We start from the raw sequence: 57,671 nt of genomic DNA on the forward strand, positions 1-57,671 counted from the left end.
GGGCACCTACGCTATGACGGACTTCAAGAAGCCCGCCTCCAATACTTATCTGGAGAGCTATTCAGTGACTCTTTCCAACCACAAGGAGGAAGAGGTCACAGTGGACGTGTACGAGCGGGTGTGGGGCGACTGGTCCGTGACTGCCTCCAGTGTGGAGCACAAGAAGATCGACGCCCAGACCATCACCTTCCCGGTGAAGATCCCGGCCGACTCTTCAGTGACCCTCACCTATACCATCAGGACCAAATACAATTAGACACAGGGCCGCAGCCTGACGGCTGCGGCATTTTTTTACTATGAATACGAGACAAAGAATCAAAGCCATATTGAACATGGAAAGGTGCGACAGGCTGCCGGTGGTCCATTTTTCCTACTGGCAGCAGACCGTGGACAAATGGGCCGGGGAGGGATATATCCCCCGGGAGATAGCGGATACCGGCGACTACAGCCTGATATTCGATACAGTCAACAAGCAGTTGGGCTGGGATCAGGATTTCGGCAATTCCGTGTGCTTCTTTAATATGGGCCTTGCGCCCTGGTTCACTCCCGGTGTGGTAAAGGAGTTCCCCGACGGTTCGCAGCACGTCATGAACGGCGCCGGAGTCACCGTCCTTCAGAAGCCGGACACTGTCTCCATACCCAAGGAGATCGACCATTTGCTGAAGGACAGGGCCAGCTACGAAGAGCATTTTCGTCACAGGATAGAGTTTTCCATGGAGCGCTACGGAGCAAATCCGGCTCTTGTGGCCATTGTGGAGGACCCGGACAGAGATTTTCATCTCGGTCTCCATGCGGGCAGTATATACGGCACTCTGCGGGACTGGATCGGAGTAGTGGGCATATCCTATATGATGGTGGACGACCCCGAGCTGCTGAGAGAGATCATCGACGCCTTTGCCGACATGCAATACAGGTGTGTGGAATACACTCTGGAGCATGTGACTGACAAGTTTGACGCGGGCTCCATGTGGGAAGATATATGCTTCAAAAACGGACCTCTTATCCGCCCGGAGCTTTTCAGAGAGTGGTGCGCTCCTCATTACGCCCGACTGAGCTCCCTGTTTCATAAGCATGGCATCCGCAACATTTATCTGGATTGCGACGGCTGCATAGACAAACTGGTCCCCATATGGGTGGACAACGGCGTCAACGTCATGTTTCCCATAGAGGTGGGGACCTGGGGCGGCTCCTACGCCCGCTTCAGGGAGATGTGCGGCACCCGGGTCCGGGGCGTAGGGGGCATGGACAAGCGGGTATTTGCCTATGACAGAAAGGCCATAGACGATGAGATCGAGCGGCTGAAGCCCATTATAGCCCTGGGCGGCTTTATTCCCTGTCCGGACCACAGGATAGCTCCGGACGCCAAATACGAGAACGTGCAGTATTACGTGGACAAGATGCACGAGCTTGTCTTCTGATATACGTGCGGCCCTGACGCAAGTCAGGGTCGCTCGTTTGTCTATTCCGCGAAGATCTCCGTTACCTCATGCTCTTTGCAGGTCTTCGATCTGATCCCTTCTTCCGAGGTCTCAAAGTCGGGGGAGACGTCCTCCTGTCCCCACACGTACAGCCGGTCGCCTTCCACCCATATATGGACGGGGCCGTTTTTCATGTTCAGGTTGGAGACGCCGCCGTCCCTGAGGATGACTGCCATGGGCTTTCCTTCGCTGAGCCATAAGTTGTTCAGCCACATACAGCTGTCGATGACGTTGGCGCAGCCGAATATGGAAGGCACTACGCCCTCGGGCCTGATCTCGCCGCCGTTGTTGTAGCTCTCGGCAAATTCGCCTGCCTCCGTGATGTCTCTCAGGGTGCTTTCGGCGATAAGTACGGCGTCGTCAAACCTGCCGCACCAATACAGGCCCCTCATAAGCAGCTGTCTCGAAGGGTGTTTGGAAAAGTTTTCCAGCAGCAGAGGTCTTGTCCGTTCCAGCTTTTCGTCAAACAGGGCAAGAAGGCTCTTTTTCTCAGGTTCGCCCAGTATGTCATAGGCCAGAGACAGGGCCACCAGAGTCCAGGTATTGTGGGCGCCCATGGGCTCGGATCTGTATACTCTGTGAGCGTCGCCGCCTCTTTCCTTCCAGAACCATTTCACCATGTCTTCATAGAGCCGGGAGCGCATGTCGGTGAAATATGCCGTATCCCCGTTTTTCAGCGCATTGCATATCTTCATCATATATCCCATGTCCGTGAGAGCGTGAGTCACGAATTCTATGTCTTTTTCGGCGGGGTCCGTCAGGTCCTTGTATATCCATCTGGGGTCCCGGCTCTTCCATTCGAGGATCTTTTTCATGCCGGGATACAGCTCCGCCAGCTTTTCTTTGTCGCCTGTGAGAGAGTAGAGTATCCATGCGCTCTGGCAATGCCTTGAGGGCAGCCCCTCTCCGCCTATGGAGCCCTGTTCGTCTGCCAGGGATATGATGCCTGCCAGAGAGTCCCAGGCTTCATCGGGCATGACGTATGCGGCAAACTGTACCGCTATCACCGATTCCCACTGGGCAGAGGCTCTGGCTGCAGGGTGCCCTTCGGACCAGAGAGAGGGCTTGCCGCAGGCAAACTGCACGTGGTCATATCCGTTTTCTGGCTGCGGTGGGAGTAGGTCCTGCATGAGGAAGGTCCAGGCCTTGTAGTACATCCTCTCGTATCGTTCCTCCGACGTGAAGCCGTTGATTTCGTCCTCCGGCAGCTCGGGCATGCGTGTGAGTCCAAAGCTTTGGGGCATGGGGACTCCGGAGAGCAGCTCGTCCCACTCTTCGACTCTGTTTTCGAGTGATGCGTTCAGAATGTCGGTGCGGCAATAGCTGCGGGCTTTGTCGATCAGCTCGTCTGTGACCTGTCCTCCGGGAACGAAAAGGGCGGAGGTATTGATCATGTCTCCCTGCCTGACATCGCCGAACCTGACGGTCCAGAAGGTCCCGTCTTCGCCGGAGGAGGGCTTGCCGGAGAGATAATCGGTGAGGTCGTCATAGAGCACCGGCCGCGCGTCTCCGCTGAAGCCCACAATGAGGGAATATGCGGGGTGCCTGAGTATCAGATAGCCTTCGCCGGGGATGATGCTGCCCTTGCTCCAGGCTCCCTGCAGCTGCAGATCGCTGCCTGCTGCCGTGACTATGGTCCTCTGGACCACCGTATCCGCGTCGGCAAACCAGGTGGTCTGTCTCAGGGAAGTGTGTCTCGTGTCGGACACACAGGCCGTGGTGATCTGGCTGGGCTGCCAGAACAGGGTGGTCTTTTCAAAGGCTTCGGCTCCGGGGGCGATGCTGCCGAGGGTCAGGTCACTTACGTCTATTTTGCAGCCCGGCTTGCCTATGGTGAAGAGCCTCAGATAGATCTTTTTGCCGCCTGTGTCGGGTAAGTATTTTCTCAGGTCGAATACAAAGAGGCCTTTTTCGTGACAGCCTGCGTTTATATCGACGTCATGCTCCCCCTCCAGGCCGGCCTTGATGCCCCATTGGACGTCGTCATCGCCTTCGATGTTCAGAAATACCAGAGGAGTCCGGGAGAGATCTGCCTGGATGGGCTCGCTCTCGATAAAGCCGTATTTTTCCTTTTGCTGGGTGATATGGATGACTGCGCCCTCTATGACGCCGGCGGAGCCCGTGTCCCGCCATTTCAGACGGGTGAGGTCCACGCTGTCCTTTGACAGTACAGCATCCTGCCCTATATCCGCAGCTACAGGCTTCCAGCTCCAGATGTCAGGGACCCGTTCGGGATACTCTCCGTAAAAATAGCCCGCATTGAGGACAGAGCTGGCCATAGCCCCCTCGGAAAGGTGGGGGACCAGCGCTCCCGTGTGGGATATGCCTGTGGGGTTCAGGACTATCCGGCTCATGGGGATGGAGAGCCATCGGGGCCGGGTCACCTTTTCCTTCAGATCGCTGTCTGTGACGGCAAATAACCCTGAGGCCAGGCCCGAGAGCAATAATGCCTGTAAAAAGAAGATAAGCAGTTTCATGGGATTCTCCGGGAAGGTCTTATGTCATTTCTATTGTACACTTTTTGCCCGTGGTTATCAAATCTCTCCGCCGGATTTGACCTGCAGATAATTGCCTGATACAAGGCCGATATGTTATAATAATATTGTATACTATACCGGAGAATGTCCATGAAATCATACACCAAATACCTTTGGTTCAATACCCCAAATAAGCGCGAGCTCGTCAATATCACCGGAGAATGCGAGGACTTTTTGTACGAAAGCGGAGTCAAAGAAGGCTTTATGCTGGTGTCCGCCATGCATATCACTGCCGGAGTGTGGATCAACGACAACGAGCCCGGCATCCTGGCAGACGCCATGGATATGCTGGAAAGACTGGCTCCCGAAGGCCCCGATTACAGGCATCACAGAACCGGCGAGGTCAACGGACACGCTCACCTCAAGAACCTGCTTACCCACAATCAGGTGATACTGCCCATTACCGACGGCGAGCTGGACTTCGGTCCCTGGCAGACTGTATTTTATGCCGAGTTTGACGGGCAGAGAAGAAAAAGAGTCCTTCTGAAGATCATCGGTGAATAGATCATGATGAATTATCTGACCAGGCTCATAGGGAGGTTTTCGCGAAATATCGGCGTCGATCTGGGGACCGCCAATACCCTTGTCCACGTCAAGGGCAAGGGGATATTGCTCAATGAGCCTTCCCTTATCGCCATAGACGCCGACACCCGCCAGGTCCTGGCAGTAGGCAACGAAGCCAAGACCATGTACGGCAGGACCCCGGGCTCCATCATAGCCAACAGACCCCTCAAGAGCGGTGTCATAGCTGATTATGATCAGACTCTGGAGATGCTCAAGTATTTTATCCGCCGTGTCAGCGCCTCCAGCGGCTTTTTCCCCGCAGTGTGCATCGGTATCCCTTCGGGTGTGACCGAGGTGGAGGAAAGAGCTGTGCGCGAGGCTGCGATCCATGCCGGAGCCAGCGAGGCCTTCACCATCGAAGAGCCTCACGCTGCGGCTCTCGGCGCCGGATTGCCCGTGGACGAGGCCAACGGCAGCATGATACTTGATATAGGCGGAGGCACCAGCGAGGCCGCGGTCATGTCCCTGGGAGGCGTGGTGGCCAGCAGATCCGTGCGCACTGCAGGCGACAAGCTGGACGACGATATCCTGGAGTATATGAAAAAGGAGATGGGGCTTCTCATCGGAGCCAAGACCGCCGAGGATATCAAAAAGAACATCTGCTCCGCTTTTCCTCTGGAAAACGAACTCAAATATGAGGCTAAAGGCCGTGACATAGTCACCGGCCTGCCCCGCTCGGTGACAGTCAGAAGCGAAGCCGTAAGAGAATGCTGCATGGAGCACTTCAGGGAGATAGTGGATACAGTCAGGCTCACTCTGGAGGTGACTCCCCCCGAGCTGGCTGCGGATATCATGGAAAACGGTCTGTATATGGCCGGTGGCGGAGCTTATATCAAGGGGCTCAACAAGCTGATCAGCAAGGAGCTGAGCATCCCCGTGTATATAGCCAACGACCCTCTGAATTGCGTGGTCATGGGCGCCGCTATTGCTATCGAAGAAATGGACCGCTCGCCGGTTTTGAAAAAGGTACTGTCCAACTCTTCCTACAGAGCAGACAGACTGAGCTGATGAACGTAAAAGCTCCGGCGGTATATATAGTCGTATTTATCGTGCTTCTTGCAGCGGGCAGAGCTCTTATCCTGTCCGACGGCAGCCGTATGTCGGCCGTATCCAACGCTTTGGGCGTCATGTTTCAGCCGGCGAGATCCGCTCAGAAGTATGTGCGGGGCTCCTTTGAGGGCCTCAGACTATATTGCTCCTCCAAGGCGTCTCTTGCAAAAAAAGTGGCGAGACTTGAAGAGGAGAACCGCAGACTGAAGGACCGCGCAGCCACCGACCGGTATTACAAGAAGCGCGTGACCGATCTGGAAGAGCTGCTGGAGATCAAAAGCTTTACTGCCTTTGACACAGTGTCTGCAGACGTGATGTATCATTCCGCCAGCTCCTGGTTCCACACCTTCACCGTCAACGCCGGCACAGAGGACGGAGTGTCCAGAGGAGACGCAGTCTTCAACTCTTCCGGCCTTATAGGACAGGTGGTGGAGACAGGCAAAAACATGTCGGTGGTGTCTTCCATCACAGAGGGCGGCAGCTCCGTGGGCGGGATGATCGACCGGTCCGGGACCCGTGGCCTCGTCCAGGGCAGCTATTCCGGCTATCTGTACCTCAACTATCTCCCCTCCGACGCTGACGTCAAAAAGGGCGACTTGTGCTCCTCCAGCGGCGACGGCAGGCTTATCCCTCCCGGCATTCCCATAGGAAAGGTGGTCTCGGTCTCCCCGGACAAGACTACCGATACCAAGATAGCAAAGGTGCGGCCGTTCGTTCGTGTGGACCGGCTCCGGAGCGTGCTGATAGCGGTGCATGAGCATGAAAGATAAAAGGCTCGGCTATATAGTCTGCCTGGTGGCAGTGTTTCTTCTGCAAAGGCTGCTGGGCGTCAGCTGGCGATCTGTATATCCCGACCTGCAGCTGGTGGTGCTTATCTTTATCTGCGTCAGGATGGATTCGGTCTTCGGCATCCTGTTCGGTATGTTGTCAGGACTGCTGAACTATACTGCCAGCGGCACCGGCTTCGGAGCCCTGCTGGTGGCAGGCTGCGCCGCCGGCTTTCTGGCCTCCAACCCTGCCAGGCTGCTGTCCCGCAGCAGCGGCATCACAGTCCTGGTGTCCGTGATATGGATCACCTGCGTCTACAATGCCATACTCTATTTGTTCGCTCCCAGAGATATTACCGATCTTGCGGTGCTTACAGGCATGCAGGTCCTGGCCAATGCGGCTGCCGCGCTGGTCATATGGGGCCTCATGTTCCTCTTCGGCGGAAGGTCTGCCGTGTACGTAAAAGCATGAAAACAGTGATAGTTACAGGCGCCTCGGGCAAGCTGGGGCCGGTGGTGCGCAGTCTGTTTGAGGAAAAAGGATGGCAGGTGCTCTCTCAGTACAATACCTGCTCCTGCGCCGGCAGGTCTATCCCGGCTGATTTCAGAGTCATGAGCGCAGACTCTTTTGTCCGCAGGTGCCATGACATGACAGGTGACGCCGACTTGCTGGTCAACTGCTTTTCTTCCTACGAGGCGAGCTCTATTGCCCACAGCACCTGGGAGACTTTTTCCGGAGAGCTCTTTCTCAATGCCTGGCAGCCCTTTGATCTCTGTCGCTCCTTCTTCTCTCTGAATCCCGGCTCCTGCGCGGTCAACGTGCTGGACACCCGGATCACTGGCTCGGACCCGGAGCATTTTGAATACCATATGTCCAAATCCCTTCTCCGGGACCTGACGGTGGAGCTGGCCCGGGCGTACGCTCCCTTGCACAGGGTAAACGCCGTGGCTCCCGGACTTACGGAGACGGGCAGCGGCAGGGCTCTTCCCCTGCAAAGACCCGGGACCTATGAGGATATTGCCCGGGCTATCCTGTATCTTGCAGAGGCGGAATATACTACCGGGCAGATAGTTTTCGTTGACGGAGGCAGACATATAAGAGGCTGAATATGGACAAGATACATCTCACCGGTATTACCGCCGATTGTATTATAGGAGTATTCCCCGAAGAGCGCGCCCGGCCCAGGACCGTGGTGGCGAGCCTGTCTCTGTGCGCCGATCTGTCCCGGGCTGCCGCCTCCGACGACATACGGGATACCATAGACTATTTTGGTCTGTGCGTCCGCATCAGGCAATATATGGGCGCTTCTTCCTTCATGCTCCTGGAAAGCCTTGCCGAGGGGATAGCCCGGATAGCTCTGGATGAGGGAGCCTGCGGAGTCAGGATATGGGTCAGTAAGCCCGGGGCCATGGAAGGCGCAGATGCCAGAATAGAGATCACGAGAGGCAATTATGAATAGAGAAAGGATAGCCGAGCTGGTTCGGCAGATACTCGTAGAAATAGGAGAGGACCCCTCCAGGGAGGGACTTTTGGCTACGCCGGAAAGAGTGGCCAAAAGCTATGAATTCCTGTTTCAGGGCTACGACAAGGACCCCGAGGCCATTATCAACAGCGCCAGATTTTCTCAGGAAAACGACAACATGATCGTGGTCCGGGATATAGAGATCTACAGCATGTGCGAGCACCATATGCTGCCGTTTTTCGGCAAGTGTCACGTAGGCTATATATCCAAGGGCAAAGTGCTGGGGGTGAGCAAGATAGCCCGCATAGTGGACCTCTATGCCCGACGTCTCCAGATACAGGAAAATCTCACACGTCAGATCGCAGAGGAGATACTCAGCTCCATAGACGCTATGGGGGTGGGAGTGGTCATTGAGGCTCAGCATCTGTGCATGATGATGAGAGGGGTGGAAAAGCAGAATTCGCAAATGACCACCTCCTGCATGCTGGGTATTTTCAGGAAGAACCAGTCCACCAGAAACGAATTTCTTTCACTCATCCGAAACAAATGATAAGTCGTCTGCCGTCTTACATTATGTATATCGGTCGATGATTTATTATTAAAAATATGTTATAATATTACTGTATCTCTCGGATACCGTAAACGTGATTTATTATTCAGGAGGTGTTGATGTGGCACTTGCCATCAGCGTAAAAGACTTCTGCAAAAAATATGAAGACAGAAGAGATAACAAGAATGCGGTGGAGAATATCAGCTTTGAAGTAGAGCAGGGCGAGATCTTCGGTTATATCGGCCCCAACGGAGCCGGCAAGACTACTACCATCAAGACTCTGCTGGGGCTTCTGCACCCCACTTCGGGAGAGATCACTCTCCTGGGCAGGAAGCTGGGCGACGTGGAGATCAAGGCGCGTATTTCCTATCTCCCTGAAAACCCGTATTTTTACGAGCATATGTCGGCTTATGAGATCCTGGATTTTTATGCTCAGCTTTTCAAGATACCCGCTGCAGACAGAAAGAAGAAGATCCCGGAGCTGATAGACAGAGTCGGACTCAGCAAGGACGACGCAAAAAGGACTCTGAAAGAGTATTCCAAGGGTATGCTCCAGAGAGTAGGTATAGCGCAGACTCTTCTCAACGACCCCGAGCTGCTCTTTTTGGATGAGCCCACCTCCGGACTGGACCCCATAGCTCACAAGGACATCCAGGACATCATTCTGGACATGAAGAAGGCCGGCAAGACCGTGTTCATGTCTTCCCATCAGCTGTCCGATGTGGAGAGAGTGTGCGACAAGGTGGCCATCATCAACAAGGGACACGTGGTGACCTGCGGCGCCATGGAAGAGCTGCTGCAGGCCGGTATCACCGTGGTATCCTTTGACAACGGCAACGACGAGCTCAGGAATGCAGTCCGTCCTCTGTGCGACCACCTGTCCGAAGACGGTCACAGGACTCACGCTTACGTGAAGGAATACAAGGACGTGTATACCGTCATAGATCTCGTGCAGAAGAACAATGCCAGTCTGGTATCCGTGGTCCCTCAGAAGCAGTCCCTCGAAGATTTGTTCGTTGAAATAGTACGGGGAGGTAAATAAATGATTTCCTGGATAATAGCAAAAACCACCTTTGGTGATGCCATGCGTCAAAAGACCCTGCAGATATTCCTGATCGTGGCTCTGGCGCTGATCATCATGTCCTTTGCTTTTGCAAATACTCTGACGTTTACCACTCAAAGCGCTACCGGCGACCTGTCCTTTATCAAGAACTTCGGTCTGGGAATGATCACCCTTGCCGGCATCCTCATATGCGTTATGACCGGCGTGTATATGATACCCAGAGAAGTGGAGCGCAAGACTATATATACCATCCTGTCCAAGCCTGTCAACAGGTGGGAATTCATCCTGGGCAAGATGATAGGCTGCTGGCTCACTCTTGCCGCCGCCGTGGGTCTCATGGGCGTCATATTCGTATTGATCGTCACCTGCAAGGCCATGCTGCTTTCCGGCAGCAACGCCGCCTCCAGCACCGCTGTGGCGGCCGGACTCAAGGATGCTGCTGCGGGAGCGCATATTCAGATATTTGACATCAACATGGTGTACGGCGTGATCCTGGCCTATCTTCAGTCGGCGCTGCTCTCCAGCGTGATCATCATGTTTTCGGTGATAGTGACTCCTACCGTCAACTTTTTCCTGGGTATCGGCGTGTATATAGTCGGCTCTCTCATCACCATCATAGAGACCCTGAAGAACACTGCCACCGACCTGTCGCCCGTGATCAAGTTCCTGTACAACGTGTTTTATATGATCATACCCAACTTTGATCTTTACAACGTGACGAACACGCTGCTGCACCCCAACGCCAATCCCGTGACCTGGGGTTATATCGGATATCTGCTCATCTATTCGCTGTTTTATTCCCTGATGGCTACTCTGATAGCGATCATCGTGTTTTACAACAAGGAAGTGTAATGACCCATGAAATCAGATAATAGCAAAAAACTTCTCGTAGCAGGAGTGATACTGTGTCTGGTTCTCAGCGCTGTCATTGCACACAAGGTCCGCCCCTTATACGGCATGATGGGCGGCAACAGCATCGATCTGTCTCTTGCGGTGGATATCAAGAACGCCAGAGAAGAGATCAAGATGATCGAAGAACAGCTGAAGACAGCCGCAGATGACACAGACAAGATCAAAGCCCTGACAGACAAGAAGTCCGAGCTGGAACAGAAGATCATCGACAACACCAAGCGTCAGGAAGAGATGAACAGTCTCCTGCTGCAGATGCCCGGTCAGTTCATGTTCGCTATGTTTTCCGGCTTCAAGGACGTGATCTCCGGCGCTCTGTGGGTGAGAGCAGACGAGTTTTTCCACAGCGGCAATTATGAGCAGATCATCCCGCTGGTGAGACTGGTCACATGGCTCGACCCTCATAATATCGACGTGTTCAACACGGGCGCCTGGCATATGGACTACAACTTCACCGACTCCTCCGAAAAGTCGGACAAGAGAAACATAGCTCTGTCCGTTCAGCTTCTCAAGGAAGGCATCGCCAAGAACCCCGACAGGTGGGACCTGTATTTCGAGCTTGGCTGGGTGCACTACCAGAAAAAGCTGGAGGATTATGAGAATGCTGCCAAATACATGAAGATGGCCACCCAGCATGACGGATACGACTCCAACACCGGTAAAAGGATCCCCCGGCCTGAGTTCGTCGAAAGAATGCTGGCCCACGCTTATGAGCAGTGCGGCGATATAGACAGCGCTATCAGAGAATGGCAGGTAGCCTATGCCCGCTCGGAGACCCTCCTGAAAAACAAGGACACCTCTATGGACTGGTCAGCCGGTACCGAGAGAGAGCTGATGGTCATCAACAAGAACCTCTCTCTGATGTATCTGCGCAAGGCCTGGCGTTACGGTGATATGACTGCCTACAAAAAAGGCATCGAGCTGGCCAAAAAGACCGACCATGCCGCCTGGGCAGTGGAAGGCGCCGAGAAGGACTACAATGCCAGACTGGCATCGGGAGCTCCCTTCGGTGATGCGTCCAAGCCCGTGGATGCCGGCTTTACGGCCACTTACAAAAAGGTGAAGCCCGGTGTTCTCAATTTCAGCGGTACCATCAATATGATTCCGGTAGCTGAATACAAGGGGCTCTCCTCCGAGTGCTTTACCAAATTTTATGCCGACGCCTCTGCAAAGGGCGAACAGTGGAGAGATACCTGCCGCGTGTTCTGGAGATTGTCCGACGAATACTACGTGGACAATCTGGCCGAAGGCTCCTGGGAAAGAAATCCCAATGAGACCCTTATGTGGGACAGCCTCTACGTCAAGAACGGCAAGTTCTCCGAGACGGTGGACTTTTCACGCAAGGAAGACAAGGCTTTTTATCCCTTTGCAGCCCAGAAGTACAAGCTGGTCTTTTGGTTCGTGCCCCGCGGCAGCTGCTGCCCCGAATTCGTTCAGGACAGGATAGGCTGGAACGGCGAAGCTCTGACCGGCAGCAATTTGAAGCGTAATTTTGTGGGAGACAAAAACGCGGTCGTCATAGAATACGACCTTGACAAGAGCGATATATTCTGATAAAATAGAAGAGTATTAGAGTTTGTGGCTAATATCTGACGGAATCCTACGGTGGTCTGATTTGCGAACCTCGTCAGGACAGAGATGGAGCAGCGATAAGCAAAAAACGCATGCGATAGGAAGCTCCGTCAGATATTAGCCACAAACTATTTTGATATATGGTTATAAATAACGCCGTGCTGGCTGTCAGCGATCTGGCTACGGATTACGACTCCGAGCACAACTCACTGGAGATGCGTCTCCTCTGCGAAAGCGCGGGGGTCACAGTGCTGGACGAGTACCATTTCAAGCGCAGGAATCCCGATCCCGAGTCATACATGGGCTCGGGCAATGCGGAGTCTCTCAAGTGGTTATGCGCAGAGCTGGGCGCCGATCTGGTCATTTTTTCCGAGGATCTCTCTCCCAATCAGATACGCTATCTGGAAAACGTCACGGACACCAGAGTGGTGGACAGGACCCAGCTGATACTGGATATATTTGCCTTGCGCGCTCATTCCAATGAGGGCAAGCTGCAGGTGGAGCTGGCTCAGCTGCAGTATCTGCTGCCCAGACTCACCGGCAAGGGCGTAGAGATGTCCCGGATCAGCGGCGGAGCCGGCGTCGCCGCCAGAGGTCCCGGTGAGACCAAGCTGGAGACTGACAGACGGCGTATCAGGCAGAGGATAGGGGCCCTGAAAAAGAAGATAGCCGATATCTCCGACAAGCGTTCGGTCTCATCCCAGCAGCGGAAGGGGCTTCACATCCCGTCAGCCTGTCTGGTGGGCTACACCAGCGCCGGCAAGTCCACTCTGATCAATCTGCTGTCCGGCTCTCTTGTCCTCACAGACCAAATGCTGTTTTCCACTCTGGACAACACCTGCAGAAGGGCTTCTGTTCCCGGCGGCTCGGATTTTCTCATCACCGATACGGTGGGATTTATTTCCCGGCTCCCATACAGTGTCATAGCAGCCTTCAGGGCTACCATCAGCGAAGCTCTGGACTGTGATTTTCTGATCCACGTGGCTGACGCCTCCGACAGAGCCTTTTCCCATCATATCCAATCAGTCCGGGATATACTTGCCGACATGGGAGCAGGGGACAAGCCTGTGATCACAGTGTTCAACAAGTGGGATCTGGTGCAGGATAAGGACTTCGTCCTCAGGCTGCGGGACCGTACTCCGGATTCTGTAGTCATATCCGCAGAGACCGGCTACGGGCTGGATGAGCTGTATCTTCGGATCACAGACACCATCAACGCACTGTTTGTGCCGGTCCGCGTGCTCATACCCTACGAATGCGGCAAGATGCTGTCGCTGCTCCACAGCAAGGGTCTTGTGTCCAGAGAAGAGCATCTGGATTACGGGACTTATGCGGAGGCCCGGCTGCCCAGGTCGGTGGCCACTGTATTTCAGGATTATCAGGTGTAACTATGGTATGTACCTTGAAGAAGAACAAAGTGTATTATACAGACGAAGGCAAGGGACCGGCTGTGCTGTTTCTTCCCGGCCCCGATGCCCGTCCCCGGGTATGGCACCATCAGGTGTCGGAATTGTCGGGCTCCTTCAGGGTGCTCAGGCTGGATTTTTCGGGCATTGATGCAGGAGCTGCCACCCTCCACGATCTCATCGCGATCATAGACGAGTTTACCCTGTTCAAGGAGCTCCGGCAGGTGTTTGTTGCCGGGTGCGGAGTAGGGGGCTATCTGGCCTGCGCCTACGCTCTGAGGCATCCGGGTATGACCAACGGCGTCATCGTTTCTTCTGTGTGCTGCATGGGCTCCGTCACAGACACCATCAGGTACTACCTGCCCGAATACCAAAGTCCCAAAAACTCCTTTCTCAGGACTATTGACGGTCTGCTGGGGAAAAAGGACCGGTCTTACTTCTTGTACAGGCTCTATTCGCTGCTGAAAAACGAGCAATACCTGCTTACGGAGATGTCATCTCTTATGATGCCTCTTCTCATCATAAACGGTGAAAAAGAGAGCGAAGAGGTCCACCGGCTCTCCGCCGCCCTTGCCGCCGCCGGCGAGGGGATCACTATGGAGGTCATAGAAGGAGCGGACAAACTTCCCAATGAGGAGCAGCCGGATCGCTACAACATGCTGGTGGAGGATTTTATCCACAGCAATATTTCTCCTTTATAATCATGACAGACACACACGCGCATCTCAATGACGAACGCTTTGCAGGGGATCTGGCAGACACTATCGCAAGAGCTGCCGAAAAAGGCGTAGGCAGTATCCTCGTATGCGGCTGGGATATACCCTCCGGCCGTCAAGCGGCGGATATGGCCGCCGCCTATCCCTCCGTGTATGCTGCGGCGGGGGTCCATCCTCACGACTCGGAGAGCTGGAGCCCCGAGGCTGCAGAGGATATCAGAGAGCTCTCTGCCAAAGGCAGGATAGTGGCCGTTGGGGAGATAGGTCTGGATTACTACTACGATCTGGAGTTCAGGGAGTCTCAGCTCGTCTGCTTCAGGGAGCAGCTGAAGCTCTCTCTGGAGCTGGACCTGCCCGTATCCATCCACTCCCGCTGCGCCATGGAGGACACCATCGGAGCATTGAGAGAATATCCCGGAGTGAGAGGCGTGCTGCATTGCTTCTCCGGGACCATGGAGCAAATGAGCGACTTGCTTGATATGGGGCTCTATATAGGCGCAGCCGGCCCCGTGACCTTTAAGAGCTCTGAGGACCTGAGGAGCGTCATCAGATACGTGCCGGCGGACAGGCTGCTCCTGGAGACAGACTGCCCTTATATGGCACCCGCGCCTCTGCGAGGGCGGCGCAATGAGCCTTGGATGGTGTGTCACGTACTCGAGAAAATGGCCGGGCTTCTGAATATGGAGCCCGCTGACCTGGAGGCTCTCACAGACGACAATGCCCGCAGACTGTTTGGCCTTCGCGGATAGCATTCGGCCCGGGTGTTGTGATATAATAAGAAAGGCAGAGACTCAAGATCGGAGTATATATGGACCCTTTTTTTATCTACGTTATCATCATCGTCGCGGTAGCGCTGGCCTTTGATTATGTCAACGGTTTTCACGATGCGGCCAATGCAGTATCCACGGTCATAGCCACCCGGGTATTATCTCCGGGCGTGGCGGTGGTATATGCCGCTGCTCTGAACTTTGCCGCAGCCTTCTGGGGCAATCACGCCGTATCCGGCACCTTTGCAAAAGGTATCGTCAACAATGACGAGATAGGCAGGCTGCTCACGGCAGCAGGCCGCGGCGGCAGCTCCGAGGTGTTTTTTGCTTCCATAGTGCTCTGCGCTCTGCTGGGCGCCATAATATGGAATATAGTCACCTGGCTCATGGGGCTTCCCTCCAGTTCCTCTCACGCCCTGATAGGCGGATTTATCGGCTCCGTGCTTACGGGCTGCATGATCATTCTCCACACGATACACGGCGTCATATATTGGCTGAAGATAGCCCAGATATGCGCGTTTATAGTCATCGCTCCCTGCGCCGGTATGTTTTTGGGCTATTTTCTGATGATCTTCATGATGTGGATACTCAGAAGGCAGGGGCCCTTTACGGTGGACAAGCTCTTCAGAAAGATCCAGCTTTTATCCTCCGGCGCATACAGCTTTTCCCACGGCTCCAATGACGCCCAGAAGACTATGGGCATCATATTGTTTTTGCTCATATCTGCCGGCAAGCTGCCCGCAGACGTGGGTCCGGACAATATATGGTATGACCTGATCATGTTCGGCTGCTTCGGCTGTATCGCCGCAGGCACCCTCAGCGGCGGCTGGAAAATAGTGAAGACCATGGGGCTGAATATCACCAAGCTGAAGCCCGTCAACGGCTTTTGCGCCGAGGTCAGCGGCGCTATCAGCATCCTGACTGCTTCGCATCTGGGCATTCCAGTCAGCACCACACACGTCATTACGGGCGCCATCGTGGGCGTAGGCTCCGTCCGGAGGTTTTCGGCAGTCAGATGGGGCGTGGCAGGCAGGATCGTATGGGCATGGGTAGTCACCATCCCCGCTGCCGCCATAGTGGGAGCGCTGGCCTTTGTGATAGTCTGGCCAATCGTATTTTAGGAGGAAATATGGCTTTTAGTTTGATACCCAAGGACGACACGTTTTATGAGATGTTCTATCAGCAGATGGACATAGCATTCAAGGCAAGCTCGCTGCTGTTGGACGTCCTGCGCAACTTCTCGGATCAGGAGACCAGGATACGAGCCATCAAGGATCTGGAAAACAAGGGCGACGAGCTGGGACACGGGGTCATCGATCGTCTGAATACCACCTTTATCACCCCCATAGACAGGGAAGACGTGCTGGATATCTCCACCAAGGCGGACGATATCACAGACCTCATAGACGAGACAGCTGCCTCTCTGGTGCTCTACAACGTGGAAAACATCAGGATCGAAGCCGTGAGCATCACCGAGGTATTGGTGAATTGCTGCGAAAAATGCCGTGATCTGGTGCGCCTTATGGTGAATATCAGGGATATAGAGCCTATGAGGGCCTGCTGGATAGAGGTGAACCGTCTGGAAAACGTGGCCGACGGCATACACAAGGCTGCTGTCTCCCGCCTCTTCAAGGAAGAGAGCGATCCCATCGAGGTCATCAAGTGGGACAAGATCTACAACTCTTTGGAAGCCTGCATAGATCTGTGCGAGGATCTGGCGGCGAGCGTGGAGACTGTCGCCACCAAACATATATAAGGATTGCATTTTCGCCGTTAAAGTGATATAATCATAGTAGTGGCCGATTAGCTCAGGGGATAGAGCGTCTCCGTCCTAAGGAGAGCGTCGGGGGTTCGATTCCCTCATCGGTCACTTTTTTTGTGTGAGGTAAGCGTGTGAACGACATATCTTTTGACAAGCTGAACGAGAGGCAATACGAGGCCGTCACTGACACCGAGGGCCCGGTGCTGGTGCTTGCGGGCGCCGGTTCCGGCAAGACCCGTGTCCTGACTACCCGTATCGCTTATATTGTCAGCAAGGAGAAAGCCAAGCCCTACAACATACTGGCTGTCACGTTCACCAAAAAGGCCGCAGGAGAGATCCTCGGCCGTCTTGTCACTTATCTGGGGGAAACTGCCGGACATATATGGGCCGGCACCTTTCATTCCATATGCGTGCGCATACTGAGGGAATACGGTCAATACGAAAATATCGACAGGCGCTTCTCCATATACGACGATTATGATCAGGCCAAGCTCATCAAGGACATCGTGGAACGCCTGGGCTATGACCAAAAAAAATACGTGCCGAAATACGTGCTGCCCCGGATATCCAGAGCCAAGGAGCAGATGGTCCTGTCCGAGGATTATATATCCCGTCTGGGGGGCAAGGATGCGGCTCAGATCAGCAGGATCTACGGAGAATACACCAAAGCCCTGCGCAAAAACAACGCCTTTGATTTTGACGACCTGATATTTCAGGCTGTCAGGCTCCTGGAAAACCATCCGGAGGTCAGGGAGCATTATCAGAACAAATTCAGATACATCCACGTGGACGAGTATCAGGACATCAACTATTCCCAATACAGGCTGGTGTCTCTGCTGGCCGGCAAGTGGAACAATCTGTTTTGCGTGGGGGACGACGACCAGTCCATATACGGCTGGCGGGGCGCCGACGTGAGCATCATCCTCCGCTTTGAGGAGGATCACCCCAATTGCAGGATATACAAGCTGGAGCAGAATTACAGATCCTCGGGCAACATAGTCAAGGCAGCGGATGCGGTGATCCGGCGGCTCTCGGACAGGAATGACAAGCAGATCTGGACTGCCAATGAAGACGGGCAGCATCTTATGCTCATAGAGGCTTCCGACGGTGAAAACGAGGCGGTGCAGGTGTGCAACGCCATATGCGACAGCATGAGGCGCAACAACGCTTCCTACGGCGACTATGCCATCCTCTACAGGGCCAATCACATGAGCAGGGCTCTGGAGCATCAGCTGCGAAAAAACGGCATGAGATACACCATTGTCGGCAGCACCCGTTTTTACGAGAGAGAAGAGATAAAGGATATCCTGGCCTATCTGAAGGCCATCAACAATCCCTACGATGACGTCAGCCTGCTCAGGATCATCAACAAGCCTGCGCGCAGTATAGGCGACAAGACAGTTGACCAGCTGAGGAGCCTGGCAGAATCAAAGGGAGTGTCGGTGTATGAGAGCTTCAAATATCTGGCAGACTCGGACCTCTTCAGGGAGAGGCAAAAGACCACTATCACCCGGTTTGCTCTTCTCATAGACAAGTTTATCAGAGAAGCCTCATCCTGTCCCGTGAGCCAGCTGGTCCGGACCGTCTATGAAGAGTCAGGCATGAAGGCCGCTCTGGATCTGGAAGAGCCCGACGATGCCTACAGAAAGCCCGAGGCAGGCTCAAAAAAGGACAACATCCGTGAGTTCATCAGCTTTGCGGATGAATACACCAGAGATTATGAGGATCCGGATCTCACCGGCTTTCTGGAGCAGATCAGCCTGTCTGCAGACATCGATTCCTACGATGACGGCGCCGATGCCATATCTCTCATGACCGTGCACTCAGCCAAAGGGCTGGAATTCCCCTACGTGTATATCATAGGCCTCGAAGAGGGGATATTCCCCCATGAGCGCAGCCTCAACGATTCTTCCCAGCTCAGCGAAGAGAGGAGGCTCATGTATGTGGCAATGACCAGAGCCCAAAAGGAGCTCACTCTGTCCCGGGCCGAATTCCGCATCAACAACGGCGAAGCAAGGCGGCGGGACAAGTCTTCCTTTTTGGAGGATATCCCCGACCGGTTCTTTGGAATCGAAGGAGGCGGGACCGACCACAAAAAGCCATCCCTCTCGGAAGTGAAGGACAAGATCTCGGGCAGAGACCTGCCGGTAAAAAAACAAAAGAGCTTTCGGGCCGGCTGCAAGGTGATGCACCCACGGTTCGGCAAAGGGCTCGTTATCAATTGTCAGGGTGAAGGCGAGCGTGAGGTAGCGACGGTGGTATTTGACGACAACAAGGTCGGCATCAAGAAAATACTTACCCATGCGGTCCACATGGACAAAATATAGACAATAAGGCGGCTGTGATCATGTTATCACAGCCGCCTGCGGTTTATTTGAGGAATATCTCCACTACGGGGATCTCAGTGTTGGGCTTCAGTATAGGTATCCTGAATACGCGCTTGTCCAGATGGGCGCCTCCGGCGGGCAGGGAGCCTATACCCACCTCAGATGCGTCGTGGAGGAACTGAGCGTATTCCACCTTCTTTTCATCCAGTCCTTCTATGGAGAAATAACCCATGAAGGGATAATTCACCAGGTGGACGTAGAGTCTGTTTTTCTCCGGGTTGTAGGTGGTCAGAGCCCCGTCGGACACCTTGATGTCAAAGGGAGTCTGAGTACATCCGTATATGGAGCGGCTGTTGGAGTGCATCCATTTGCCTATGCCCTGCAGCCTCTCCACAGCTCTGTAATCAAATTCGCCGCGGCCGGTGGGTCCTACGTTCAGCAGCAGGTTGCCGCCCTTGCCCACGGTGTCGATGAGCATGGAGATCAGCTGTCTCACTGACTTCCAGCTGCTTTCGTCTCTGTGGTATCCCCAGGAGCCGGAGAAGGTCTGGCAGGCTTCCCACACCACCTTTTGGCCGTCCACCGTGATCCACTCAAAGGGCTGATACTGCTCGGGGGTGACGATGTCTCCGGAGCCGGGCAGATCCAGTCTGTCATCCAGGATCACCTCGGGCATCAGCTCCCGGATCATCTCAAGGAGCTTTTCGCTTTGCCAGTCGTCGCGTCCCTTGCCTATAAATCCGTCATGGGAGGGATAGCTGAAATCGAACCACATGATGTCTATCTTGCCAAAGCGGGTGAGCAGCTCTCTGACCTGTCCGTGGAGGTATTCCCTGTATCTGGACATATCCCTGTTTTCATTGAGCTTTGCTCTGTCGGGATGGTCTCTCAGGGCGTGCACGTCATCGATGATATAATCGGAATGGTGCCAGTCTATGAGGGAATGATAAAAGCCCGTCTTCAGGCCCCGGCCCTTGTAGGCGTCCACCATCATCTTAAGTATATCCTTGCCGTAGGGAGTGTTGGTACACTTATAATCCGTCAGATCGCTGTCCCAGAGGCAAAAGCCCTCGTGATGCTTGGTGGTGATGACAAAATACCTCATGCCTGCATTCCAGGCCAGGTCTGCCCACAGCTCGGGGTCGTAGAGATCGGGATCGAAATGCTTGAAGTACTTTTCGTACTGCTCGTTGGTCATCTTTTCGATCTGCTTGACCCATTCGTGTCTTGCGGGCAGGGCGTAGAGTCCCCAATGGATAAACATGCCGAAGCGGTCATGAGTAAACCATTTTGTATTGCCCTTGGTAGGCTTTACGTCGTACATAATGTGCTCCTTATTCTGTTTTGATGATATTGCTCGTAAAGAGATGCTTGACTTTTTGCTGTGACCCGGGATAAAAGGTCTTGTTTTGGCCTATGACTGTCAGTCCGTCTATGAACATATTTTCCACAGAGGCGTTGTCGTTCATTCTGAACAGGGCGTTGCCGGGCATGGAGCCTGCCACCTGGAAATTGCGTATCACCAGATGGTCAATGGTGTCCGCGATATCAAAATAGGTGTGGGTCTTCCTGTCGTCATATACGTACAGGTCTTCTATGGTCAGCATTTTGATGTGGGTGGGATTGTTGGCGTCAGACGGCAGAGACCTCATGTAGTGTCCGCCTGTGGTCACTATATAGTGAGGCTCGTCTCCGTGATAGTGGATGTTGCGGAGGACCAGATCGTCTATGTTGCCTCCCAGCTTGAAGAGAAAAGGCTTCATATAGTCGTATTCGATGGAGGTGCAGTGCAGATCCACCGTGTCTATGACGATGTTCCTGTAATTGCCGCCGGTGCCCTCGAACCAGGGATTGATGATGAAGCCGAAGCCCTTGAAGGTGCCGGTCACGTTTTTGATGAGCACTCTGTCCAGCTCTCCTTTACCCTGACACAGCAATCTGATGCCCTGATCGGCGTTGTTCAGATGTACTCCGTCTATCATGACGTCGGTGATGGAGGACACTCCGTCTCTTTCGTCAGGAGCTATGGCTATGAAGTCGTCGCCGGAGGTGCCGGTCATATTGGTGATATTCAAAAAGCGGCCCGGTCCGAAGAAATGAAAGCCATCCTGATTGTTGGCGTGCATGTAGTCGTCGAGAATGATGTTGATGTTCTCCACGTTGACGAATTCATAGTTGGCAATGAGGGCGGTAAAGGTGCGCTGATTCCTGATGGTCATATCCTTCATCAGCAGGTTTTCCACACCGTAGAGCTCGAAGGCCATGACCCATTTTGAGGGGATATAGTCCGAGTCGTTCTGCTTGTATATGCTCAGCTCGTCTTCGGGGCAGGGCACGTCGTGCTTTTGCCCCTTGGCGTTGTGATTCCAGGTGCCGCCTATGAGGCTGATGTTTTTGTCTCTCGCTTCCGGGCTCGAATTGAAGGATGCGTGCTTGTTGCGGATGATGGCGCAGTTGCTGTCGTCCTTCAAAAAGAAGCCGCAGGCCGGGTTCACGCACTCGATGGTGGTATTGGGCCATACGGTCAGGCCGGTGACCAGAGCGGCTCCGTCCATGACCAGCTTCAGGGGAGCGCCGTCGGAGGCCATATCCAGCAGAGCCTGCAGGGCAGCGGTGTCATCCGTGCCTCCGCCCTTCACCACGTCCGAATCGAGACGGGCGTATTTGCTGGCATAATATACGCTGTTCCTGGCGCAAAGGGGCAGTGACAGGATGAAGAGTATCAGTATGGCAATGCACAGTCTCATTTATTTGTCCTCGATATTGATATTGTTTTCCACCAGCTTTTTGACGTTGCCCCTGATATTGGGACCGTATATGTCGGTGAGACCCCGGGAGTAAAAGCCGTTGATGATGAGGCGCTCTATGTCGGCTCCCTTTTCAGCAGTGATAAAGCTGCCTCCGGAGACCTCTTTGTTGACCACTATATTTTTCAGCAGCAGATTTCGGACGGGGACCGGGTCTCCCATAAAGGCGATATAGTCCTGCACGTTGGGGTCATCCTGGATATACACGTTTTCCATGGTGAGATTGTTGATCCGGGTAGCCGAGGGACCCACGAATCCCGATCTGACCTCCAGCAGGTGGTGGGGATTGTCGCCCTTGTAGTGTATGTTTTTCAGGATCATGCTCTCTATATTGCCACCCAGGCTGAACAGGAACCTGGACCCGGGATAGCGGTCTTTGGTGCATTCGAGAGCCACGGTGTCTATGACTATATCCCTGTAGCACCCGCCCTTTTTGGACTCGAACCAGGGGTTGATATAGAAGCCAAAGCTCCTGTAGGTTCCGGTGACGTTCTTGATCAGGACCCGTTCGAGAGTGCCTTCCTCTCTGCACAGCAGCCGTATCCCCTGATCCGAATCGTTCAGGTGGACGCCGTCTATCATGACGTCTGTGATGGAGGAGACCCGGTCCCTCTCATCGGGAGCCACGGCGATAAAATCGTCTCCCGCGGTGCCGGATATATTGCGTATATTCAAAAACTGTCCGGGCCCGAAGAAATGAAAGCCGTCCTGATTGTTGCCGAATATGTAGTCATTGAGGACTATGTTGACGTTTTCCACGTTGACGAATTTGAAATTCGCTATGAGAGCGGTGAAGGTGCGCTGATTCATGATGGTCATATCCTTCATCAGCAGATTTTCCACTCCGTAGAGCTCGAAGGCCATGACCCATTTGGTGGGCATATAATCCTCATCTCTGACCTTGTATATGCCTACTTCGTCTTCGGGGCAGGGCACGTCATGCTTTTGCCCTTTGGCATTGTGGTTCCAGGTGCCGCCTATGAGGCTGATGTTTTTGTCTCTCGCCTCAGGGTCGGCGTAGAAGTCGGCGTGCCTGTTGCGGATGATGGCGCAGTTGCAGCCGTCCTTCAAAAAGAAGCCGCAGCTCTGATTCACGCACTCTATGGTGGTGTTGGGCCATACGGTCAGACCTGTAATGAGCGCCGCTCCGTCCATGATGAGCTTGACGGGGGTGCCGTCGGAGGCCTTGTCCAGCAGGGCCTGCAAAGCAGCGGTGTCATCCGTGCCTCCGCCCTTGACCACGTCCGAATCGAGCCTGGCGTAGTCGCTGGCTGTAAATATCCTGGCAGGTCCGGCAAAGGCGGCTGCGGAAAGCAGCAAAAGGGTCAGGGTCAGCATCAATAACATAGCTTTCAATTCTCACCTCGGTTTACAGAATGAATGCCGGCAGGGCGCCGGCCGATAGTTAGCTCTATTTCATTATAGCATACAGAGCCCCCGTCGTCGCCATATACGGGCAGAAATAATGTATTTCCCGCGATAATTTACTCTTTGTCAGGTATCCCGGCAGGCTTTGCCCCTCTGCGGGTAGATTCTTTTGGCCGGGTCTGTTATAATGTGTATAGACAAGGCCCCGGAGGCCGGTCATATTTTGGATCACGCAAGGAACCGACATGAAGAAAAAGGTATATCTTATCGCCAACGCCCACATAGATCCCGTATGGCAATGGGAATGGGAGGAGGGAGTGGCTGCCACCATTTCCACCTTCAGGACCGCTGCCGATCTGTGCGACGAATTTGACAACTTTATTTTTTGCCACAACGAAGCAGTATTGTATAAATGGGTAGAGGAATATGAGCCCCATTTGTTCCGCAGGATACAGGATCTGGTCAAACAGGGCCGATGGAAGATCATCGGCGGCTGGTATCTGCAGCCGGACTGCAACATGCCCTGCGGGGAGTCATTTGTGCGTCAGATACTGCTGGGACGCAGATATTTTGACGACAAATTCGGAGCCCGTCCCACCACAGCTCTCAATTTCGATCCCTTCGGGCACACCAGAGGTCTGGTCCAGATACTGAAAAAGAGCGGTTACGACAGCTACGTATGCACCCGTCCCTCTTCATCCCAGCTGGGCAAAAAGGATTCGGAGGCGGATTTTGACTGGATCGGCTTTGACGGCTCCCGGATCAGAGTGAGAAAGGCGACAAGCTATGGCTCGGGTCTCGGCCACGCCGTTGACAAGATCAGGGCTGAAGTTTCTCTCTATGAGGCAGACGACCATATAGTAGTTCTCTGGGGGGTAGGGGACCATGGCGGAGGCCCGTCCAGACAGGACATCAGGGCCATTAACGAGTTCATCGCTGCCGGTGAGTGCGACGCCCGGCACTCCTGGTTCGAGGAATTCTTTGAGGCTACCGGAGACCTGCAGGTCCCCGAGTGGAGCAGGGATATGAATCAGTTTGCCGTAGGCTGCTATACCAGTATCATCAGGATCAAGCAAAAGCACAGAGAGCTGGAAAATCAGCTGTATTCCACCGAAAAGATGCTCAGCGCAGCCTATGCCGCCGGACTTATGGATTATCCCGCTGCCGACCTGCTGCAGGTGCAGGAGGATCTGTGTTTTCTGGAATTCCACGACTCGCTGCCCGGGTCGTCCATACAGGCGGTGGAGGAAATGTGCCTCAGACTGGCCGATCACGCACTGGAGATCCTGTCCCGTCTGAAGGCCAGGGCCTTCTTCGTCCTTTCCGCAGGGGAGAAAAAAGCTGCCGACGGCGATATTCCCGTACTGGTCTACAATCCCCATCCCGTCAAGCTCAACTGTCAGATCACCTGCGAGATGATGCTGGCAGACCAGAACTGGACTGACGGGGAGTTCACAGCTATCCACGTGTACAAGGACGGACGGCCCGTGCCCTGTCAGAATATCAGGGAAGCGGGCAACATCAATCTGGACTGGCGGAAGAACGTGGCCTTTGAGGCGGAGCTGGAGCCTTTTTCCGTCACCCGATATGACTGCAAGCCCGTGCTGGAGCCCAAAAAGGAAGTCGTGCCTGTGTATGACAACGGTATGATAGTCTTTGACAACGGCGCCCTGCACGCGGAGATAAACACCCGCACCGGACTGATGGATTCCTACAGGATAAACGGCAGGGAATACCTGCGGCGCAACGCCTTTGAGCCCCTGGTCATGGACGACAACGACGATCCCTGGGGCATGACCGTGGAGTCTTTCAGAGACCTCATAGGCAGATTTACCCTTATGAGCGACAACAGGTCCACCCTGTTTTCGGGCGTCCGGAAAGGCGTCCTGCCTGCTGTCAGGACCGTGGAGGACGGGGACGTGCGGACTGTGGTGGAGGCTTGCCTGGAATACGGCGACTCGGCTATATGCATGACCTATTATCTGCCCAAAAAGGGCACCCAGACAGAGGTGCATCTGCGGGTCTATTGGAATGAGAAGAACAAGTGTCTGAAGCTCAGTATCCCCACCTTGGATACCGACAGATACGTGGGTCAGACTGCCTTCGGAAAATACGACCTGAAAAAAGACGGACGCGAAACGGTGGCTCAGAGATGGACGGCAGCCCTGTCTTCCCGGGGCGACGCTGTCACTCTCATCAACGACAGCACCTACGGCTCTGATTATACGGACGAGGACGGCATCAGGATCACTCTGCTGCGCTCTGCCAGCTATACCGGGCATCCCATAAAGGACAGGCCTATCTCTCCTCAGGACCGCTTTACCCACAAGATCGATCAGGGAGAGCGGAATTTCCGCTTCTGGCTCAACGCCGGCGATGCATCCGAGCGCATGGAGCTGATAGACAGAGAAGCCGCCTTTGTGTCCGAAAAGCCCTTTGCTTTGTCCTTCTTCCCTTCGGGCGAAGGGGAAAAGCCTGCCGGATTCATGACTCTGTCCGACAGTCCCGTGGTGCTCTCCTGCGCCAAAAAGGCCGACAAAGGGGAGGGGATCGTGGTCAGGCTCTGTAATCCCTGTGAAAACCCGGTCTCCTGCCGGCTCACCATGGAGTGCTTCGGTCTCGGCGAGACTCTCAAATTCGAGCCTTTTGAGGTCAGGACCTTTGTAGCTGAAAAAGGCTCACTGAGAGAGACAAACATGATAGAAGAATAGATACGTGAGGGCGAAGGCTTTTTCGCCCTCTTTTTTATTGCGCGGCGCTTCGTGAAATGGTATAATAAATATATAAGCTGCCAAAGAAGTCTGCGATGTTCAAATTCAGTCAATACAAAGCGCACCTGCTTTTTGTCATACTGCCGGTCATCTTCATTCTGTCCATGATCGTCACCTTTTTGGTGAGAGTGTCTCTGGACGTGTGCCGGAATTCAGCCGTATGGGTGTCACGGATAGCCTCCGAATACCTGGATACGGAAGTCCGTGTCGACAAGCTGAGCCTGGTGTGGCTTGACCGGGTATATCTCCGGGACATCACTTTGTATGAGCAGCATTCCGACCGGATCCTCCTCACGTCTTCTCAGGTCACCGTTAATCTGTCACCTGCCGCCATATTTTCCGGCAATTATATCAGCAGTATCCAGTCCGTGACTGCAGAAGGTATATCCGGCAGCGTAAGGCGCCTTAAGGACGGCTCTTCCAACATTGACTTTCTGATACACCGTCCCCAAAAGAAGGAAAAGAGCGATCGTCTCAGGACTGTGATCTACGTGCGGAACGCAGACGTTGCGGTCTCGGATGAGATCACGGGCATGAAGGAGCATTTTACCCGTCTTTCTTCCCGCGTCAATATGCAAAGGCCCGATTCGGTGTCGGTGAATTCCAGGCTGGATATGGAATGCGCCCGGAACCTGTTCGTGGTATTTCAGACCGATACTCTCACCGGCAGGTATTCTCTGGACACCAATATAGGGTCTCTCGATCTTTCCCGTCTTGCTCCTCTGTATCCTTCCGGCGCCACCCGTGTCTCCGGCAGCGTGAAGGGCTATGCAGGCGTCTCAGGCAGGCTTGCAAAGCTGTCCGAGCCCGAGCGCGTTTCCTGCAGCCTCAAGATCGCCAATGCGGGAGGCGCTTATTCCGGATATTCCCTGGAGGGACTGTCCGGGTATCTCCAATGCAGGAACACCCGTTCCGTGGTCTATCTGAACGGCGCTGTCAACGGTATCCCCTTTACAGCCAAGGGCACCGGTCTTTCTGTCAGCCGGGATCTGTTCAGACCTGCCCTGGAAATGTCCGTTTCTCTGAGAAAGGTGTCCCTCGCCGGTGTCAAAAGCCATATCCCCGCTCTTGCAGCCCTGAAAAGCCTGCCCTCTCTCGGCGGCGAAATGGATATGTCCCTTGTGCTCAAGGGGACCCTGCAGGACCCGACAGTCAGAGTCAGGACCAGGATAAGGAACGGCTCCTTTGCCGACTACCGGTTCAGAGACAGCATGGTGTATCTGGAATACGGCCACAGCACCGTGAACACGGAGATCAAGCTGAAGCTTGATGATTCGTCTGTGTGGCTGTGCGGGACCTGCGGAGGAGTAAGTCTCTCCCGTTTTGACCCCTCAAAGACCCGTCTGGCCCTGAGAGGCAATCTGGTGTGCAATGACGTGTCGGACTATCTGCCCGACAACCCCTACGGCATCAGCGGCAAGGTCATGTCCGAGTATTATGTGACCGGCTCTCTGACAGATCCCCGGGCAGTGGCCAACCTGAGCGCTCTCCGGTCCGGCTTTTTTGTGAACAAGCAGGAGATCAGGGACGTGGAGCTCAGCACTGCCGTGTCCTATGACAAGGCCCGGGGGATCACATTTGACAGGCTCATCATCAAAAACTTTCTTGACGCCAATATCATGCTCTCCGCCGAGATAAAGGACCCTTCCCACATCACCGGCAGGGCCTACGTCTCCGAGCTGCAGCTGTCCAGACTGATGGCCTTTTTGGGCAAGAGCGACGTGGATATCAGGGGCGATCTGGCCTTTGTGGGAGGCTACAAGCTCCGCTCCGGTCAGGTGTATCTCAACGGTGAGTGCGAGCTGTATGATTTCAGCTACAACACCTACAAGATAGATTATCTCAATTGCCTGTTTGATGCTTCGCGGGATCTGGTCACTGTGAAGAATATGGCTCTTCTTGCCGTGCCTTCTCAGGTGGGCTTTTCCGGTATCATAAGAGATCCCCTCAGCTCCAGACCCACCTTCAAGGGTGATTTTGCCATCCAGAATGCCGACGCACTCACTGTGTGCAGGATCTTTGACTATACCATGACTACGCCTATGGAGGGGGTTGTAAACGGGACCCTTGCCATCAATGGTATGCTCGATATGTCCGGGAACCAATTCCGCTTCCGGGACCTGTCCGGCGCAGGCAGTCTGGATTTCAACGACCTGATGATAGACAAGTATCCCTTTGACTATCTGCACGTTGACGCCCTCGTATCCGACAACACTGTGTATTTCAATGATATCGACGGGCGGGCCTCCGTGTTCAACGCCATTGACGACAACAAATTCACCCGCGTGACCGGTAACGGCTATATCGACCTGAAGGACTATGGCGTAAAGGGCGACCTCCTGGTGTCCGACGTGAATATATCCGACTTCAGGGGCTATTTCAGCGACTATGTGAACGCCTCCGGACTGTGTGATCTGACTGTGTCAGTCGACGGATATATGAACAGCCTCAACGTCACCTGCAACGGCGCCTTCAGAAGGGTCACCTTCAACGGCAAAAACTATTCCAACGTGACACTCTCGGCGTCTCTCCTGCATTCCGAATCCGTCGCTCTGGATCTCTTTATGGAAAAAGACCCCGAGACGCTCCACCTCTATGCCGAGGATTACAATATCAGGACCCGGTCCGTGGGCCGGGCAGGCCTCAACGCCGACAACATATCTGCCATTGAGCTTCTGGAGCTGTATTCCATGTCTCCTCTGGGAGTCAAGGACGAGTCCAGAAAGTTCCTGAGCTATCTGCCTTCTCTCACAGGAGGGGATATCAACGCGGAGCTGGAGATAAACGGCAGCATAGACAGCCTGTCCGGAAAGGGTTCTCTAACGGGTACCGATATCATCTGCGGCTCCGAGCATATGCAGAATATGAATCTGGAGCTGGAGATGGACAAGGGCGTCATCAATATGCCCGATCTGACCCTGGAGTTCCCGGACATATACATCACAGCCGATGCATATCCTTTGTATGACAAGGACAAGAGGACTAACACCAATCTCAGCGTCATCAATCTGCCCGTATCCCGGGTGTCCAATTATACCTCTGTGAAGAATCTGGACGGTCTGCTGACCGTTGACGCTCTGATAGAGGGCCGTATCACTTCTCCTTCGATCTCGGCATCCCTGGACCTGCAGCACCCTTCCTACAACGGCATAAGGGTGGACCGCATCTCTGCGGGCAAGATAGTGCTGGACGGCGACAAGCTGGATTTTTCCAAGGGGCTCAAGCTGCTGATAGGCGACTACTCCGCAGTGGTATACGGGTCTGTGCCCTGGGACAGCGAGACCATGCGCCCGGACCGGGACGGCGAGCTGGACATTCATTTTGACATGGACAGGCAGAACCTGGCTTTTGCCGACACCCTCTATGCCTCCAATAGTACAAAGCCCTCCGACGGTATATTTGACTCTCACATCAGCGTCACAGGCTCCATAGCAAAGCCTGTCATCGAAGGATATGTGAATATAGAAGAAGGCACGGTGTGTCCCGCCGGGACCCTGACCCTGAACAATATCAACGGCAACGTGACCCTGTCCAACAACGGAGGAACTGAGCCGCTGCTGATCACCTTCAGAGACTGCAGCTTCTCGGACGACCAGGGCAAGCCCAACGCCTGCGTCATTACAGACGGCAGCTATATCAGGGTGGCCTCACTCCAGGACTCCGAGATGGATATCAGCTGCATCTTCGACGACTATCATTTGGACGCGGGGGGCATCACCTCTTATCAGGAAAAGATCAGAGGCACCATAAACGGCACTCTGACCGCCTCCGGGTCCCTGTCTGCCCCTCTGATCACAGACAACGGGACTCCTGTCACCGTGGACAAGCTGTATTGCTCCGTGGCCAAGCTTTCCCAGAAAACAGAGGAAGATACGGATATGGACGACAGCATCAAGGCAGCCCGGGAAAACACCGAGCTGATGGGCTTTGCCGGTCCTCCGCCTGCTCCCCGGCCTGCCAGGTCCTTCGACCCTGTCTTTGACATCAATCTCAGGGCAGACAACTGCGACATCAGGCCTCCCATGACCAAGATCAGCTGTGACACTTCAGCCACCATCAAAGGCACTCTCTCAGATCCGGACATAGCTGCCGACGGCGTAGTCCGGTCCGGCAGGGTGCTCCTGCACGTGGCAAGGCTGAGGATCAACAAGGGCTCCAACGTCAGATTTACCTACGCAGATCACACTCCCGACGCCATTCTGGACGCCTCTGCCTTCACAGACGTGAGGACCACGGACAAGCTGGGCATAAACAACAGCTACAGAGTCACCGTCAACCTGTCCGGCAGCATAAAGAATATGAACATGGAAATGACCAGCGATCCCGAAGGACTCAATGAGACGGAGATACTGTCGGCTATAGGCAAGTTCGGTATCAGCAAGAACGGTCTGACCGGCAATTCCTATGAATTCAATCCGGTGAATATGGCCGCATCCGTAGGCATTTCCACCATCATGTCGCCTATAGAGGACTTTTTCGTGGACACCATGGGCGTTGACGTGCTTTCCTTTGACTATATGGACAAGGAGTACGCCCTTGTGAATATAGAGAAGACCTTTGGCAAAAGATACTTTATATCCTTCTACCAGAACTTCCTCAACACAAACAGCTCCTCATCCCATACCGGCATCTCCAAGTGGGAGCTCAAGGCCGGCGCCAAGCTGTTCAACAAATACAGGCTCACTCTGGGTACCAACGACAATCATGAAGTCAAGGCCGAGATCAGCTTTGGGATGAGCTTCTGATGAAGAGCGCTGCTGTCGTAGCCGTCAATCTGCTGGCCCTCTGCGCCGTCATCAAAGCCGCTTCGCTGCCCATCCCGGCGGCGGCAGCCCTGATCCTGACCTGCGCTTTTGTATGCGGTCTCATTCAGCGGTTTTGGCTAAAGAGAGACGGCGTCGAAACGGGTCTGGCCATCCTGACGGGGCCTCTGGTGATGTACAGGACCAAGCCTTTTTTGGGCTTTTGTCTCATGCTCTGCGCCGGGGTCATCTTTGCGCTCGGCATGAAGCTTCTCAGCTCCAAAGCCAAATGATCCTGATTGACATCCGCATCCTTTTGTGATATCATAACATTTGTGTCTATGACTAAGAATAAGAGGGGATAAAATGGGTTATACAATAGCCGAAAAAATCATCAAAGACCACCTTATCAGCGGAGAAATGATACCCGGCAAGGAAATTGCCGTCAGAATAGATAATACCCTGACTCAGGACGCCACCGGCACTATGGCATACCTGCAATTTGAGGCCATTGGGATACCGAGAGTCAAGACCAGGCGGTCAGTCAGCTTTGTGGATCACAACACGTTGCAGAGCGGATTCGAGAACGCGGACGACCATGCTTTTCTGCAGTCCGTGGCCGACAAATACGGCATATGGTTTTCCCGGCCGGGCAACGGCATCTGCCACCAGGTAGAGCTGGAGCGTTTTGCGGTGCCGGGAGAGACTCTGCTGGGCTCTGACAGTCACACTCCCACAGCCGGAGGCCTGGGTATGTTTGCCATGGGAGCCGGAGGTCTGGACGTAGCCGCGGCTATGGCCGGAGAGCCCTTCTATCTCCCCATGCCCGGCATAGTAAACGTGGTCCTTACCGGCGCTCTCAGACCCTGGGTGTCCGCAAAGGACGTGATACTATGCGTGCTGCAAAAGCTCACCGTAAAAGGCGGGGTAGGGAAGGTGATAGAGTATTCCGGAGAAGGAGTAGCCTCTCTGTCTGTCCCCGAAAGAGCCACCATCACCAATATGGGTGCCGAGCTGGGCGCTACCACCTCCATTTTCCCTGCCGACGAAACGGCTCGCAAGTTCCTGAAGGCTCAGGGCAGAGAGTCTGACTACAGGCCGCTCTTTGCCGATGAAGACGCCTGTTATCAGGAGACCATAGAGATAGACCTTTCGGAGCAGGAGCCCCTGATAGCCTGTCCTCATATGCCCGACATAGTGAAAAAGGTCTCCGAGCTGGAAGGCCTGCCCGTGGATCAGGTCTGTATAGGCAGCTGTACCAACGGCTCTCTCCGGGACGTATTCGTGGCGGCCAACGCCATATGCGGCAGGACAGTGGCACCCAATACCAGTCTCACCATATCTCCCGGCTCCAAGCAGGTGCTGGAAATGATCACTCTGGACGGGACTTTAAACAAGCTCGTCACGGCTGGAGCCAGGATCCTGGAATCCACCTGCGGGCCCTGTATAGGCATGGGCCAGTCCCCCAGGACCAACGCTGTGTCCGTCAGGACCTTCAACCGCAATTTTGAAGGCAGGAGCGGCACCAAGTCTGCCCAGGTCTATCTGGCCAGCCCCGAGACAGCTATAGCTGCAGCCGTTTTTGGCAAGCTCACAGACCCGAGAAAGCTGGGAGAATATCCCGTGTTCGTACAGCCCGCAGAATTTTTGGTGAATGACAACTGTATCCTGCGGCCCTCGGACGATGGGGCAGGGGTGGAGATAGTCCGCGGTCCCAACATCAAGCCTCTCCCGGTGAACAACGGCTTCCGGGGCACCCTCGCTGCGCCTGTGGCCCTTAAGGCAGGGGACAACGTGACCACCGACCATATCATGCCCGCAGGCTCCAAGATACTGCCTCTCAGGTCCAACATACCCGCCATCAGCGAATACGTGTTCAATATGCTGGACAAGGATTTCGTCCCCAGGATCAAGTCTCTCGGCTCCGGGATCATCGTGGCCGGCGAAAACTACGGTCAGGGATCTTCCAGAGAACATGCGGCCCTGGCGCCCATGTATCTGGGCGTAAAGGCAGTCATTGCCAAAAGCTTTGCCCGCATTCACAGACAAAATCTGGTGAACTTCGGCATTATACCGCTCTTATTCGAAGACGCGGCTGATTATGACAGGCTGCAGCTCCTCGAAGAGTTGACCTTTGAGGATATAGACGGTCAGCTGTCCCGGGGGAACACAGTCACTCTGGGCCTCTCCGACGGAAGCGCCATGACTCTCAGGCATGACATGTCCGACAGAGAAGTCGCCACAGTCATAAACGGCGGCAGGCTCAACTCCATCAAGCAGAAGTATGCTGCAAAGAGCTGAACTCATGCCTTGCAAATGCACACCAAAAGTGTTATAATTTAATAGAAAGATATTATCATAATTGTATCGGGGTTTTTTATGGATAAATACGTATTTCTGAATAACGATTTCGTTACCAATGACAAAGCGGTCCTTTCCATATATGATCACGGCTTCATGTACGGAGACGGCATTTTTGAAGGCATCAGAGTCTACGGCGGCATTATTTTCAAGTGCAGGGAGCACGTGGCCCGTCTGTACAGAGGTCTGAAGGCTCTGGCTATAGCCATGCCTTTCGGCGAAGAGGAGTTTGCCGAAAAAATGAAAAAGCTGGTGGAGCTCAACGAGGTCAACGACGCCTATCTGAGAGTCACTGTCTCCAGAGGCGTGTCCCTGGGTCTGGATCCCAAAAAGATCACTACGCCTCCCACCATAGTCATTTCCACGGACAAGCTGTCCCTGTATCCTCAGTCCGCCTATGAGAACGGTCTCACGGCAGTCACGGTATCCACCAGGATAGGCAATCCTCAGGTGGTGGAAAACAGGATAAAGGCCACCGGCAAGTATCTCATCAACATACAAGCCAAGCTGGAGGCCAACATGGTCGGCGCAGGCGAAGGTCTGATGCTCACAGAGCAGGGCTACGTGGGAGAATGCACCGGTGACAACATATTTTTCGTCAAGAACGGCAAGATCTTTACTCCCGCCGCATTTCTGGGCATTCTGGAAGGCATCACCAGGAGCGTTGCCATCGAAGTAGCAGGCAAGCTGGGATACGAGGTGCAGGAAGGCATCTACACCAGATTTGATCTGTATACCGCCGACGAAGTGTTCCTGACCGGCACCGCTGCGGAAGTCATTCCTCTGGCCGAGCTGGACCACAGAGTCATCAACGAAGGCAAGCCGGGCGAGATCACCAAGAAGATGATCGCAGGCTTCAGACAGTACGTCAAGGATTACAGATATTAGGATCATACCGCGCCGGCCCGGCAGCCGGCGCTTTTATACACACACGCTGGTTAACATAACTGTTATTATACTGCGTTGCATCTCTCAAAATAAAAGGAGGAACTTGCGTTCCCCCGCCTTAGTTACCGGCCTGTACCGAGTCGATGGCTTCCTCGAGCTCGTAGAGTGTCTTCTTCGCCTGCTCGATGATATCCTTGACCTCCTGGGTCTTTTTGTGGGTCTTGTCCGGCATGATAGCCAGCTGCTCCTTTTTGGTCAGGATCTTCTTTCCGAGCTTCAGCTTCTTGGTCTTGACGAGCACTGTGATCGTCACAGCCGCTGCGCCCAGCACCGCTCCCGTGAGCAAACAGATCTCTTTGGTATTCATACTATTCCTCTGCCTGTTACAGGTTGTAGCGTCTTTCTGCGCCTTCGCCCACGTCGGTGCGCTTGGCTTCAAATATCCTCTTTATCTGAGAAAGTGTCTCGGTAGGATTGAAAGGCTTGATCATGTAGCAGCTCACGCCTGCCTGCCAGCCCACAAATACGTCGTCGTCATTGTCCTTGGCCGTAAGAATGATCACCGGGATATTTCTAGTAGCCGGATATCTTCTCAGAGTCTGCAGGACTTCAAAGCCGTCAAGATAAGGCATCATTATATCAAGTATCAGCAGGTCCGGTCTCTCGGAGACTACCAGGTTCAGAGCCTGCTTGCCGTCCGTGGCCTTCACTACCTCGTATTTTGCTTTTTCGAGAGTCTTCTCTATCAGACCAAGTATGTTTTCGTCGTCGTCAACAATAAGTATCTTCTTTGCCATACGAATCCTCCGTCAGTATCTCATAATTTAATTATATCAATTATTTGCCAATAATTCTATATTATGATAAAATATTTAAGTGACTACACTTATTAATTCCGGGGTATATATATGCAGCTGATGGCTATCCTGAATCTCACTCCCGATTCGTTTTCCGACGGAGGTCTGTTCAACACCCCCGAAAAGGCTGCCGAAAGATGTGATCACTTCGTCAGATGCGGAGCTCATATCATAGACGTGGGCGCCGAATCCACCGCTCCCGGCTCTGCTCGGGTCAGCGCTGCCGAGGAGATGAGACGTCTCGATGAGGTATTGCCCTCGGTCATAGCTTCGGTCCCCCTCCCCTTTTCCGTGGACACCTACAAAGCGGAGGTGGCAGCTCACGCTCTTGACCTTGGCGCCGCATACGTCAACGACGTGGGAGGCTTTGCCCTGTCCGACGGTATGCTGGAATTAATTGTCGAGCGCAGGCCGTATTATATATGTGGCCATATATTCGGAGATTCTCTCCATGAGGACGGTCCCGGACACTCTCCGGACGTCATAGCCGACGCCCTCCGGCGCAAGGCGGATATACTGACGGAAAAAGGCTTTCCTCCAGAAAGACTGATACTGGATCCGGGCTTTGGCTTCGGCAAAAACATCGCCGAAAACGTAGCCCTGTTCAAAAATATCGACGTGATCAGGAGCCTGGGCTTCCCCGTGTGCTGCGGTGTGTCCCGCAAAAGGCTTATCAAGCACTTCAGCGGCGGCTCCCCCGCCGAGCTGCTGGGGGGCTCCATTGCCGCCTGCATCCTGCTTGCGGCAAAGGATATAGATATCATCAGAGCCCACGACGTTGCCGAAACGGCTGCGGCCCTGAGGCTCTTTGACGTATTAGGAAAGGAATCATGAAATCAAAGGTAGCGATCATCAAGACAGACCCCCGCACTGTGCTGGAGGACATAGACCGGCTTTGCGGTATGGCAGACATAGAGGCGGCTCTGGACAAAGGCTCCGCCACCATCCTGAAGGACAATATCAGCTGGCATCTGCCCATGCCCGGCGCCAACACCACCCCCTGGCAGCTGGAGGGCACCATACTCGCCCTGCAAAACAGAGGCTACCGGGATATCGTGGCAGTTGAAAACAAGACCGTTGTCACCAGACCCACCTTCGGTGAAAAGAACAACAAGTTCGACGTGGTCTATGACAAATACGATATCCCCGTCAGATTCAACTTCAAAGAAGAGGACATGAAATGGATCCGCATAGAGCCCAAGGCCAAAATGCAGGTCCTGGACAAAATATATCCCGACGGGATCTATATCCCCGACTTATTCGTGGGCAAGAACATCATCCATCTGCCCACTGTTAAGTGTCACATATACGCTACCACCACCGGGTCCATGAAAAACGCCTTCGGCGGCCTGCTGAATACCAACCGTCATATGACCCATTCCTGGATCCATGAGACTCTGGTGGATCTTCTGAACATACAAAAGCAGATCCATTCGGGCATCTTTGCAGTCATGGATGGGACCACCGCAGGCAACGGTCCGGGGCCCAGGACTCTCATACCTGTCCGCACCGATTATATACTGGCCTCCTCGGATCAGGTGGCAATAGACGCAGTGGCCGCCAAACTCATGGGCTTTGATCCCATGAGCCTCAAATATATCGCTCTGGCCCACGAGCAGGGCCTGGGCTGCGGCAGACCAGAGGACATCGAGCTGGTGGGAGAAGACGTCTCCGGGGTCAACCTGCATTTTCACGTGGGCAACAACCTGGCCAGCTCCTGCGGGAACGTGTGCTGGTTCGGCCCTCTGAAGGGCATTCAGAACATGTTTTTCAGGACGCCGCTGGTCCATTGCTTCATTGCCGCTTCGGATATATACCACGACAAATACTGGTGGCCCAAATACGGACAGGCCATATACGAACGATGGTGCAGGGAAAGCCCCTGGGGACAGCTGTTCACCGGGTATTAGGCGCCCGCCCTCCCCTCTTCCGCAGGCAAAAGGCGGGGAAATATGATATAATATAATATAGAAAATCAAAGGGTAAAATATGGATAACAGATTGCATGCAACCACTATAATCGCCGTAAAGAAAGGTCATACCACAGCCATTGCAGGCGACGGTCAGGTGACTCTGGGAAATACGGTCTTCAAGGCCTCGGCCCGCAAAATACGCCGCATATTTGACGACAGGATCATGGTAGGCTTTGCCGGCTCCGTGGCCGACGCTCAGACCCTGTGCGACAAATTCGAATCCAAGGTCCGGGAGTCCAACGGCATATTGAAGAGAGCAGTCATAGAGTTCGCCAAGGAATGGCGCTCCGACAAGATCCTTCGCAACTTTGAGGCTATGATGATAGTAGCGGACAAGGATTATCTGCTGGTGTTGTCCGGCAACGGCGAGGTGCTGGAGCCGGATGAGGGTATCGCTGCCATAGGCAGCGGAGGTATGTATGCCGCTGCGGCAGCAAAGGCGCTGGTGCGCAACACGGAGCTGGATCCTCTGACCATAGTGCAGGAATCCATGAAGGCGGCAGCTGACATCTGCATCTATACCAACCACAATATCATATCCGACGTATTGGAGTAATACATGTCTCTCATCAATTATATGACCCCAAAAGAAATAGTGGCGGAGCTTGACCGGTACATAGTGGGACAGGAGTCTGCCAAGAAGGCTGTGGCTATCGCTCTGCGCAACAGATACAGAAGGTCTCTGGTCCCCGAGTCCATGCGCGAGGAGATCATACCCAAAAACATACTGATGATAGGTCCCACCGGCTGCGGCAAGACAGAGATCGCGCGCCGGCTGGCCAAGCTGGCAAAGGCCCCCTTTATAAAGGTGGAGGCCACCAAGTTCACCGAGGTAGGCTACGTGGGACGCGACGTGGATTCCATGGTCCGCGACCTGGTAGCCAGATCCGTGTCCATGGTGGAGGCCGAAAAGATCGAGGAAGTGAGACCCGCTGCCGAAAAGCGGGCGCTGGAGAAGATCCTTGACGTGCTGGAGCCCCCCTTCAGGAGAAACGAGACCAACGCGCAGATACCCGTCAATATTTTTGAGGGCCTGCAGTCGGCCATGGGGACCATATTCCCCAACACATCCGGTCAGGAGCGGGAGGAGCCTGATCCTCAGGATCAGCAGGCCAGCGCCAGAAAGGAGCGTATCAGAGACAGACTGAGAGAAAAGCTGCTCTCGGGAGCCATGGATAACGACGAGATCACCATAGAGACCTTGGTCCCCCAGCAGTCTCCCTTCAACTTCATGGGAGGCAACGGCATGGAGGAGATGGGCATCGAATTGGGCGGCATGTTCAACAACATGATGCCCAAGCGCAAAAAAAAGATCACCGTCACCATTCGCGAAGCCAGAGACATCCTCACCAAGGAAGAAGCCAAGGGGATGATCGATCAGGACGCTCTGTCCCGGGAAGCGGTGGTCCGCGCCGAGAATCACGGCATCATCTTTATCGATGAGATGGACAAGATCTCCGGCAAGGACGGCACTTCGGGGCCCTCCGTCTCCAGAGAAGGCGTACAGAGAGACATCCTGCCCATCATCGAAGGCTCCTCCGTCAACACCAAGTACGGTCAGGTGTCTACCAATCACATATTGTTTATAGCTGCCGGCGCCTTTCACGTGTCGAAGCCTTCCGATCTCATTCCCGAGCTTCAGGGCCGTCTCCCCATCAGGGTAGAGCTGGTGAGCCTGACCAGGGAAGATTTTGTCCGGATCCTCACGGAGCCCAGGAATGCCCTCATCAAGCAATACGTCGCTCTTATGCGCACCGAGGGTGTGGAGCTGGATTTCACCCAGGACGGCATAGAAGAGATCGCATCCATGGCTGCCGACGCCAATTCCACCATGGAAAACATAGGCGCCCGCAGGCTGCACACCATATTGGAAAAGCTGCTGGAGGACATTTCCTATACCTCCGCCTCCGACGGCGTCTATCGCTACACCATCGACGCCGACTACGTCAGGGAAAGACTGGGCAAGATAGTGTCCGACGACGATCTGAACAAATACATTCTGTAGGTGAGATATGAAGAGACTATTTATCATTCTTGTATTGGCTGCGCTGGCAGTTGCCTCCTATGGCGACGTGGATCCTCAGCAGATACAGCAAAAAGCAGCGGAAGATCCCGCTGCCGCAATAGCGGATTGTCAGGCTGCTCTGGCCGAAGATCCCGGGAGCATCAACGCCAGGAAATGGCTGGCTTATCTCTGCTACAACACGGGCAAATATCAGGAAGCTCTGGACGCTGCTTCTGTCGAGAGCCCCACTGACCCTACCCTGCCCAATTACGCAGGGCTCTCCTGTGTGGCTCTGGGCCGGTATCAGGATGCTGTCAGATATTTTGACACGGCCATCATACTCGACAAGGATTGGTACGAGCCCTACAACAATAAGGGCATCGCTTATGATGCTCTGGGCAATTATCCCGCCGCAAAGAACGCCTTTTTGTCTGCCTACAATCTGCAGGCAAAGGAAGCCGATATGGCCAAAAAGAGCGTGGAAGTATATATCAACTACGCCCGGTCTCTGGCCAATCTGCAGGACTACAAAGGCGCGCTCAAAATATACGGCTACGCCGAAAAGCTCAGCCCCGACAATCCCGAGATCATGTATCACAAGGCGGACACTATGTTCAGGCAGGGCGACTATGCCGGCAGTATAGATGCCTACAAGAAGATCAACGCCAAAAAGGCCGACGACCCGAGAGCCCTCAAGGGCATTGCGAACTGCTATCTGATGCAAAACAAGACCGCAGAGGCTCTGGGCTATTATGACAAGGCTCTGGCAGCGGCTCCAGATTATGAGAGCTCCTTCAACGCGGGCCTTGCCTGCCGTAAGGCAGGACAGTTCGGCAATGCGGTCAAGTATTTCACTACCGCCATACAATTGAAGGCAGACGACGTGGACGCCCTCAACGAGCTGGGCTGGGCCGAATTCAAATCCGGCAGCAATGACAACGCCATAGCCCACATCAAGGCTGCCCTGGACCTGAAGCCGGACTATATGCCCGCTATGCTCAACATGGCCTCTCTCTATTCCGGGCTGAATGACGGAGAAAACGCCTATGCAGCCTGGTCCCTGATAGTCATGCGGGAGCCCGCCAATGCAGCCTACAGGATCAATCTGGGGAACGAATGCCACAACACGGGCAGATACACCGAAGCAGTGGAGCAGTTCCAGGAAGCCATCAGGCTCGATCCCAAAGTCAAGGGAGCATATTATGGTCTGGGCACCTCCTGCATAGCCCTAGCCGTGAACAACAACAATAACACCGCATCCCTGAACAGAGCTCTGGAGGCCTTTGCAAAGGCCCTTGAGCTGGATCCGGACAACTCCAATATATACGCCAATCAGGCTGTGGCCTATCAGTATCTGGGCAAATATCCCGAAGCCATCGCCGCCAACGAAAAGGCTCTGAAGCTCAACCCTTCCAACGCGGTGGCAGCCAAAAATCTCGAGAATTTGAAGAAGACCAATTAAGATGAAGCTCCGAAAAGTCGGCATCATAGCAAATTCCAGCAAGCAAAAAGCGCAGGATATGGTGGATGAGCTGCGCAGCTATCTGGATGAAAAAGGCATCGCCAGCAATTTCTTCGAGACCTACACTTCCAGCGCCGATGCCATGGAAGGCACGGACCTGATGATAGTTTTGGGCGGAGACGGCACCATACTCAACTACGCTCGTCTGTACGGCCGTTTGCAAATACCGATCCTCGGTATCAATTTCGGTACTCTCGGCTTTATCGCAGAGATCCAGCCCGAGGATTACAGGGAAGCCCTTGATCAGCTGATAGAGGGCGGCGGCATGCTGTCCAAAAGGATAGTGCTCCACGTGGTTGTGGAGAGGAGCGACAAGTCGCGGCTGGAGTTTTTTGGTCTCAACGATCTGGTCATCAGCCACAAAAACGTGCTGAGGATGCTGTCTCTCGACGCCTATATCAACGGCAACTATCTGGTGAGCTACAACGGGGACGGCCTTATAGTATCCGGCCCCACCGGCAGCACAGCCTACAATTTGTCCGCAGGCGGCCCGGTGCTCCATCCTGAGGTCAACGCCTTGCTCCTGACGCCTATTTGCCCCCACACTCTGGGAGAACGGCCTCTGGTCATACCCGGCTCCGAAAGCATCAGGATCCGACTTGCCGGTGAAAAAAGGCAGGATGCTATGGTCAGCGTTGACGGGCAGGCGAATACGGATATCTCGTCCGACGATACTGTATATATCGGAGTGGCCGATTATACCGTCGATTTCGTTCTTCTGCACAAATCGGACTTCTATTCCAAGCTGCGGACCAGACTGTTTTGGGGCAGATGACCATGATAGTGTATATGAACGTGGAGAACTTTGCCCTTATTGACAGGGCGGAAGTCTTCCCGGGTCCCGGTCTCAACGTGTTCACCGGAGAGACCGGCGCCGGCAAATCGCTCATAGTCGACGCTATCAGCTTTGTGTGCGGAGGTCGTCTCGGCTCGTCCCTGGCAAAGGACAAGACGAAAAACGTGTCGGCAGAGCTCATACTGGATATGTCCGGATACAAGGGGGACTCACCTGCCCTGCAATATGCAGATGAAGAAATGCAGCTCCTGCTCTCGAGGACCTGCCTTCCTTCCGGCAAGTCCGTTTACAGGATCAACGGCTCGGCAGTCACTCAGGCAGAGATCAGGACCGTCACCGACAGCATCATAGATATCCACGGACAGAACGAGCACCAGACTCTCCTGACCGGAGGCGCTCAGCTGCGTATCATCGACTCTCTCTCACCGGACAACGAACCCCTTCTAGCTGGCATCGCAAAGTCTCTCCGGACAGCCAAAGAGCTCCGGGACGCCCTGGAAAGTCAGCAGGCACGCAGAGAGGAGATCAGGGATCTCGCTGAGCTCTATGAGTTTCAGATGAAGGAGATAGACTCGGCAGAGCTGAAGGAAGACGAGCTGGAGCAGCTGGAAGCGGAGCTCCAAAAGCTCAAAAATACCGACAGGATCATGTCTCTGGTGAGTGAGGCTCACAGCTGCCTGTCCCGGGACAACGGCGTCTCCGAATTGCTTTCCCTGAGTCAGCGGGCCGTGTCGGACGCCTCGGGCTGGGACCCGTCGCTGGCGGAAACGGCCGCAGCCCTGTCCGAAGCCTTGTCTGTGGCAGACGACTGCGCCGGAGAGCTGTCTGCGTATATGGACACCCTGGACCTTGACGAGAGACGTCTGGACTACCTGTTTGAGAGGATTGAGCTCATCAAAAAGCTCTGCAAAAAATACGGCGGCTCCTATGAGAGCGTGATGGCCACCAGGCAAAAGATCGGCGACAAGCTGTCCCTCATGTCCGATCCCGAGAGCAGCGACGCCGCTCTCAGGGCCGGCATAGCCGAGGCCGAGAGCAGGCTCGGCAGCCTGTGCGCCTCTCTGTCCGACAGCCGGCGCAAATGCGCAGAGGGATTCCAGAAGCGCGTCATGGACAACCTTGCGGAGCTGGGCATGGAGAACACGCTTTTCGAGGCGCGTTTTACTCCCCACTCCCCTACTCCCAGAGGCGCTGAATCCGTGGATTTTTATATCAGCCCCAACAAGGGCGCAGAGCCTACGCCCCTTGCGAAGACCGCCTCCGGAGGAGAGCTCTCCAGGATATCTCTGGCCATCATGCTGGCTGCCAGAGAATCCGGCGTGCCCGTATTGATCTTTGATGAGATCGACGCGGGTATCGGCGGCGTAACCAGTGAAAACGTTGGAAAAAGGCTGCGTGAGCTGTCAAAGGACGCTCAGATCCTGTGCGTGACCCACCTCACTCAGATCGCCGCCAAGGGAGATGCTCATTTTTGCGTCAGCAAATCCTTTTCCGACACGGCTACCAATATCAGCGTCGCGAAGCTGGACTCTTCCGGTCGGGTAAAGGAAATATCCAGAATGTTCGGCGACACCCAAAGCGCTGTGGCTATAAAGCATGCAAAGGAATTATTGAACCTTGAAGATTAGCGGAACACTGAGGCTTGACAAAAGGACCAAACGCCTTGCCAAACGCCTTAAAAAGAATGAGATCGCTCTCATAGATCACACGGATCTGGATTCCACGGCAGCTCTTATGCTGGTGGAAGCCCAGGCCGCCTGCATCATCAACGTCGCCAGATCTTCTTCGGGCCGGTATCCCAATCTGGGTCCCCTGAAGCTCCTGGAGCACGATATTCCCCTCATCGACAACGCCGATCCCGCAGCCTTCGATATCCTGCATGAGGGCGACAAGGTAGTAGTTGACAACGGGAGCGTGTACAGGGACGGAGAGCTGGTGGTCCGCGGCGAGCTTCTGACCAAAGAGGCTGTGGACAAACAGCTGGAGGATGCCGCTCAGAATCTGGGCGCCGAGCTGGAAGCCTTTATCAACAACACTCTCAACTATATGTCCAATGAGACCAATCTGATCCTGTATCCCTCCAAGCTGCCGGATCTGGAGACCAGCTTTACCAACAGGCACTGTCTGGTGGTCATCAGAGGCGAGAACTACAAGGAAGATCTGAAGACCATCCGTTCTTATATCCATGATATGAAGCCTGTACTCATAGGCGTGGACGGAGGCGCCGACGCTCTTATAGAGCTGGGGTTCAAGCCGGATATCATAGTGGGCGACATGGATTCGGTCACAGACAACGCTCTGCTCACCGTAAAGGAAATAGTCGTGCACGCCTACACCAACGGCAAGGCTCCCGGTCTGGAAAGGACCGACAAGCTGGGCCTCAAGCCCTTCGTATGCCCCATCACGGGCACCAGTGAGGATCTGGCCCTGCTCATCGCCTATGAAAAGGGCGCCAGTCTGATCACAGCCGTGGGCACTCATTCGGATATGATAGATTTTCTCGACAAAGGCAGAAACGGCATGAGCAGCACTTTTCTCACGCGTCTGAAGGTAGGTCATCGTCTCGTGGACGCCAAGGGAGTCAGCAAGCTCTACGTCCACAGGCCTTCCACCAATTACGTGGGTCTCATAGTCCTTGCGGCTATCATAGCCTTGTTTACGGTGATCGCCATAGCTCCCAACAGCATTGACTATATGCAGGGCCTGTATCACAACCTGTATTCCTTTTTCCTGAACATCACTATCCGTCCATAAGGAGATATTTTCTTGATAGATCTGAAATTTCACGTATATTCCATAGCAGGAATTTTCCTGGCTCTTGCCATAGGGATGATCATAGGAAATGCCATGAACAGAGATACCAATCTCACTGCGGAAAACAGCAAGATCATGAAAAGGTATGCCGACACTGTCAATATACTGAAAAAGCAGCTGGACGACTCACAGCTGCAGAAGCAGCAAAATATAAGGCAGATGGACGCAGACGAGGCCTTTATCGCCTCCGTAGCGGAGAAGCTCAACAGGGACAGCCTGACAGGCCGCAATATCACTCTGGTGTCCTTTGGCAAAAACGAGAATGTGACCGCCGGTCTCAAAAAGAATATCGAGCAAGCCGGAGGCGCGGTGATCAATACGGTCGTCATCAAAAACTCCTTTATCAATAAGCCCCGCACCGAAGCGACGGACAAGCTCCTTGCGGAAACCGGTCAGGGAGTCATCGAAGATACCCGGCAGCTGCAGGCCAAGATCTACGGCCTGCTGGCAAAGCTGATATCGGAGCCGGGCAGCGAGGAGCTCTTCAAGGCTTTTTCCAAAAGCAAGATAGTTACGATGACGGGCGACTTCAGCGCGCCTTGTGATTCGGCCGTACTGATAATCGATTCCACCAGGGACATATTCAAGGACCCCGATTCTGTCACCAGGCTGGCCTCCAGCCTCAAAAACGCCGGAGTCTTCGCAGCCGGAGCCGACTCCTCCGGCAAAACCGACACTCTGTCTGTCTGGGACAACGAGCAGATCCCCTATGCAGACAATGCCGACTCTGCTCTCGGAGCCTATTCTGTGGTCAGGATACTGGCAGATAAGCAGGGCATATACGGCCTGAACGGCAAGACGGGCCGCACCTTTCCCGATACGGAGTAAGCCATGGACAACGACGTGCTTGTTGTATTGCCGGCATACAATGAGGCAGATATCATAGCCGACACCATTGACAGCCTGCTCCTGCGATTCGATCCCAGACAGATCCTGGTGATAGACGACGGCAGCACTGACGGCACTCCCCAGATAGCGTCGGCAAGAGGGGTCAGCGTCATATCCTTTGAAGAAAACAGAGGCAAGGGCGAAGCCATGAATCACGCCTGGCAGACTGTGCCCAGCAGTATATATCTGTTCGTGGACGCCGACCTGGGCACCGACGCAGGCAGGATGAGCGAGCTGCTGGAGCCTGTGGTAAACGGCTTTGCGGATATGTCTATAGCCGATCTCTCCGTGCACAAAAAGACCAGAGGCGGCTTTGGTCTCGTGAAGCTCCTTGCCTCCTGGGCTCTGGAGCATTATACAGGCTATTCTGCCGCCTGTCCCCTGTCCGGTCAGCGGGCTATCAGGCGCTATCTCATAGAAGATATAGGCGGCTTTGCATCGGGTTACGGCATAGAGCTGGATCTGACTATCTCCGCTCTGTGCAAAAAATACAAGCTGATCGAGGTGCCCATCAGCAACGTGGCGCATCGATTCACCGGCCGAAACCTGGCAGGCTTTATACACCGGGGCAGACAATTCGTGCATCTGGTCAGGACTATATATCAATACAGACACAAATGGATGAGGTTCAAAAATGAAGCTTAGTATCCTTCCTCTTGTCATCAGCTATGCCCTGCTGATATTGTGGGGCGTATTCCTTTCAGTGTTATATCGCAAAGGCTTTCTCACCCGGGAGAATTTTCAGAAAAAGCCCGTATTCATTTCCTACGGCCTTTTGGCTTATCCCGCCTGTCTTACCGGTATGATAGTCTTGTATGCGGCGTCAAATACCGATATCCACAGCCTGCTCAATTACGCAGTCATCCTGTCCCTGGTGTGGATAGGCGGAGCGCTGGACGACTTGTTCGGCTCCGGGAACGCCCGGGGCTTCAGGGGGCATATAGGCGCCCTCGTCAGGGAAAAAAGGATCACCACCGGCCTTGTCAAGATCCTTTTCGGCCTGCTGGCAGGCGCAGCAGCCGCCTACTATTTCAACTCCGCTTCAATAGTCAAGGGAGTCGTGGCCTTTTTGCTGATACCGCTGTCGGCCAACACGGTCAACCTGCTGGATCTTCGTCCCGGAAGAGCCTTTGCGGCTTTTGCCGTCTGCGCTCTGGTGGTACTCATTGCGTGCAGCTTCAGGATATATGACTGGAATATATGCGGCATCATATTTGCGGTCACCTGCATAGCATATTACTGGGACAGAAAGGGAGACGCCATGATGGGTGACGCCTGGTCCAACGTACTGGGAGCCTTCTTGGGCATCCTGGTCATCATGAATATGCCTTTGTGGTTCGGGATAGTCTGCGTGATCCTCAATATAGCGCTGCAGATATACAGCGAGACCCATTCCATCACCCGTCTGATAGAAAAGCATCACTTTCTCAGGATCATCGATTCACTCACGGGCATCAGATAAGGCCCTCTCAAATACAGGGGCTATTTTTTGCCCCGGGACTTGCATATACAGGATAATTGTGGTATAATACTACTGTCGGGGCGATGTAGCCAAGTGGTAAGGCAGAGGTCTGCAAAATCTCCATCATCGGTTCGATTCCGATCGTCGCCTCCAAAAACAGAGTATTTATTATGCTCTGTTTTTTATTTTGTCAGGTTGGTAAAGGCTCTATGAAAGACACACCTGTTTCCGAAAGAATACGCATAGCGTTTGCCGGCAGAAGAAACGCCGGCAAATCATCGCTGATCAATGCTTTTACCTCTCAGGAGGTATCCATAGTATCCGACGTGCCCGGGACCACCACCGATCCCGTGAGCAAGACCATGGAGCTCTTTCCTCTGGGGCCCGTGGTGATCACGGATACCGCAGGTCTGGATGATACAGGCGTGTTGGGAGAGCTTCGTACAGCCAAAACCGAAGGGATCATAGACAGATCCGACATGGTCTTCGTGGTCATTTCGTCCGAATTTTCGGACCTGTCTCTGGAAAAAGAGCTGATGGCCCGTCTCCGCAAAGCCGGCACCGATCATATCGTGTGCATGACCAAAAGCGATCTCGGTCCCGGCAGAGAAGCCCTGCTGGAAAAGGAGCTGGAGACCCGGGTGTTTCCTGTGAGCTCCACCGAAGGCACAGGTATCGAGGAGCTGCGGATATACGCAGGGAAAATGCGCTCCGAGGGCAGCAAGCCCCGCACCATTCTGGAAGGCTTGTGCTCCCCGGGCAGCAAAGTGCTGATGATCACTCCCATAGACGAATCGGCTCCCAAAGGCAGGATGATACTCCCTCAGGTGATGACTCTCCGGGACTCTATGGACAGGCATTGTATCTGCGCCTGCGTGCAGCCGCAGGAGTATCCCGAGGCCCTGGAGATATTCCGGCCGGATCTGTGTATCACCGACTCTCAGGCCTTTGCCTTTGTGGATCAGGCTACGCCGGAATCTTTGCGTCTCACCAGTTTTTCCATACTGATGGCCAGAGCCAAGGGTGATCTGTCCCTGTTTTACGAAGGCGCTCAGGCCATTGACAGCCTGACCGACCACAGCAGGATACTTATTGCCGAAGCCTGCACCCATCACGTCCAGAAAAATGACATAGGCACCGGGCTCATCCCGGACAAGCTGCGAAAATATACCGGCAAGTCTCTGGTCTTCGAAAAATCCTCCGGAGCCGATTTCCCTTCGGATCTGTCGGACTACGATCTGGTGATCCATTGCGGCGGCTGCATGATCTCCGCGAGAGACATGCGTCTCAGGCAAAATAAGGCCCGGGACCGGGGCGTGCCCATGACCAATTACGGCGTCCTGCTGGCCAAGCTGGGCGGCATTCTGGAAAGGGCTGCCGGATGGCTTCTGTGACCGGGCCGGAAGCAGTATATGTCCATATACCCTTTTGCAGGTCAAAATGCTATTATTGCGATTTTGATTCCTATGCTCACTCCGAGGGATATATGGATGACTACGTCCGCGCCTTGCTGAAAGAGATAGACTGCTCCGGCGTATATGACGCGCCGGTCAGGTCCGTATATTTCGGAGGCGGCACTCCCACCCTGCTCTCTCCCGGGGCGCTGGCTGCCGTGCTTGAAGCTCTTTCTGACAAATTTGACCTGTCCTCCGATTGCGAGATCACTCTCGAGGCAAATCCGGGAACGGTGAACGCAGGATCGCTGTCTCTATTATGGAAGGCCGGCTTCAATCGTCTGTCCCTGGGTATCCAAAGCCTTGACCCCGGTCTGCTCAGGTCTCTGGGCAGGATCCATACTCCCGGGGAAGCCCGGCTTGCCGCAGAGGCTGCCCTTAAGGCGGGGTTTTGTAATCTGAATCTGGACATTATGTACAGATTGCCCGGTCAGACCATGGAGATGCTGGAGCGGGACCTGACAGGCATACTGGAGCTCTGTCCCCGGCACATATCTGCTTATGAGCTCACTATAGCGGAAGGCACACCCTTCGGTCTCAGAAGACAGGAGATCGAGCAGGAGATATTGACGGACGCCAAGGACGCGTCGGACTTTTTGTGGGGAGTACTCTCCGCAAACGGCTATGAGAGATACGAGGTGTCCAACTATTCTCTCCGGGGATGCAGGTCCCGTCACAATCTGAATTATTGGCGCAGAGGCGAGTATTACGGCTTCGGAGCAGGCGCCTGGTCCTTCGTCGCAGGATCCAGAAACAAAAACATCAGCCCCATACCGGAATACATAAGGAGGGTCGGGACTTCGGGACAGGCTGTGGAATATACCGAAAGGCTGAAGCCTGAGGAAGAGCTTACAGAGCTTCTGATGCTGGGCCTCAGGACCACAGAAGGCGTCAGGCTGAAGTCGCTGAAACGGTACTCTCCGGAGGCAGACGCCATCCTCGCCCGGGCAGTCTCTCTCCCGGGGCTGCTGATAAACGACGGCGAAAGCCTGAGGTGTACCCGGCGGGGCCTGGACCTGCTGAACTATATATTGGAAACCATCTTATAAATAATTATGAAGATATCACAGAAAAAAGCGCTGTCAAAATACATACCCATTCTGATCGCCTTGATGGCGATCGCAGCCATAGCAGGCTTTGTGGCTCCGGAATACGAGAATATCAAAGCCAGGATGTCTGCCATCAGTCCCTCTTCGGATACGGCCTATGACCCCAGTAATCTCTGGACTACGGCTCCCTTCCCCTCCGACAAAGTATTTGTGGCCGTCTCCAGGATCAATGGGATGGGAAAGATCAAATCCATCGCTCCTTCCGACTGCGGCATCTCCGTGACCGATGCCAAGGGCAATATCAGAAACATCAATCCTCTGGGTATCATCCTCAGCGAATACAAGGAAGACGAGGACAGCACGACCACCTTCGGACCGGGAGGGACGGTGGTCTCTTTTGAAAATGAAAAACGCTTTGTGGTCAGGTCGGAAAAACGATCCCATACGGTCAGGACTGCCGGAGTGGTGAACACGGTCACCGTGGTGCCGGAGACTCCCGAGGATCCCGGGCTCTTTGCCATAGGCACCAACGCCAAGCGGCTTTGGCTGGTGCGCATCACCCCAAAGGGCTATCGTTATTCCAAGAAAAGGCTGCCGGGAGCTCCCGTCTTCAGCTGCTTTATGGACGGCAAGCTGTATATGCTGTGCGCAAACAACACCTGCATTTTCAGCTGGGACCCCGCCACAGACAAGACTCATATAGTCAATCTGCCCGAAGGCTTTTTTGACGATTGCGCCCTGTCAAGGATCTCGGATCTGGGCTTTATGCGCGAGGGTGAAAACGATCTGGTGATCATAGACAAGTCCGGCAAGACCGGCTTTGTCAGAAAATCTCCGGACAACGAGCTGAACGAGTACTTTACCTCACCCATGGGACGCTATCTGGCCATCATAGGCATCAGCACCATCGAAAGCCATGGCAAGAGCCTGAATGACGGCTATTCTGCCATTATCGATCTCACCATTGGCAAAAAGATCTGGGAGACTGAATATCTCATCAATTCCGAGAGGCTGATAGGAGTGCTGGAAGACGGGGATGCCCTGTGCTACGACCCTGCCGGCTATACTATCAGCAGAAAGTCCGGTGATATGCACAGCTCCGAGAAGCTCCTCACACTCCCCTGCCCCGTGAGCACTCTGGTCAGAAACAACAACAGTATGTACATCTTATGCGGGGGAGAATTGTGGATCATCAGACAGATCGCCGAGGGGAAAGGTCCTGCTGTTGAATGATATTTCCTGATGTGGTATAATAGCAATAACGGATACGGGGGCGTATATTGAAAAACATATTATTATTTGCGCTGGTTTGTACGCTGTTTCTTTCCACGGGCTGCTTTGCCGCGGAGAAAGAGACACCCATGAACAATGTCCAGGCTGGCATCATAGGCGTAGTCGAAGGAGTCACCGAGTATCTGCCGGTCAGCTCCACGGGACACATCATGCTGACTCAGCGGCTGCTCGGTATAGACATGGAGGGCCAGCAACGGGAAAAAGCTGCGGACGCCTACGCCGTGTGCATCCAGCTGGGCGCTATCATCGCTGTTCTGGGTCTCTATCCCGGCAGGTTCAAAAGCATCCTGCTGGGCATCATGGGCAAGGACAAGGCAGGCCGCAGACTGCTCATGAACCTGCTTATCGCCATCCTGCCGGCGGCCGTGGCAGGTCTAATATTTCACAATCTCATCCAAAAATACCTGTTCGGCCTGTGGCCCATTGTGATAGCCTGGTTTGCCGGAGGCTTGCTGATGCTCATCATCAGTCCCCGCACTTCTCCCGACGTAGTCACAGGCAAGGAGCTTGACGAGATGGACCCCATATCCGCACTCTGGATAGGCGTCATTCAATGCATAGCCATGTGGCCCGGCGTAAGCCGCAGCTTCAGCACCATCATAGGCGGCATATTTACGGGCTACAGTGTCAAAGCCAGTGTGGAATTCAGCTTTTTGCTGGGTGTGATCACTCTCGGAGCCGCCACACTGTACGAAGGGCACAAATACATCGGCGACGTGTTTGACATATACGGCTGGCTCCCTCCGGTGCTGGGCTGCGCCATAGCTTTTGTATCGGCGGTCATATCCATCAAATGGCTGGTAAACTATCTGAACAATCACGGCATGCAGCTTTTTGGCTGGTACAGAATAGGCATAGCCTTCCTGTCTGTGTGTCTGATGATTTTCGGCGTAATGAAATAATTGGAGGCATTTTTCATGAAAAGACTCTGTGTATTGATCCTGACGCTGTTGAGCGTGTCTCTGTTTGCCCAGGCTCCCGAGACCCTCACCGGCGATCAGCTGGCAAAAGGACTGGTCAATCTGGGCAACACCAGGAATCTGCAGACCGTGTTTTTCAACGCGGATCATGGCAAAGAGATCAGCTGCGCTGTGATAGGCAGCCAGATAGCCGCAGGCTCCGGCTCTTCCAGCTGGAACAGCAACTGGATAGGCATTGTCAGCAAGGCCATCTACAAAAAGCATCCCTATATCAATCTGAAGGTCAACGACTGCTCCATGTATATGAGCGATCCGGAGCAGGGAGCCATGCTGCTGCCCGCGCTGCTTAAGAGCGACCCTCTGGATCTGGCTTTTGCCGCCTATTCCGAGACCGACGAATATTCGAAGGCCGCCTGCGAGGGCATCATCAGACAGCTGCTTGCCCGGGGCTCTGCGATCATTTGGATTCTGCCTCCGGACAGGGAGGCAGCTCGTGAGCAGACCGAGCTCATCAAGCATTACGGCATCGTGGGAGTGGATGCGCTGAAGGCCGTGGAAGACTCCATAGACTCAGGTCTCATCGATCCGGAGACGGATTTCTTCAACGAAAAGCATCAGCCCACCGACCTCTTCTACTCTTACGTAGCTCAGATCATCACCGACAAGCTGATAGATCACAGCGTAAAGAGCGGAAAGAAATACGTGATGCCCGAACCCTTGGTCAGCGACCTGTTTGAGTACACGTCTTTTGTCAGCCCCGCCCGGACCCGCCCTCTCTCAAGCAATGGCTTCAGACTGAGGACCGAGCCAAACACCTGGGGCGCCTACAATCAGTACAGAAAAATGTGGGTGGCCAATGAGCCCGGCAGCGCCATGACCTGTCAGGCAGAGGGCACCTATATAGACATAGTCATCAAAAAGCGGGCCACTGACGGCGGCTTTATCGAGGTCAGCGTTGACGGAGGAGAGCCTGTCATGGTGGATTGCTCCTATCCCGACGGCTGGGACACCTGGAACAGATACAACGTAGCCTCCGGCCTGAAGCCGGGCCTCCATGAGGTCACCCTTACCGTGTCCGAAGAGATACCCCAGGGTTCTACCGACACCTACGTCCAGGTGTGCGGCTTGATGACGGGAGGTATAGAGAAATGAAGCTGTTTATAGCTATCTGCCTGCTGACCTTTTTCCTGTCGGCGCATGCTTATGCCGATATCCTCACCCGGCAGGAGCTGTCCGACGGCATCATCAACAAGGGTGATTACACCAGGCTTTGGAAGGTGATGGAAAAGGCTGCGTCCGGCGAACCCATATTGTTCTGTGTGATAGGCGGCTCCGTCACCGAAGGCGCCGGAGCTACCAGCTGGGAGACCGCCTGGGGCAACCATGCTTATAAGTGGTGGAGGAAGAACTTCCCCGGTACAAACATCACCTACAAAAACATAGCCATAGGCGCCACAGGCTCGGATTTCGGAGCCTATCGCCTCCCCTATCATCTGGCGCTGTTTACCCCCGACGTGGTCTGCGTGGAATATTCGGTCAACGACTGGGGAGAAATGGGCAACATAGGCTATGAGGGCGTCATCCGGCAGTGCCTGTCTCTGCCCAACCGGCCTGCGGTGGTATGCGTATGCCATATGAACCTGCAAGGGGTCAACAATCAGGAACACCATATCAAGGTGATCAAATACTATGACCTGCCTGCTGTCAGCATCAAAAACGCCGTATGGGACAACTGCGAAGCAGGCGCAAGGGACGTAAAGGAGATCATTGCCGACTCGGTCCATCCCACTGACTTCGGCCATGCCATGCTGGCCGAATTGGTGGCCAAAGATATCTTTGACAAGGCCAAAAAGACAAAGCCCGTAAAAATATCCCGGGTGGCTCACGAGACCCTGCCCGAGCCTCTGGTGACCGACGCGCTGCAATACACCAAATACTATTATCCTGCCTTTGTCAGGGCAAAGACGTCCGGCTGGAAGCAGAGGACCGAGAAGACAGAGATCATCAGCGCCAGGGACGTATACGGCTCCGACTGGATATCCGCACATCCCGGCAGTACTCTGGAATTCACTGTGACCGGCTCGGTCATATCCGTCTGCTATCAGCGCTATACACATGGCGGCGGGACCATCACCTGCTATATTGACGGCAAAGAGATCAAGACTCTCGACTGCGACTTTAGCGGAGGCTGGGGAGATTATTGGGCCACGGATTATCTGGCCACGGATCTGGACAACACGGAGCACACTGTCACCTTTGTGTCGGGGCCCAATGCTCACGGCGGCTCCGACCACACCGCGGTCCTGACCTCGGTCATGACCGGAGGCGCAAAATAAACGTCTGAAGGCAAGCTGCCCGCGGGGCTTTTCCCGTGAGGCTCTTGCCTTTTTGCCGTTTATTTGATATTATATAAGTGTATATACTTTACTTTGCGTATGCATACATTAATTCGGAGGAATGACTCTTATGAGTAAAAAGCGTGTTTACCTTTTCAGAGAAGGTAACGCAACCATGCGAGACCTGCTGGGCGGCAAAGGTGCCAATCTTGCCGAGATGACCAATATCGGCTTGCCCGTACCTCCAGGCTTTACCATTACCACAGAAACCTGTAACGACTACACCAAGCTGGGCAAGCTTCCCGACGGATTGTGGGAAGAAGTCATGGCGGCTCTCAAGGACGTTGAGGGCGCTATGGGCCGCAAGCTGGGCGACCCTGCAAATCCTCTGCTGGTGTCCGTCCGCTCCGGAGCCAAGTTTTCCATGCCCGGCATGATGGATACCGTTCTCAATCTGGGCCTCAATGACGAGACCTTGAAGGGCGTTATTTCCAATGGCGGCACCGAAAGATTTGCCTACGACTCCTACAGACGTTTCATCATGATGTTTTCCGACATCATCTTCTCGCCCGATTATCCCAAGTTGGCCAAGTCAAACTTTGAAGACATTTTTGACACCATCAAGGAAAAGGTGGGAGCCAAGTTTGATACCGAGGTGGATGCGGAAGGTCTCAAGGAGCTGGTAGTCCTGTACAAGCAGTATTTCAAGGACTGCACCGGCATGGATTTTCCTACCGATGTGTTTGAGCAGCTCAAGTACGCCATCGAAGCCGTATTCAGAAGCTGGAACAACGAGAGAGCCATCATCTACAGAAACAGAGAAAAGATCTCCCACGACCTGGGCACCGCTGTCAACGTGCAGACCATGGTCTTTGGCAACATGGGTGATGACTGCGGCACCGGCGTGGCCTTTACCAGAAACGCCGCTACCGGCGAGAGAAAGCTCTTCGGCGAGTTCCTGAGAAACGCTCAGGGCGAAGACGTAGTCGCCGGCGTAAGGACTCCTTCCGAGATCAGCCAGCTCAAGGACGAGTTCCCTGCCATATTTGACGAATTTGTCAAGCATGCCACCACTCTGGAAGATCATTACAGAGACATGCAGGACATAGAATTCACCATTCAGAAGGGCAAGCTGTTCATCCTGCAGTGCCGCAACGGTAAGAGGACCGGCGTGGCCGCCGTAAAGATCGCCATCGACATGGTCAACGAAGGCCGGATCAGCAAGGAAGAGGCCCTGCTCCGCGTGGAGCCCGTGGCTCTCGAGCAGCTGCTCCACCCCAGGATCAATATACCCAAGTCTGTGAAGCCCATAGCCACCGGCCTGAACGCCGGACCCGGCGGAGCCAGCGGTATCATCGCCCTGAACTCCGAGAAGGCTGCCGAGCTGAATGCCGCCGGCAAGAACGTCATTCTTGTCCGCAAGGAGACCAACCCCGACGACCTGTCCGGCATGCTGGCTTCCAAGGGCGTTCTCACCTCTCTGGGCGGACGCACCTCTCACGCTGCTCTGATAGCCAGACAGTACGGTATCCCCACCGTCTGCGGCTGCTCCGCAGTGAAGATCAACGATGAAGAAGGCACCGTCACCATCGGCGACCTGGTCCTGAAGGAAGGCGTGGACGTCATCTCCATCGACGGTACAAAGGGCGACGTGTTCACTGGCGAATACAAGACCGAGCCCGTATCCATGACCGGTGATTTCGGCACCTTTATGAAGTGGGCCGACGAATACAGAAAGCTGGGCATCAGAGCCAACGCCGACAACCCCGAGCATGCTGCCGAAGCAGTCAGACTGGGCGCCGAAGGCATCGGTCTCTGCCGCACCGAGCATATGTTCCTGGGCGACAGAGCCGCCTTGGTCCAGAAGATGATCCTGGCCGATGATGATGACACCCGCCAGAAGGCGCTGGACAACCTGATGCCTCTCCAGAAGGGAGACTTTTACGGCATGTTCAAGGCCATGGAAGGCAGACCCATCACCGTTCGTCTCATCGATCCTCCTCTCCACGAGTTCCTTCCCGACCACACCGAGCTGTCCGTGGAAGTTGCCGTGATGAAGGCCACCGATCCCAACAACCCCGAGCTGCCCGAGAAGGAAGCTCTTCTGAAGAAGGTCAACGAGTATGCCGAGGCCAACCCCATGCTGGGTCTCCGCGGCTGCAGACTGTCCATCTACTTCCCCGGCATAGTCAATATGCAGGTCGGCGCTATCATCGGCGCAGCCTGTGACATAGTCAAGGAAGGCGGCGAGGCTCATCCCGAGATCATGGTCCCGCTGGTAGGCAGCGTCTCCGAGCTGACTTACATCAAGAAGCAGCTCATCGAAGTTGCCGAGCAGACCATCAAGGAAGCCGGAGTCAAGGTGGACTACAAGATCGGTACCATGATCGAGATCCCCAGAGCTGCTCTGACTGCCGACGAGGTGGCCAAGGAAGCCGATTTCTTCTCCTTCGGTACCAACGACCTGACTCAGATGACCTATGGTCTGTCCAGAGACGACGCAGCCAAGTTCCTGCCTCTGTACATCTCCAAGCAGATCTACAAGACAGATCCTACCGACACCATCGATCAGATCGGCGTAGGCAAGCTGATGGATATCTGCGTAAAGGCTGCCAAGAGCGTCAAGCCCAACATCAAGCTGGGTATCTGCGGCGAGCACGGCGGCGAGCCCGACTCCGTAAAGTTCTGCCACAAGGTAGGCCTGACTTACGTGTCCTGCTCTCCCAAGAGGATCCCTGTTGCCAGACTGGCTGCCGCTCAGGCTGCTATCGAGGAAAAGAAAGCTTAGCTTTCTCTGAAACTATCAAACAGCAGATCAGACATGATCTGCTGTTTTTTTTATGTAGAATAATGGGGTCAAGTTGCGTGTAAGGGATACCGTCAGGAGTCTTCTGTTTTGCTCACAGACAATCTCAGGGAGGAGTTGGCCGGCACGGTGACTCCTATCCCCTTTTCCAGCTCTTCGGACGAATACACGCGGGACGTACCAGATTCGGTCACCATATATCTCCCCTGCTCCAAATGCTTCAGAGACAGCGATACACTTCTCTTTTTACCGGTCTTGTTTATGAGCAGCATGTCTCTGTGTATTCTCACCTCGCCAGAGAAAAAGGCAGCGTCCGGACAGACTGCCGTGACCATGTCATCGGAGACTGAGTGGAGCCCGTGCAGCATGACGTTTTCGATCATTATGGGACCGCCCATATACTGGGCATAGCTGTCAGCCTGGGGAATGAGCTCCAGAGGGATATATTTGTACAGGGCATCTTTTTCGGGATGATGAGCTCCGTAGGCATAGAGATGCCTCCTGTCTGCCAGCACCAGCATGGACTCCAGAGCGGGCACAGACCTGTAACGGAGCAGCCGGCAAGCCAGATACAGAGGCTCCATGGTCTCCAGAGAGCTGACGCACACATAGTCAAACTCCCCCAGATACGAGGCGTGGGCAAAGCCTGTCTCCCGGCCGTTTTCGTCCCTCAGATGGTATGCGAGCAGGAGCAAAATGACGTGGTCTTCGGCTTTGTCCAGATAACTCTCGTTTCCGGTGATCTCATACATTTTTACGTTGGCAGCTGCGGCAAAGCCAAAGCCGTTTGGCTTGGGTATCTCGCAGAGGGTATAAAACAGAGACGGTCTGTCCAAAAAGCCGTTGATGCGTTCGAGCTGTTTTGCCGCGCTGTCAAACAGGTCCTTGCCTCCCGTCTCTTCGTATTGCAGCAGGGACAACAGGCAAAACACGGAGTTGGTCCCGGGATATTCCGTATGACTGCCCCGGACCTGCTCCGACACGGTAAAGGCGGTCTCTTTGGTGAGTCTGTACCAGGTCCTGTCCTTGTCATTCCAGTGCTCACCCAGTGAGAGATTGGCGTCCAGCAGATATTTGCGTCCGTAGTCCATCAGACCCTCAAACACCTGCCTGACCCCCTTGTCGCCCGTGAGCTTCGCTATATTATACAGGCTCCAGGCCCCCATATCATATATGCTCCACATGCTGGACCAGTGTATATCATATCCCGCTTCCCGGGTCCAGAACTCATTGAAAAAGCCCTCGCTGCCGTGAGAAGCCCACCCCGGGAAATCTATATCCTTCAGTCTCCCGAGATAAAAATCATAGGCCTGACTGTTTTCTGTGGCCCGGGCGTAATACAGGAGGCCTGCAAGGACAGATGCGGAGCCTGTGCTCACCACGTTTCCCGGTCCGTGGGACATGGTATCCTTCACCGGAGCGGAATACCAGCCCTTGCCTGCGACGTATCTGTCGCCTGCATTCTCCGTATCCGTGTCCCCAAACTCCCGAAGCTGCGCTTCTCCACTGCTATCCCAATCCCCGGGGGAACGGGAGACGCTGCCGGGACGGGCTGCCATATCCAATGCGGGAGAAAGATACTGCTTTTCAAAGGCGTATATATCCTCTGCTCTCCGGGCATATAATGC

Annotated in this window: 48 protein-coding genes, 2 tRNA genes and 1 other RNA gene (1 of these 51 running past the window's edge); 44 read left to right on the forward strand and 7 right to left on the reverse strand. The window is 54.2% G+C overall.

The genetic code is table 11. The features are described 5' to 3' along the window. Both IK083_01000 and IK083_01005 read left to right on the forward strand, forming a co-directional pair. The coding region (locus tag IK083_01000; GenBank protein ID MBR4748137.1) for a DUF4139 domain-containing protein at window positions 1–256 on the forward strand (256 nt) is incomplete at its 5' end. 40 nt (window positions 257–296) lie between these two features. Beyond that, a complete protein-coding gene (locus tag IK083_01005; protein ID MBR4748138.1) occupies window positions 297–1,418 on the forward strand; it encodes a hypothetical protein in 1,122 nt (373 codons plus the stop codon). A gap of 41 nt (window positions 1,419–1,459) precedes the next feature. Here the strand turns inward: IK083_01005 and IK083_01010 are convergent, their stop codons facing one another. Further along, on the reverse strand, window positions 1,460–3,955 hold the full coding sequence (locus IK083_01010; protein MBR4748139.1) for a hypothetical protein: 2,496 nt from the start codon (window positions 3,953–3,955) through the stop codon (window positions 1,460–1,462). A gap of 150 nt (window positions 3,956–4,105) precedes the next feature. Here IK083_01010 and IK083_01015 point away from each other — a divergent pair, with 150 nt between their 5' ends. The 18 genes from IK083_01015 to IK083_01100 all read left to right on the forward strand — a co-directional run bounded on the left by IK083_01015 (window position 4,106) and on the right by IK083_01100 (window position 18,931). Beyond that, the gene (locus IK083_01015; GenBank protein ID MBR4748140.1) at window positions 4,106–4,519 is read left to right on the forward strand and encodes a secondary thiamine-phosphate synthase enzyme YjbQ; all 414 of its coding nucleotides are present in this window, start codon (window positions 4,106–4,108) and stop codon (window positions 4,517–4,519) included. A 3-nt stretch (window positions 4,520–4,522) separates the two neighbouring features. Continuing rightward, window positions 4,523–5,587 (forward strand): rod shape-determining protein, encoded by a 1,065-nt coding sequence (locus tag IK083_01020; protein MBR4748141.1) that lies wholly within the window; start codon window positions 4,523–4,525, stop codon window positions 5,585–5,587. Beyond that, complete coding sequence (gene mreC, locus IK083_01025) at window positions 5,587–6,399, forward strand: rod shape-determining protein MreC (protein ID MBR4748142.1); 813 nt, start codon at window positions 5,587–5,589, stop codon at window positions 6,397–6,399. Before IK083_01020 ends, mreC begins: the two co-directional genes overlap by 1 nt. Then, a complete protein-coding gene (locus IK083_01030; protein ID MBR4748143.1) occupies window positions 6,389–6,868 on the forward strand; it encodes a hypothetical protein in 480 nt (159 codons plus the stop codon). The genes mreC and IK083_01030 overlap by 11 nt, the downstream gene beginning before the upstream one ends. Then, window positions 6,865–7,503: an SDR family oxidoreductase gene (locus tag IK083_01035; GenBank protein MBR4748144.1), complete on the forward strand. Its 639-nt coding sequence runs from the start codon at window positions 6,865–6,867 to the stop codon at window positions 7,501–7,503. Before IK083_01030 ends, IK083_01035 begins: the two co-directional genes overlap by 4 nt. 2 nt (window positions 7,504–7,505) lie before the next feature. After that, window positions 7,506–7,856, forward strand: coding sequence for a dihydroneopterin aldolase (locus tag IK083_01040; protein MBR4748145.1), 351 nt, complete (start codon window positions 7,506–7,508; stop codon window positions 7,854–7,856). Continuing rightward, window positions 7,849–8,409, forward strand: a complete 561-nt coding sequence (folE, locus tag IK083_01045; protein MBR4748146.1) for a GTP cyclohydrolase I FolE — start codon at window positions 7,849–7,851, stop codon at window positions 8,407–8,409. The genes IK083_01040 and folE overlap by 8 nt, the downstream gene beginning before the upstream one ends. A 121-nt stretch (window positions 8,410–8,530) precedes the next feature. Next, window positions 8,531–9,451, forward strand: coding sequence for an ABC transporter ATP-binding protein (locus IK083_01050; GenBank protein MBR4748147.1), 921 nt, complete (start codon window positions 8,531–8,533; stop codon window positions 9,449–9,451). Then, a complete protein-coding gene (locus IK083_01055; GenBank protein ID MBR4748148.1) occupies window positions 9,452–10,324 on the forward strand; it encodes an ABC transporter permease subunit in 873 nt (290 codons plus the stop codon). It begins immediately after the preceding gene. Window positions 10,325–10,330: 6 nt separating this feature from the next. Then, a complete protein-coding gene (locus IK083_01060) occupies window positions 10,331–11,935 on the forward strand; it encodes a hypothetical protein (GenBank protein ID MBR4748149.1) in 1,605 nt (534 codons plus the stop codon). Between the two features lie 36 nt (window positions 11,936–11,971). Continuing rightward, window positions 11,972–12,069, forward strand: an RNA gene (gene ffs / locus IK083_01065) — signal recognition particle sRNA small type. Window positions 12,070–12,093: 24 nt separating this feature from the next. Further along, window positions 12,094–13,341, forward strand: coding sequence for a GTPase HflX (gene hflX, locus IK083_01070; protein ID MBR4748150.1), 1,248 nt, complete (start codon window positions 12,094–12,096; stop codon window positions 13,339–13,341). A gap of 2 nt (window positions 13,342–13,343) precedes the next feature. After that, window positions 13,344–14,060 carry an alpha/beta hydrolase gene (locus IK083_01075; GenBank protein ID MBR4748151.1) on the forward strand — a complete coding sequence of 239 codons (717 nt, stop codon included), beginning with the start codon at window positions 13,344–13,346 and terminating at the stop codon, window positions 14,058–14,060. Between the two features lie 2 nt (window positions 14,061–14,062). After that, window positions 14,063–14,824, forward strand: a complete 762-nt coding sequence (locus tag IK083_01080; protein ID MBR4748152.1) for a TatD family hydrolase — start codon at window positions 14,063–14,065, stop codon at window positions 14,822–14,824. 59 nt (window positions 14,825–14,883) lie between these two features. Further along, window positions 14,884–15,963, forward strand: a complete 1,080-nt coding sequence (locus IK083_01085; GenBank protein MBR4748153.1) for an inorganic phosphate transporter — start codon at window positions 14,884–14,886, stop codon at window positions 15,961–15,963. An 8-nt stretch (window positions 15,964–15,971) separates the two neighbouring features. After that, the gene (locus IK083_01090; GenBank protein ID MBR4748154.1) at window positions 15,972–16,598 is read left to right on the forward strand and encodes a DUF47 family protein; all 627 of its coding nucleotides are present in this window, start codon (window positions 15,972–15,974) and stop codon (window positions 16,596–16,598) included. Between the two features lie 41 nt (window positions 16,599–16,639). Beyond that, window positions 16,640–16,712, forward strand: a tRNA-Arg gene (locus IK083_01095). A gap of 23 nt (window positions 16,713–16,735) precedes the next feature. Then, window positions 16,736–18,931 (forward strand): UvrD-helicase domain-containing protein, encoded by a 2,196-nt coding sequence (locus IK083_01100; GenBank protein ID MBR4748155.1) that lies wholly within the window; start codon window positions 16,736–16,738, stop codon window positions 18,929–18,931. Between the two features lie 43 nt (window positions 18,932–18,974). Here IK083_01100 and IK083_01105 read toward each other — a convergent pair whose 3' ends face one another. Genes IK083_01105 through IK083_01115 form a run of 3 tightly spaced genes read right to left on the reverse strand, consistent with a single transcriptional unit; the run spans window position 18,975 to window position 23,085 of the window. Next, a complete protein-coding gene (locus IK083_01105) occupies window positions 18,975–20,258 on the reverse strand; it encodes an alpha-L-fucosidase (GenBank protein MBR4748156.1) in 1,284 nt (427 codons plus the stop codon). Between the two features lie 7 nt (window positions 20,259–20,265). Beyond that, window positions 20,266–21,678: a hypothetical protein gene (locus tag IK083_01110; GenBank protein ID MBR4748157.1), complete on the reverse strand. Its 1,413-nt coding sequence runs from the start codon at window positions 21,676–21,678 to the stop codon at window positions 20,266–20,268. Continuing rightward, entirely contained in the window at window positions 21,679–23,085 is a 1,407-nt protein-coding gene (locus IK083_01115) for a hypothetical protein (GenBank protein MBR4748158.1), read from the reverse strand. It abuts the gene before it with no gap. Window positions 23,086–23,351: 266 nt separating this feature from the next. Between IK083_01115 and IK083_01120 the strand changes: the two genes are divergently transcribed. The 5 genes from IK083_01120 (at window position 23,352) to ilvE (ending at window position 33,868) form a co-directional block, all read left to right on the forward strand. After that, window positions 23,352–25,817 carry an alpha-mannosidase gene (locus IK083_01120; GenBank protein MBR4748159.1) on the forward strand — a complete coding sequence of 822 codons (2,466 nt, stop codon included), beginning with the start codon at window positions 23,352–23,354 and terminating at the stop codon, window positions 25,815–25,817. Window positions 25,818–25,912: 95 nt separating this feature from the next. Continuing rightward, window positions 25,913–30,622: a translocation/assembly module TamB domain-containing protein gene (locus tag IK083_01125; protein MBR4748160.1), complete on the forward strand. Its 4,710-nt coding sequence runs from the start codon at window positions 25,913–25,915 to the stop codon at window positions 30,620–30,622. After that, on the forward strand, window positions 30,622–30,912 hold the full coding sequence (locus tag IK083_01130; protein ID MBR4748161.1) for a hypothetical protein: 291 nt from the start codon (window positions 30,622–30,624) through the stop codon (window positions 30,910–30,912). The genes IK083_01125 and IK083_01130 overlap by 1 nt, the downstream gene beginning before the upstream one ends. Before the next feature lie 73 nt (window positions 30,913–30,985). After that, window positions 30,986–32,920: an aconitate hydratase gene (locus IK083_01135; GenBank protein ID MBR4748162.1), complete on the forward strand. Its 1,935-nt coding sequence runs from the start codon at window positions 30,986–30,988 to the stop codon at window positions 32,918–32,920. Window positions 32,921–32,998: 78 nt separating this feature from the next. Beyond that, the gene (gene ilvE, locus IK083_01140; protein ID MBR4748163.1) at window positions 32,999–33,868 is read left to right on the forward strand and encodes a branched-chain-amino-acid transaminase; all 870 of its coding nucleotides are present in this window, start codon (window positions 32,999–33,001) and stop codon (window positions 33,866–33,868) included. A 118-nt stretch (window positions 33,869–33,986) separates the two neighbouring features. Here ilvE and IK083_01145 read toward each other — a convergent pair whose 3' ends face one another. After that, window positions 33,987–34,235, reverse strand: a complete 249-nt coding sequence (locus IK083_01145; protein MBR4748164.1) for a hypothetical protein — start codon at window positions 34,233–34,235, stop codon at window positions 33,987–33,989. Between the two features lie 16 nt (window positions 34,236–34,251). Beyond that, the gene (locus tag IK083_01150; GenBank protein MBR4748165.1) at window positions 34,252–34,665 is read right to left on the reverse strand and encodes a response regulator; all 414 of its coding nucleotides are present in this window, start codon (window positions 34,663–34,665) and stop codon (window positions 34,252–34,254) included. Between the two features lie 111 nt (window positions 34,666–34,776). Here IK083_01150 and folP point away from each other — a divergent pair, with 111 nt between their 5' ends. The 19 genes from folP (at window position 34,777) to IK083_01245 (ending at window position 56,025) form a co-directional block, all read left to right on the forward strand. Then, on the forward strand, window positions 34,777–35,559 hold the full coding sequence (gene folP / locus IK083_01155; GenBank protein ID MBR4748166.1) for a dihydropteroate synthase: 783 nt from the start codon (window positions 34,777–34,779) through the stop codon (window positions 35,557–35,559). Next, on the forward strand, window positions 35,556–36,635 hold the full coding sequence (locus tag IK083_01160; GenBank protein MBR4748167.1) for a DUF362 domain-containing protein: 1,080 nt from the start codon (window positions 35,556–35,558) through the stop codon (window positions 36,633–36,635). The genes folP and IK083_01160 overlap by 4 nt, the downstream gene beginning before the upstream one ends. A 79-nt stretch (window positions 36,636–36,714) precedes the next feature. Continuing rightward, complete coding sequence (gene hslV, locus IK083_01165; GenBank protein MBR4748168.1) at window positions 36,715–37,254, forward strand: ATP-dependent protease subunit HslV; 540 nt, start codon at window positions 36,715–36,717, stop codon at window positions 37,252–37,254. Between the two features lie 3 nt (window positions 37,255–37,257). Continuing rightward, window positions 37,258–38,703: an ATP-dependent protease ATPase subunit HslU gene (gene hslU, locus IK083_01170; GenBank protein ID MBR4748169.1), complete on the forward strand. Its 1,446-nt coding sequence runs from the start codon at window positions 37,258–37,260 to the stop codon at window positions 38,701–38,703. A 7-nt stretch (window positions 38,704–38,710) separates the two neighbouring features. Further along, a complete protein-coding gene (locus IK083_01175; protein ID MBR4748170.1) occupies window positions 38,711–40,165 on the forward strand; it encodes a tetratricopeptide repeat protein in 1,455 nt (484 codons plus the stop codon). 1 nt (window position 40,166) lies between these two features. Continuing rightward, complete coding sequence (locus tag IK083_01180) at window positions 40,167–41,000, forward strand: NAD(+)/NADH kinase (protein ID MBR4748171.1); 834 nt, start codon at window positions 40,167–40,169, stop codon at window positions 40,998–41,000. Beyond that, window positions 40,997–42,649, forward strand: a complete 1,653-nt coding sequence (recN, locus tag IK083_01185; GenBank protein MBR4748172.1) for a DNA repair protein RecN — start codon at window positions 40,997–40,999, stop codon at window positions 42,647–42,649. Before IK083_01180 ends, recN begins: the two co-directional genes overlap by 4 nt. Then, window positions 42,639–43,775: a hypothetical protein gene (locus IK083_01190; protein MBR4748173.1), complete on the forward strand. Its 1,137-nt coding sequence runs from the start codon at window positions 42,639–42,641 to the stop codon at window positions 43,773–43,775. The genes recN and IK083_01190 overlap by 11 nt, the downstream gene beginning before the upstream one ends. Before the next feature lie 12 nt (window positions 43,776–43,787). Continuing rightward, window positions 43,788–44,663 (forward strand): copper transporter, encoded by an 876-nt coding sequence (locus tag IK083_01195; protein ID MBR4748174.1) that lies wholly within the window; start codon window positions 43,788–43,790, stop codon window positions 44,661–44,663. A gap of 3 nt (window positions 44,664–44,666) precedes the next feature. After that, on the forward strand, window positions 44,667–45,368 hold the full coding sequence (locus IK083_01200) for a glycosyltransferase family 2 protein (GenBank protein MBR4748175.1): 702 nt from the start codon (window positions 44,667–44,669) through the stop codon (window positions 45,366–45,368). Beyond that, window positions 45,358–46,185 carry a hypothetical protein gene (locus IK083_01205; protein MBR4748176.1) on the forward strand — a complete coding sequence of 276 codons (828 nt, stop codon included), beginning with the start codon at window positions 45,358–45,360 and terminating at the stop codon, window positions 46,183–46,185. The genes IK083_01200 and IK083_01205 overlap by 11 nt, the downstream gene beginning before the upstream one ends. 79 nt (window positions 46,186–46,264) lie before the next feature. Continuing rightward, window positions 46,265–46,338 (forward strand) — tRNA-Cys (locus IK083_01210). Between the two features lie 56 nt (window positions 46,339–46,394). Beyond that, entirely contained in the window at window positions 46,395–47,579 is a 1,185-nt protein-coding gene (gene hydF / locus IK083_01215) for a [FeFe] hydrogenase H-cluster maturation GTPase HydF (protein ID MBR4748177.1), read from the forward strand. Continuing rightward, window positions 47,576–48,688 carry a radical SAM family heme chaperone HemW gene (gene hemW, locus IK083_01220; GenBank protein ID MBR4748178.1) on the forward strand — a complete coding sequence of 371 codons (1,113 nt, stop codon included), beginning with the start codon at window positions 47,576–47,578 and terminating at the stop codon, window positions 48,686–48,688. The genes hydF and hemW overlap by 4 nt, the downstream gene beginning before the upstream one ends. A 6-nt stretch (window positions 48,689–48,694) precedes the next feature. Continuing rightward, window positions 48,695–49,921, forward strand: coding sequence for a hypothetical protein (locus tag IK083_01225; protein ID MBR4748179.1), 1,227 nt, complete (start codon window positions 48,695–48,697; stop codon window positions 49,919–49,921). Between the two features lie 128 nt (window positions 49,922–50,049). Next, entirely contained in the window at window positions 50,050–50,883 is an 834-nt protein-coding gene (locus tag IK083_01230; protein ID MBR4748180.1) for an undecaprenyl-diphosphate phosphatase, read from the forward strand. A gap of 15 nt (window positions 50,884–50,898) precedes the next feature. Beyond that, window positions 50,899–52,053, forward strand: a complete 1,155-nt coding sequence (locus IK083_01235; GenBank protein ID MBR4748181.1) for a hypothetical protein — start codon at window positions 50,899–50,901, stop codon at window positions 52,051–52,053. Beyond that, window positions 52,050–53,237, forward strand: a complete 1,188-nt coding sequence (locus tag IK083_01240; GenBank protein ID MBR4748182.1) for a hypothetical protein — start codon at window positions 52,050–52,052, stop codon at window positions 53,235–53,237. The genes IK083_01235 and IK083_01240 overlap by 4 nt, the downstream gene beginning before the upstream one ends. Before the next feature lie 130 nt (window positions 53,238–53,367). After that, on the forward strand, window positions 53,368–56,025 hold the full coding sequence (locus IK083_01245; GenBank protein MBR4748183.1) for a pyruvate, phosphate dikinase: 2,658 nt from the start codon (window positions 53,368–53,370) through the stop codon (window positions 56,023–56,025). 92 nt (window positions 56,026–56,117) lie between these two features. On the opposite strand, the gene IK083_01250 is transcribed toward IK083_01245, so the two are convergent. Then, on the reverse strand, window positions 56,118–57,671 hold the 3' portion of the coding sequence (locus IK083_01250) for a hypothetical protein (GenBank protein MBR4748184.1). Its footprint extends 762 nt past the window's final position; 1,554 of the gene's 2,316 nt are visible here — the last part of the coding sequence; its start codon lies beyond the right edge, outside the window; the stop codon is at window positions 56,118–56,120.

The sequence above is a fragment of the Abditibacteriota bacterium genome (assembly GCA_017552965.1).
Classification (GTDB): Bacteria; Armatimonadota; UBA5829; order UBA5829; family UBA5829; genus RGIG7931.

Coding starts and splice junctions, on each gene's coding strand:
- mreC (MBR4748142.1), top strand. CDS start 5,587: ATGAACGTAAAAGCTCCGGCGGTATATATAGTCGTATTTATCGTGCTT.
- IK083_01235 (MBR4748181.1), top strand. CDS start 50,899: ATGAAAAGACTCTGTGTATTGATCCTGACGCTGTTGAGCGTGTCTCTG.
- IK083_01240 (MBR4748182.1), top strand. CDS start 52,050: ATGAAGCTGTTTATAGCTATCTGCCTGCTGACCTTTTTCCTGTCGGCG.
- IK083_01015 (MBR4748140.1), top strand. CDS start 4,106: ATGAAATCATACACCAAATACCTTTGGTTCAATACCCCAAATAAGCGC.
- folP (MBR4748166.1), top strand. CDS start 34,777: ATGCAGCTGATGGCTATCCTGAATCTCACTCCCGATTCGTTTTCCGAC.
- IK083_01230 (MBR4748180.1), top strand. CDS start 50,050: ATGAACAATGTCCAGGCTGGCATCATAGGCGTAGTCGAAGGAGTCACC.
- recN (MBR4748172.1), top strand. CDS start 40,997: ATGACCATGATAGTGTATATGAACGTGGAGAACTTTGCCCTTATTGAC.
- IK083_01160 (MBR4748167.1), top strand. CDS start 35,556: ATGAAATCAAAGGTAGCGATCATCAAGACAGACCCCCGCACTGTGCTG.
- IK083_01085 (MBR4748153.1), top strand. CDS start 14,884: ATGGACCCTTTTTTTATCTACGTTATCATCATCGTCGCGGTAGCGCTG.
- hflX (MBR4748150.1), top strand. CDS start 12,094: ATGGTTATAAATAACGCCGTGCTGGCTGTCAGCGATCTGGCTACGGAT.
- IK083_01010 (MBR4748139.1), bottom strand. CDS start 3,955: ATGAAACTGCTTATCTTCTTTTTACAGGCATTATTGCTCTCGGGCCTG.
- hslU (MBR4748169.1), top strand. CDS start 37,258: ATGTCTCTCATCAATTATATGACCCCAAAAGAAATAGTGGCGGAGCTT.
- ilvE (MBR4748163.1), top strand. CDS start 32,999: ATGGATAAATACGTATTTCTGAATAACGATTTCGTTACCAATGACAAA.
- IK083_01120 (MBR4748159.1), top strand. CDS start 23,352: ATGAAGAAAAAGGTATATCTTATCGCCAACGCCCACATAGATCCCGTA.
- IK083_01145 (MBR4748164.1), bottom strand. CDS start 34,235: ATGAATACCAAAGAGATCTGTTTGCTCACGGGAGCGGTGCTGGGCGCA.
- IK083_01030 (MBR4748143.1), top strand. CDS start 6,389: ATGAAAGATAAAAGGCTCGGCTATATAGTCTGCCTGGTGGCAGTGTTT.
- IK083_01125 (MBR4748160.1), top strand. CDS start 25,913: ATGTTCAAATTCAGTCAATACAAAGCGCACCTGCTTTTTGTCATACTG.
- IK083_01075 (MBR4748151.1), top strand. CDS start 13,344: ATGGTATGTACCTTGAAGAAGAACAAAGTGTATTATACAGACGAAGGC.
- IK083_01150 (MBR4748165.1), bottom strand. CDS start 34,665: ATGGCAAAGAAGATACTTATTGTTGACGACGACGAAAACATACTTGGT.
- IK083_01035 (MBR4748144.1), top strand. CDS start 6,865: ATGAAAACAGTGATAGTTACAGGCGCCTCGGGCAAGCTGGGGCCGGTG.
- IK083_01205 (MBR4748176.1), top strand. CDS start 45,358: ATGAAGCTTAGTATCCTTCCTCTTGTCATCAGCTATGCCCTGCTGATA.
- folE (MBR4748146.1), top strand. CDS start 7,849: ATGAATAGAGAAAGGATAGCCGAGCTGGTTCGGCAGATACTCGTAGAA.
- IK083_01040 (MBR4748145.1), top strand. CDS start 7,506: ATGGACAAGATACATCTCACCGGTATTACCGCCGATTGTATTATAGGA.
- IK083_01020 (MBR4748141.1), top strand. CDS start 4,523: ATGATGAATTATCTGACCAGGCTCATAGGGAGGTTTTCGCGAAATATC.
- IK083_01110 (MBR4748157.1), bottom strand. CDS start 21,678: ATGAGACTGTGCATTGCCATACTGATACTCTTCATCCTGTCACTGCCC.
- IK083_01245 (MBR4748183.1), top strand. CDS start 53,368: ATGAGTAAAAAGCGTGTTTACCTTTTCAGAGAAGGTAACGCAACCATG.
- IK083_01060 (MBR4748149.1), top strand. CDS start 10,331: ATGAAATCAGATAATAGCAAAAAACTTCTCGTAGCAGGAGTGATACTG.
- IK083_01055 (MBR4748148.1), top strand. CDS start 9,452: ATGATTTCCTGGATAATAGCAAAAACCACCTTTGGTGATGCCATGCGT.
- IK083_01200 (MBR4748175.1), top strand. CDS start 44,667: ATGGACAACGACGTGCTTGTTGTATTGCCGGCATACAATGAGGCAGAT.
- IK083_01090 (MBR4748154.1), top strand. CDS start 15,972: ATGGCTTTTAGTTTGATACCCAAGGACGACACGTTTTATGAGATGTTC.
- IK083_01135 (MBR4748162.1), top strand. CDS start 30,986: ATGGGTTATACAATAGCCGAAAAAATCATCAAAGACCACCTTATCAGC.
- IK083_01225 (MBR4748179.1), top strand. CDS start 48,695: ATGAAGATATCACAGAAAAAAGCGCTGTCAAAATACATACCCATTCTG.
- IK083_01130 (MBR4748161.1), top strand. CDS start 30,622: ATGAAGAGCGCTGCTGTCGTAGCCGTCAATCTGCTGGCCCTCTGCGCC.
- hydF (MBR4748177.1), top strand. CDS start 46,395: ATGAAAGACACACCTGTTTCCGAAAGAATACGCATAGCGTTTGCCGGC.
- hslV (MBR4748168.1), top strand. CDS start 36,715: ATGGATAACAGATTGCATGCAACCACTATAATCGCCGTAAAGAAAGGT.
- IK083_01175 (MBR4748170.1), top strand. CDS start 38,711: ATGAAGAGACTATTTATCATTCTTGTATTGGCTGCGCTGGCAGTTGCC.
- IK083_01005 (MBR4748138.1), top strand. CDS start 297: ATGAATACGAGACAAAGAATCAAAGCCATATTGAACATGGAAAGGTGC.
- IK083_01115 (MBR4748158.1), bottom strand. CDS start 23,085: ATGTTATTGATGCTGACCCTGACCCTTTTGCTGCTTTCCGCAGCCGCC.
- IK083_01180 (MBR4748171.1), top strand. CDS start 40,167: ATGAAGCTCCGAAAAGTCGGCATCATAGCAAATTCCAGCAAGCAAAAA.
- IK083_01080 (MBR4748152.1), top strand. CDS start 14,063: ATGACAGACACACACGCGCATCTCAATGACGAACGCTTTGCAGGGGAT.